We start from the raw sequence: 55597 nt of genomic DNA on the forward strand, positions 1-55597 counted from the left end.
GGACCTAATGGCCGGGAAACGGTCGAGCTTCCAAAGGCGGCCTTCGAAATGAACCTTCCCGATGCGCTCAGTGCGGCACTGCGTGAAGGCGTGGGGATTGGAGCGCTGCCGACGCCGACGGCGATGCCGGCGCTTTCTAGCGGCGCGTTGGTCCGCGTGATGCCCGAATATCGGCTGCAAAAGCTCAACGCCTACGCGCTCTATGCGTCGCGCCAGTACCTCGACGCCAAGATCAGGACGTTCGTGGATTTCTTGCGCGAGGCCGTCCCCAAGGCACTGGCGGAGGATGAAGCGGCTCTGTGTCCGTCCGCTCGACCGTAGCCCCTGGTGCTTGAGGAAGGCGCACAGTGCCGGAACCGTGACTTGAGTTCGGACGTATCAGCGTGTGGATTGAGTCGATTCGGACAACTCCGAATTAGCTCAATGCCGGCTGGACGTCTGCTGTTTCCTCAAAAAACGCTGCGGCATGCTCGACAAACGCTCTAACCTTGGCCGGCAAGAGTGTTCTCGAGTTGTATGCCAGCCGGATTTCAATCGCACCATCGACGATTTCGAAGTCGGTAAGGATCGGTACTAGCCTGCCGGAGGACAGTTCAGCCTGCGCGAGCGCTGCTGACATCGCACCGATGCCTAATCCCTCCAGTACCATTTCCCGATTGAACATTGGGCTATTCGATGCGACGTGATACGTAAGTGGGACGGTCAGATCCCCTTCGTCCAGGCGGAAGGTCAACTCTGGCTTGCGAACGGACGGTGACACGGCGACGAACGTGTGTTTGGTCAACTCGGATGGATGCCGGGGTAATGTGTGTCTTTTCAGATACTCCGGCGTGGCTACGATAGTGAGCGGTACGCGCTCGAGAAGTCGAGTGACGACGGTCTCGGTGCTCAACATGAAGGGCACGACGATGCCCAGGTCATAACCGTCCGCGACCAGATCTACCGGTCGCTCGGTGAGGGTCACATCTAGATCGACTTTGGAATACTTGCGCTTGAAGGTCGAGATCAGCGGTACGAGTCGAAACACCGTCGCCGAGGTATGGGCGACGAGTCGGAGCACACCGCCAGGCTCAACTGTCTGCATCGACGCTTCAGCTTCCAGCACCTCCAGATCGTTCAGAATGCGGGAGCTGCCCGCATAGAAGCGCTCAGCCGCCTCCGTCATCGAAATCTGCCGTGTCGTCCGATGAAACAGACGGCTGTCCAGCCGTGTCTCGAGTCCTGAAATAGCGCGTGACACGGCCGGTACGCTAATACCCAGCATGTCTGCTGCCCGCGTAAAGCTTTTAGCGTCGACGACAGAACGGAATACGCGCAAACTCTCAAGATAGTCCATATAGTCCCCTTGATGGCAGGGCATGCAACGCGCTTCGTGATGATCCATTCCACAAGGGTTGCCATCCAGCTTCGCCGGAGACAGCCGTCGTCTGGATCATACGTGCACGGTAAAGGTTGTAGAGCACGAAGGTGGCGAATGCGCGTTGCAGGTAGTCGTTTTGTGTGCCATGTATCTGGTTGAGCATAGGTGTCTGCGTTTCGAGCAGGCGCGGAGCGCCCGTCAAGCTGCCGAAAAGTCCATGAATGGAATACGTAGACGCGCTGCGGTTGCCCGATTGCGCCGGTGCTCCAGTTCGTCCTGAGCTGGCCAGCGCCCGCCCGGCCGCGTTGCGTCATGTTGCCATGCGGCTGTAAGAAGCGCGAAGGCGCCCCTGTCGCCGGGGCTGCGCTCGCACTGGATGTGCCTATCCGCGCGTCTGGTCTCCCATCGCCACCTTCGCCGCAGCCGGCTTTGCCGTCTTCACCTGTGCAGTCTTCACCTGTGCCGCCATCTCGTTCTGCTCGATGATCTTGGCGATCTCCGCATCGGCTTGTTTACCGTACTGCGCAAACACATCGGTGTGATAGGTCGTGTTTACCGCAGCGGCGAGCTGCGTGCCGGAGTCGTCGCGCGTGTCGTCGTCGACCACCATCGACAGCCCGATGCGAAGCGGATGCGCCTCCAGCTCCTTCGGGTCGAGCTGGATACGCACCGGCAGGCGCTGCACGATCTTGATCCAGTTGCCAGTCGCGTTCTGCGGCGGCAGCGTCGCGAACGCGCTGCCCGTGCCAGCCGAGAAGCCGATCACCTTTCCGTGGTACTTGACCTTCGAACCGTAGACATCCGCCGTCATCGTGACCGGCTGACCGATGCGCATCCGGCGCAGTTGCACTTCCTTGAAGTTCGCATCGACCCACACACCGTCAAGCGGCACGATCGACATCAGCGGCGTGCCCGGCGAGACGCGCTCGCCAACCTGCACCGAGCGCTGCGCGACGTAGCCCGTCACGGGCGCCGGCAGCGTATTGCGTGCGTAGTCGAGGTAGGCGTCGCGAAGCTTGGCCGCGGCGGCCTGCACGTTCGGATGCTGTTCGACCGACGTGCGGTCGGTCAGCGCGCGGTTCGATTGCGCCTGCTGGCGAGCCGCATCGAGCGCTGCCTGAGCGGCGGCCACAGCCTCGCGGGCGTGCGAAACGTCTTCCGCCGACACCGCGCCGGTATTGGCCACGTCGACACGGCGCTTCAAGTCGTCCTGCGCGCGGGCCAGGTCCGACTCGCGCTGCGCGACGTTGGCCGCGTAGTAGTCGTTGTTCACATAGAGCGTGCTCACCTGGCGCACGGCCTGGCCGAGCGCCGCCTCGGCGTTCAGCAGCGCGATCCGCGAATCGGCCGGGTCCAGCGTGACGATCGGGTCGCCCGCTTTTACGATCTGCGTGTCGTCCGAGTTGACCGCGTTAACCGTGCCGGTCACTTGCGGCGTGAGCTGTACGAGGTTGCCGTTAACGTACGCGTCGTCGGTCGACTCGTGATATTGCCCATATGTGAAGTAGTACCCGCCATACGCCGCGCCCGCGACCACGACGCCGAGGCCCAGAAGCGCGAGCCACAGCTTGCGCTTGCCTGAGGCGGCGGGCGGCGTCGCGTCCGGCGGGGTGCCGGCGGGGCGATCTTGTGCACGGTTGCTGTTCGATTGTGCCGGGTCCGCACTCGTGCGGTCAGTCGTGATGGTATCGCTCATGTCAATTCACCAGAGAGTTTGCAAACGTGCCGGTTCAACGCGCGGCGACGACGGGGTTGGAAGGCGCTGCTGAATCCGCACTGCGTGTTGCTTCGGACGACGTATCGACATACCCGCCACCAAGTGCCGATGCGAGCGCGATCTGCTGGTCGCGCCGGTCCATCAGCAGGTTGGCGACGGCCTGATCGGCCTGCAGCGCGTTCATGTCGGCGTTGAGCACGGTCAGCTGATTCGTGAGGCCGCCCTTGTACTGCGTGATGGCCAGATCGTCGGCCTCGCGCGCGGCTTGTTGCGCCGTTTGCGCATCGTCAAGCTGCACGTCGCTCGAGCGGATCTGCGCAAGTTGGGTCGCCACGCCGCTCAGGGCGCTGATCAGCGTCTGGTCGTAAGTCGCGACGGCATCGTCGAAATCGGCGTAACGGCCCTTCAATTGCGCACGCAGTTCACCTGCGTCGAAAATCGGCAGATGGATCGCCGCTCCTGCCGAACCCGTGCGGCTCGCGGCGGTGAGAAACCGGCCAAAGCCGAACGCGTCGAGGCCGATCGCGGCGCTCAGATTGATGTCCGGGTAGAACTCGGCCTTCGCTTCCTTCACTTCGTGCGTGATCGCATCGACACGCCAGCGGGCCGCGACGATGTCCGGGCGGCGGCTCACGAGATCGGCGGGCAGGTTGTCCGGCAGGCGCACCTCGTCGCCGACGCCAAGCGCAGGCCGCGCGATCTCGAGCCCGCGGTCAGGGCCTTTGCCCATGAGCGCGGCCAACTGGTAGCGGGTCGTCAGGATGCTGCCGTCGAGCGCGGCGAGCGCTGAGCGAGCGGTCGCCAGATTCGCCTGGGCCGTCTTGCGCTCGACCTGGGTATCGAGCCCGGTCGCAATGCGCCCGGCCGTAATGCGGTCGATCCGTTCGCGGCGCTCGACTTCCTGCTGTGCGATATCGCGCAGCACGTAGAGCCGCGCAAGCTGGTTATAGGTGCGGGCGAGGGCGGTCGTGAGGGTGAGCTTGACGAGTTCCGCGTCGGCCTCGCTTGCTTGCAGTTGAGAGACCGCCGCCTTCAGCGCTTCGCGATTCTTGCCCCACAGATCCAGATCGTATGAAGCGCTCAGCAGTCCGCTGTTCTGGGTTTGCCAGCTGCCCGCGTAGGGCGGCGGCACTGCCGCCGTGCCGCTGAACTGCTGGCGCGTCAGCGAGTAATCGGCGTTGACATGCGGCATCGTGCTGGCCTTCGCGGTTTCCGTATAGGCTTGCGCCCCGGCGATGCGGGCCCGCGCCTGCGCAATCGTCGGGCTGCCCTTGAGCGCCTCCTCAAGCAAGGCCTTCAGTTGCGCGTCGCCGAACTGGTCGGCCCAGTCGGCCGACGGCCAGTGGCCGCTTTCGGCCGGCAGGCTTTGCGTCGACTCGTACTGTTGCGGCTGGGCCATCTGCTGGTCGCTGTGGATGCCCGCATAGTTGACGCATGCCGAGAGGAGTGCCACGAGAATCGCCGACAGCCCCGCTTTCATCGCGCGGACACCGCTGGCCGACTTACTAATCTGCGTTTTCATTGTCTGACCTATCAGATTAATGATTAAAAAAAGAGGAGCGCCACGGCGCTCAGTCGCCAATGAACTTGTTCAGCAGACGGCGCAACTCTTCGAACTCTGCCTTCGTGAACTTCTTCAACCGCGCGTTCAACACTTCCGGCGCGATATTCGGAATCTCGGCCGCGATTTCTTCGCCCTTCTTCGTCAGCACCAGGTTGACCACCCGGCGATCGTCCAGGCTGCGCGAGCGTTCCAGCAGCCCCTTCGTTTCCAGCTTGTCCAGCATCCGCGTCATCAGTCCGGTGTCGACGGACAACATCTTCGAGAGCTCGAACGGCGTGGAGGCCAGGCCACGCTGCATCGCAAGGAAAATGCCCATCTGCGAACCGGTGATGCTTAGATCCTTGAGAGCCGTGTCCACTTCTGCCGTGATCAGGTTGCGGGCCTTGGTCAGCAAGAACCCGACGCTTTGCGGTAGCGAGAAACTTTCGGGTGTGTAGTGCTTCATGGTGGGCCTCAGGTTAAGTGACTAGAACAATAACTGCAAAGTCAGAAGAGTGCAAGAAGAATTTTTGCGATTTTTCCGGATCGGGCGGCGCGCTGCTCAGTGACCGCCCGCGCCCGCTGCGTTCTTCGCGCCGTCCTTGCTGGGTTTGGTGATCCAGATGAGCGGAATGATCACGATAAAGATCACCGCCGACAGCCAGAACACATCGTTCAGGCCGAGCATCGAAGCCTGCGCATTCAGTTGGGTTTCAAAAAAAGCCTCGGCTTTGAAGAGACTCGCATGCAGCGTCGTCTGAATACCGGCGAGCGCGTGCACATAGGCCGGGTTGTTCACGCTGGTCCGCTCGGCGAGCTGTGCATGATGCTGGATTGTGCGGTCGTTCCAGATGGTGCTCAGGAGCGACGTGCCCGCCGCACCGGCAAAGATCCGTGCGAAGTTCGACAGACCCGCGGCCGCAGGGATCTTCTCCGGCGGCAAGCCGGACAGGATGATCGCCGTGAGCGGCGTGAAGAACAGCGCCATCGGGATGCCCTGCAGCAGCGTCGGCAGAACGAGCGTGTAGGCGTCGACACCCGTCGTGTACCACGAGCGCATCAGGAACACGCCCGCAAAGCCCAGGAAGGCAAGCGTCGCCAGCACCCGCATGTCCGATTTCGGCATGATCTTGCCCATCACGGGCGCAAGAAGCACGGCGAAGATGCCGAGCGGCGCGGTCACGAGCCCCGCATCGACGGCCCGGTAGCCCAGATACTCCTGAATCCACGTCGGCAGGATCACGAGGTTGGCGAAGAAGACCGCGTACGCGACCGATATCGCGATGGTGCCGCCCAGGAAGTTGCGTCCCTTGAACAGGCGCAGATCGACAATCGGCTTGGCCTCGGTCAGCTCCCAGATCACGAAGAACAGGAACCCGACCAGCGCGACGATCGTGAGCGCCCAGATCACCGGCGAATTGAACCAGTCGAGATCCTTACCCTTGTCGAGCATGATCTGCAGCGCGCCCACCCAGACAATCAGCGACACGAGCCCCACCTTGTCGATTGGCAGCTTGCGCGACGGCGTTTCGCGCTTGCGGTAGAGCGCCCAGATCACCGCGGCGGCGAAGAGGCCGACGGGCACGTTGATGTAGAAGATCCACGACCAGTTGTAGTTGTCGGTGATCCAGCCGCCCAAAGCGGGCCCGGCGATCGGCCCGACCGTTGCGGTCATTGCCCACAGGGACAGCGCGCTTGAGCTTTTTTCCCGCGGAAACGAGGAGAGCAGGAGCGATTGCGACAATGGCACCAGCGGCCCCGCCACCACGCCCTGCACGATACGCGCCATGAGCAGCACAGGCAGGCTGGGCGCGAGGCCGCACGCCGCGGACGCCACCACGAACAGCAGGATCGCGGCCACGAAGAGTTTGACCTGCCCGATCCGCTGCGTGAGCCAGCCGGTCAGCGGAATCGATACCGCGTTGGCCGCGGCGAACAACGTGATGACCCACGTGCCTTCGTCGACCGACACGCCGAGGTCGCCGGAGAGCGTCGGGATCGCGACATTGGCGATGGACGAGTCCAGCACATTCATGAAGGTGGCGAGGGCCACAGCGAAGGTGCCCAGTGCGAACTGCCAGCCAGTCAATGGCGCCAGAGCGCTCGCGTTATTTGGCGGATTCATGTTGCGTCCTTTAAGAGGCTTGATGGCCGGCTGTTCTCACGCAGTCGCCATTTATCTGATATGTCAGATATTCGGTTAAAAAAAAGCTCATTCATCCAGCAACTTGCCGAGGAGTCTGCACAAGGTCGCAAATTCCAGGGGGGTAAAACCTGACAGGCGCCGGTTCAACACCGCCGGCATGATCTCTGCGATCCGCCCGGCAACATGCCGACCGGCTTCGGTCAACGTCAGGTCGACCACCCGCCGGTCCGGACTGTTGCGACCCCGGCGCACGAGACCTCGCCTTTCCAGGCGGTCGACCACTCGTGTGACGAATCCCGAATTGATGCCCAGCAGCCTGGACAACTCGGCCGACGAGCGCGCATCGCCCAGGGCAAGGAGCAACAACTCGCCGACGTGCGAACTACTGACGCCCGTGCCCGCAAGCGCGACGTCCATTTCCGCCGTGAGCAGGTTGCGCGCTTTGCTCAGCGCAAAGAGGATGTGCTGGACCGGCAAAAAGCTGTCTTCGCTATAGTGGCTCATGATTGACATCTCCGTTTCTGATTGAAACTATATCTGACACATCAGATATGTGCAAAGACTTTTTGAAGCGGCCGGATCGTGCCCGCGCTGGTGCTGAGTTGGCAACAGTCCGTGAGTGCGTATCGCCAAGGTCGATGTCGCGTGTTAGGCGTGGAGCGGACACTTACCTAGCCGCCTTGATTGACGCTTCTGTTAAGACACTATGACCTTCCGCGAGGCAGGAGGCTGGCGCACGAGCCAGTCATGAGCGCGGCCCGGCTGCGGTTTCGGCCGATCCTGATGACGTCGCTCGCGTTCATCGTCGGCGCCGTGCCTGTGGTGACATCGAGCGGCGCCGGCGCGGCGTCGCGCCACGAGATCGGCACCCGGCGTGATCGGCGGGATGCTGTTCGCGACGATCTTCGGGCTGCTACTCATACCGGTGTTCTATGTGGCGGTGCGTCGCCTCCTCGGCGACAGACTCGACGAGATTGCGCGCAAGCGCGTCCGTCCTGAGGGCGCCGAACCGCAGGCCGATGCCTGATCGTGGTTGGCGATAACGTGCCGAAGAACGCAGACCTACGGAATGGTGGCAGTTTCCCACTGCACCCTCAGTTCCTGCTTACCTCGAATCGGCGATAACTGCTTCTTCCAGTACCGAGCGCTATACGAGAGTATTTGCCATGAGATGGATTTCTGGGAGAGAAATCGTGGAACTTTTCCGTATGATTTGCATGGTGTTGGCCAGCTTTTTTGGGGTACGCAAACGTGCCGCTCATGAGGCGGATATGGCGAATGTCAACATGGTGCTGCTGCCGTTTGTCGCCGTCGCGCTCGCCTTGATGATTGGCTTGCTCATCTTTGGTGCCGTACATCTGATTGCCGACGTCACAAGTTCGGCGCAAGGATTCTGATTGCAAGCGCGCTCGTGCGCGCGGATGGGATAAGGCAACGCGCCGCAGAGGGCCTCGCGGCGTAGACTCGACCGTTGACGCTGCGGTGGCGACACTAGCCGTGAATAGAAGGGTCGTCGAGAATTTCGGCGAGTTCGCGAATCGCGTTTTCGAAGCGATTGTCCCAAGGATGGCCGAAATTGAGCCGGATACAGTCCTGGAACCCGTGCGTCGCTGAGAAAATCGGCCCCGGAGCGATGCTGATACCGCGCGCGCTCGCCAACGCATGAAGTTCCATTGCTTTGACAGACTGCGGAAGCTGTAGCCACAGCAGGTAGCCACCAGTCGGACGCACCCACCTAACTGGACTCGGCAGCCATCTATGGAGTGCCGTCTCCATTCGCTCGAGCTGTGACTGAAACGACGAACGCAGCGAGCGCAAGTGTTTGTCGTATCCTCCGTGCTCCAGATAGTCGGCAACGCCTGCTTGCGCGGGAATGCACGCAGAAAGTGTCGTCATCAGTTTCAGCCGTCGGACTTTGTCAGAGAATCTTCCGGCCGCCGTCCATCCGATTCGATAGCCGGGCGCGAGTGTTTTTGAAAAGGAACTGCAGTGCATGACAAGCCCCTGCGTATCGAACGCTTTGGCTGGCAGCGGACGGTCGCGGCTGAAATGAAGCTCCTGGTAGACGTCGTCTTCGATGAGCGGGACTTCGCGTCTACGCAGTAGTTCTACCAGAGCGCGCTTCTTGTCGGCTGACAAGGATGTGCCGGTCGGATTCTGGAAGTTGGGCATGAACCAGCACGCTCGAATGGGATGCTGGTCAAGCGCACTTTGTAACGCTTCCAGGTCAAGGCCGGACACCGGGTCGACAGGTATCTCCACAGCTCGAAGGTCGAGCCGCTCAATAGCCTGCAGGGCGGCGTAGAAACCCGGGGACTCCACAGCCACGAGGTCTCCAGGCCGGGTGACGGCCATCAAACAGAGATTCAACGCTTCGAGGGCACCGTTTGTAATGAGAATTTCGTTCGGCGACACGGACATGCCCGTTCCAACGTAACGAAGACTGATTTGCTGGCGGAGATGGTCGTTACCGGGCGGTAGGTCTTCCACCGTGTTCCATGGGGTGAGCGACCGTGTGCCGGCGACCAGCGACTTCAGAAGCCGCGCAGTTGGAAAGAGCTGTGGCGAGGGGAACGCTGAACCCAACGGCACAATGTCCGCATGCCGGGCTGATTCGAGCACGGAGAACACCAGGTCGCTGATGTCTACCTTCCTTGGTTCAGTTGCAAGTCCTTCTCCCCGAACCGTCTCGTTCACGGTGGCGCCCTTCGTGACGAAATACCCAGCACGCTCCTCGGCGCGCACGAGACCCCACTGCTCAAGGAGCGAGTAGGCGCGAAATACCGTCGACTGGCTCACGCCGTACTGCGCGATCAGGTGGCGAAGTGACGGAAGCCTGGCTCCGGCGGGAAGAAGGCCTTCCCGGATTTGCGTTGCCAGATTGTTCGCAATAGTCTCGTAGCGATTCATTGATTGCCCTTACCGTGTTCTTCGGTAACCGAACTTGCAGCGCACGCTTTCTCGCATGATTCCCGGCGTGTCTGCAGAGAAATTGTGCCGCAATACTATAGTCTCCGTCATTGAGCCAAGGACGACTGCGGTGGGGCTATAAGCGATTGTGCGGACGCCACCAGCTTAGCTCGCCTGCTACGCAAACATCGGTGGCATCTGCTGCTTTTCGCCGGACGGCGAGGGGCCTATCGTGGGTGCTCGTGCCTTTCGGATGGTTGCCTCCAACATCCGTCGCCCTCAACTACGTCGCGTAATACTGCGACGCGAGACGCTCCCTACCCATGTATCAGTACAACGATTTCGACACAGCATTTGTCAAGAGCCGTGCGGCGCAGTTTCGGGACCAGCTGGACCGCTGGCAAAGCGGTCGGCTGAGTGAAGACGACTTTCGTCCGCTGCGCCTGCAGAACGGCTGGTATGTACAGCGCCACGCGCCAATGTTGCGCGTCGCAGTGCCATATGGCGAATTGTCGAGCGCCCAGCTCCGCGTCTTGGCCCGCATCGCCCGAGAGTTCGACGCACCAGAGCCTGAGGTCTATCTAAAGGCTGCTGACGCCCAACGCAGGCTGGGTACGACCCATCTACCGACAAATTCAGCGCACTTCACGACACGAACCAACGTGCAGTTCAACTGGATTCCCTTGAGCAAGGCCGCTGATGTGATGGACCTTCTGGCGTCCGTCGACATGCATGGCATTCAAACTAGCGGTAACTGCATCCGCAACATCTCTTGCGACGAGCGCGCAGGTGTCGCCCCTGACGAAATCGCCGACCCGCGGCCTTTCGCCGAACTCATGCGGCAATGGACGACCTTGCACCCCGAGTTCGCATTCCTGCCGCGAAAATTCAAGATTGCGGTAACAGGCGCCGCAGAGGACCGCGCCGCGACCGACTGGCATGATGTCGGCCTCCGGCTCTTGCGCAATGAACTGGGCGAACTGGGTTTTCGTATAACAGTCGGCGGAGGCATGGGGCGTACGCCGATGGTCGGCTCCGTGCTTCGTGAGTTTTTGCCCTGGAATCACATCATGAACTACATCGAAGCGGTCGTGCGCGTGTACAACCGCTACGGAAGGCGGGACAACAAGTACAAGGCGCGCATCAAGATTCTGGTTAAGGCCGAGGGGCAGCGCTACATCGACGATGTTGAAGACGAGTTTCGAGAAATCGTCGAGCACGATGGGGGGCCGCATACGATTCCACCGGAGGAACTTGCCCGCGTGACCGCCTCGTTCGTGGCACCAGCGGTGACTCGTAGCGAGTCAAAGCACGCTGCGAGGCAGGATGCGCCCACTGATAATCCGATTTTCATGCGATGGATGCAGCGAAACGTGGCTCTTCACAAGGACCCGGCACTACGCATCGTCACGCTGTCATTCAAGCGTCTTGGGCAAGCACCCGGAGATGCGTCAGCCGGGCAGTTGGAGAGGCTTGCCGACCTGGCGGACCGCTTTTCAGCGGGCGAGGCACGCGTGACGCACACTCAAAATGTCGTCCTTCCATGGGTGGCTTCAGACAACCTCTTTGCCTTGTGGGAGGGCGCTCGTCAGCTGGGTCTGGCCAGTACGAACGTCGGATTGTTGACCGACATCATCGCGTGTCCCGGAGGGGATTTTTGTGCGCTGGCGAACGCGCGTTCAATCCCAATCGCCCAGGCACTTGCCGAGCGCTATCAGGATATTGACGAACTCGATGACATTGGTGAAATAGACGTCCATATCAGCGGCTGCATCAACTCGTGCGGCCATCACCACAGCGGGCACATCGGAGTGCTGGGCGTCGACAAGGACGGGAAGGAGTGTTATCAGATTACGCTGGGAGGGGCTGACGGGACCGCTGCGAGTGGCGCCGCGCAACCCGGAAAGGTGATTGGTCCTTCGTTCTCTGCTGCTGAGCTGCCAGATGTCGTCGCAGCCATTCTCGAAAAGTACCGCGAATTGCGCGAATACCGAGAACAAGGGCGATACGAACGTTTCATTGAAACTTTGCGTCGGACCGGCCTTGACCCGTTCAAAGCGGCGGCTAGCAGCGCGAGAGCAGAGCAGGAGGTGCGCGCATGAACAACGTCCCCGAATTGAATGTCATTGCATGGTCCGCAGCTCAGGGCGATGAACCGCCCAATGTCCTCAGGCTCGCCAATGATGCAGACCCGATGGCGTTGGCAGACGGCCTCGCCGGCATCGGGCGAATCGAGTTGCATTTTCCGCATTTCACCGATGGCCGTGCATATAGTCAGGCCTATCTTCTTCGCCGCAGACTGGGTTTTGAGGGGGATTTGCGCGCAATCGGTGACGTGCAGATTGACCAACTTCTGCAGATGGCGCGAACCGGGTTCTCAAGTGCCGTACTCAACGAAGGTCTCGACCCGGCAGACGCAGCCCGCCACTTGGTGCGGTACTCAGGGTTCTATCAACGGGACTTGATCGGAACATAGACGCGCAATCTGGTTAAGGCCATTCAAAAGCTCGACTAGGCGCAGCCCTAGCGTGGATAACTATCTGCCTCCCGTGGGACGAAGGTTTGCGCCGGGCCGGTCGCAAAAAATTGAATTGCTCCGACGGTGTCTATTCCAGCGGCGCAATTTGCCGTGGGTAACTGCCTGTCCTCGCGATAAAGATCGGCCTTGTGGTTCGCTGGCCCGTGGAAGAGCTCGAATTCGACGACGCCATGCGTCGTGCGGACAATGCGCTGTACCAGTCGCTGACGCAATACCGGAAGCGACGCAGTCTGGTTTGACCAACTGGACATCAACGGACAAAGGTATCCCTTCCATCGAACGTTCAGCCAAGTTTGTGAATCACGGTGCCGTGGTTGTCACTGGGGTATAAGACAAACCCTGCCATAGACGAACGCATGCTTCCTGCTCGGGCGTATCGTGATCTCCAAGAAGACCCTGACCCAAAACGACGATTTTTACACGGGCCTAACGACCGTCATCCGAGATGGGAAAAGACTGCCAGCCAGTCGATTCGTGCCGCCTGGCTCCGGATGAAACACGCACGTTGAGAAACCATTCTGCCGAAATTGCCATGATTTTACTGGCAAAGCCAGTTTCGCGTCCGACAGTGTGAATCATCCGGAGGTTCGAGCCGCAGCGTTGCAGTTTGGTTAACGGTTTGTTGACAAATGTGGACTCCTGTTGTGTAAGCATTGCCTCTACCATTGCACCGGCGCTGCATGCGCTGCTAGTCATAAAGGAGTCTCATGAACCTCGCTTCGATCCGCAAAGACGCCTTTGCGATGCCCGTTCACAATCCCGCTTATCCCCGGCCGCCGTACCGCTTCATCAATCGCGAATACTTCATTATTTCGTACGAGACCGATTTCGATGCGCTGCGCGCTATCGTCCCGGAGCCGCTGCATCCCGAAAACGACCTCGTGCATTACGAATTCATTCGTATGCCGGACTCGTCGGGCTTCGGTAATTACACCGAAAGCGGTCAGGTCATCTCGGTGCGCGACCAGCAAGGGCGCCTCGGCAATTACACGCATTCGATGTACCTCGATGACGAGGGCCCGATCGCCGGTGGTCGTGAAATCTGGGGTTTTCCGAAGAAGCTGGCCAAGCCGACCTTGAGCGTCGACGGTAACGACACGCTGCTCGGCACGCTCGACTACGGCACGCAACGTGTCGCAACCGGCACGATGGGCTTCAAGCACGTGCCGCTCGACATCGAGGCCGAACGCAAGAAGCTCGCGGACACACCCAACTACCTGTTGAAAGTGATCCCGCACGTTGACGGCTCGCCGCGCGTGTGCGAACTCGTGCGCTTCTATTTGCGTGACGTGAGCGTTCATGGCGCGTGGTCGGGTCCCGCTGCGCTCGAACTGCATCCGCACGCGTTGGCACCGGTCGCCGATCTGCCGGTGAAGCGGGTGGTCGGTGCGCGGCACGTAATTGCCAATCTCACGCTGGATATCGGCGAGGTTGCGCTCGATTATCTGGCCACGATCGAGAGCATGAAGCTCGCGGTCAATCAATAACGATCCGTGAACCGATAAGGAAGACAACATGTCGTTGAACCAAAAAGTCGCGCTGGTGACCGGCGCAGCAAGCGGTATTGGTGAGCAGTGTGCTCGCAAACTCGCCAGTCTCGGCGCCGCGGTGGTAATCGCCGACCTGAATCTCGAGAACGCGCAGAAGGTGGCCAGCAGCATTATTGCGGCAGGTGGCAAGGCGCTTGCCATTGCAATGGATGTCACCAACGAAGAAGCGGTCAACAGCGGCATTGAACGCGCGGTGCAGGAGTTGGGCAGCCTCGACGTGCTCGTGTCGAATGCAGGTATCCAGATCGTCGCTCCCATTGAGGAGTATGCGTTTTCCGACTGGAAGAAGATGCTGGCGATCCATCTGGACGGCGCCTTTCTCACCACGAAGGCGGCGATCAAACACATGTACGCCGGCGGCAAGGGCGGCTCGATCGTCTACATGGGGTCGGTGCATTCGCATGAGGCGTCGAAACTGAAGTCCGCCTATGTGACGGCCAAGCATGGTCTGCTGGGACTGGCCCGGGTGGTCGCGAAAGAAGGCGGCCCCCGCGGCGTGCGGGCGAACGTGGTGTGTCCGGGCTTTGTGCGCACACCGCTCGTCGACAAGCAGATTCCCGAGCAGGCCAAGGCGCTCGGCATCTCCGAAGACGAAGTCGTCAAGAACGTGATGCTCAAGGAAACCGTGGATGGCGAATTCACCACGGTCGATGACGTTGCCAACACGGTTGCGTTCCTGGCGGGCTTTGAATCGTCTGCGCTGACTGGGCAGTCGGTGATCGTCAGCCACGGCTGGTCAATGCAATAAGGGGCACGTATGCGCAGCAGCACGAAAAAAACTAACCGGCAGCCGGATACATTCGTGCTGCCGCGCTACGACGAAATTGCTTTGGTGCTTCAGGGCGGTGGCGCACTAGGGTCTTACCAGGCCGGCGTCTACGAAGGCCTGGCCGAGGCCGGTGTACAACCGAACTGGATCGCCGGTGTTTCGATCGGCGCATTGAACACCGCGGTCATTGCCGGTAATGCACCGGAGAACCGCGTGGAAGCATTACGCGGATTCTGGAATTCGATCTGCCGTCCGCTCGACTGGCTCGGTGGCTTGGGCGCCTGGACATTGCCTGGACTCGGGTTGGACGACGTGTCGCGCAAATGGAGCAGTATGTGGGCGGCCGGGCGTGCGTTGACTGAGGGCCAGGCAGGCTTTTTCTCTCCGCGGGTTCCATTGCCAATGGCGGGTTTCGGCAAGCAAAACCCCAACGTGGTCAGCTATTACGACACGGCCGCGCTGAGGGAGACGCTGTTGAAGTTCGCCGATTTCGACCGTATCAACGACGGCGACATCCGCGTTTCGGTGGGCGCTGTGAACGTGCGAACCGGCAACCTGATGTACTTTGACAACACGAAGATGCGTCTGGAGCCAGAGCATTTCATGGCGTCAGGGGCGTTGCCGCCAGGTTTTCCGGCGGTCGAGATTGACGGCGAGTACTACTGGGACGGCGGCCTGGTTTCCAACACGCCGCTGACCGAGGTGCTGCGCGATGCGGACCACAAGGATACACTGGTTTTTCAGGTGGATTTGTGGAGCGCAAGAGGCAATCCGCCTGGGGACTTCCTCGACGTGTCTGAGCGTGCCAAAGACATTCAGTACTCGAGCCGTACGCGGGCGATTACGAGCATGCTGGCGGATCGTCAGAAGCATGCACGTTTCATCAAGGAGTTGCTCGCGCATGTTCCGCCCGATCTGCGCAAAACGGATCCGCTATTCCGTCTCGCTGAAGAAGCGGCCGACGGCAGCGCGATCAATGTGGTGCACCTCATCTACAAGAACAAGCCGTACGAGGGGCATTACAAAGACTATGAGTTCAGCATCGACACGATGCGCGAGCACTGGGAAAGCGGTCTCGACGACATTCGCGATTCGTTTGGCCATCGGGAGTGGTTCGATGTGCCGAGCCGCGAAAAGGGTTTCGTGACGCACGACGTGCATCGCCGGCCTGGCTCGGTGCCGCAGTCCGATCGTGAATTGCCCGAATTGCCCATCGGCGTGGAACGGAAAGTCGCAGCGTGAACCGGTGCGTAGCGGGCGCGGACGGTCAGAATGGTGTGGCGTATCTCGCCAAGCCCTGAAGTCGTAAGCTGGTTGTGTACGGTAGATCGTCCAGGCGGCTTCATCCTCTCCAGGGATGTAGCGGCTCCAGTCGGCTACACCCGCTTGATTTCCCCAGCCGCGTCATGTGAAACGGGAACAGTCGAAGAAACAGAACTGCCCCGCCTGTCATGCACGCATCACTGCGACCCACGAGGCTGCGCCACACTGCGAAATCAGTGCGAACGCGTGCTCCGGCACCGAGGTTGTGGAGTAATTCTGGATGTTGTCCGCGTTAACTCCGATGCTGTCGATCTCCCTTGTCGCGATGGGCGATCCTCTCTAGCATGCTTCCTGTCGGAGCCGTTTGGACGAACGTCGTTGGCAATCGCGATATTCCTCCGCCCGATGCGCACGGCAACTGTTGGTGTTCACAATTTGCGCCAACCACTCTGCGAAAAAGAGACGTGAGGAGGCGCGCGATCGCACTGTCGAGATGTCGATCGCGCGCGGACGGCACGTACGACAGGATCGCAAAGAAGTATTTCGACTTCGACGTCTATGGCCAGTGAAATATGGCCCGGCGCACGACATCGAGCGGTAGGCCGCGCTATCGTCGTTGACCGGAGAGTCGTTGATCCTCGACATCCGCAGGCAGGTCGTGAGCGGTCCATAACGAAAACAGGCGAGAGACGATGCGATCTGCCGACACAGACCTGCCGGGCTCTTTGGAAGCCAGCCTATGGCGCCTCGGTCTGAGTACACCTTGGTGGCTCACGATTCCTCTCGCGTTGCTGGCGACCGAGCTATTGCCATTGCCGTTCGACTACGCCGCCGACTTTTTCTTTCCGCATCAGTTCTCCGGTGGCCCGAACATCAGGTCGCACGGCATCGTCTATGCACTGATCGTGGCTTGCCTGATCGCGCCGCTCGTCGAGACGGCGTTCAATCAATGGGGGTGCATCACGTTGCTGCGAAAAAAACTGGGTGCGGGCCATGGGGTGGCGGTGGTCGTGTCGGCGGCCCTGTTTGCGGCGATGCATTTCTATAGCTGGAAATATGTCATCACCACGTTTCCCGTTGGCCTCGTACTGGGTTACGTGTTCGTTGTCGAACAGATGCGGCGAGAGCGCGCCTTCGCGATTGTCGCTGCAATCCATGCGTTACGAAATGCCATTTCCGTCGCACTGATTTTTGGCTTGCAGTGAAAACTATGTTGCGATGTCGGCAGGGCGGCGCGCACGGCATCGGCACTATTCACGCGATTTCTCCAGACGAGTTAACGGATCATAAATATCTCGGTATTTATGATCCAAATAATGGCAAAATACCACTCGTCAAGTTTCTGGAGACTCCTACATGGCGGATACGTTCGAACTGGTCGCGCTTGCGCTGCCGGCGGATGTCGCGCCCGAGACGCTGCCGGCAGCGGTAAAGCGACTTGTGGCCGATTGCTGGCCGGGCATGAGCCGGGGCCAACTCGTTGCGCGGGCCCGGCGCCACGCGCTACAGCCCTCCCTTCGTGCACACGGCCCGAGCGCTCCCGGTGAAACCGGGCTCTTCAGCCTGACGCTGACCGCCGCGGGCGGGGTGGTGCGGCTCATTGCGCATCTGCGCCGCGTCGCGAGGCGCCGTGCCTCCGCTCGCGCAACGGTCTCCGCGAAAACGTCGAAGCTCTCGCGGCCGCCTTTGCGCGATCCGCGCCAGGCGTCGCTGTTCTGAAGGCTTGGAGGAGTAGACCATGGGCAGGCCGCGCATTGAATGGACCGACACACAGTTGCGACAGATCCTGGCGGCGCTGCCTCGGCTCAACCGTGACACGCAACAGGACAACGCGCGCTTCCTGGACGGCGTGATCGCAGTGGTGCGCGTGGCGACCGGTCGCCTCTATGGTGCGACAACGTATAGCAAGCTGCTGCAGCACGTCGCGCCGCAAGCTGGGATCGAACGCAGACCCAGTTCGTCGACCGTGCAGGCCGCGGTGTTGCGCGCGCAGTCGTTGGCGGCGGCCCAGCCGGGTGCCGGCCCCAGTGCGGCCGAGGGGGCGAAGTGGGCCGGGGCGACTCGCGGCAGCCGCGACCGCAACGGCGCGACGGTGACCCGTGCGGGTAGGTCTGCGGCGAACAGGGCACGCGAGAGGGCGGATGCCGGCGTCACTGTCGATACGCTGCAGTCCGCGCTGGTTCCCGCGATTCGCGATGTGCTTACGCCATTGCTCGGGCAACTCCAAATCGCGTCGGCGCAGGGGTGTGCGCCCACTCGGCGCGACGACGCGCTGCAACTGCGATTGACCGAAGCGGCGTTGGCGGATGCGCATGCGCGCATCCAGCGTCTCGAGGAAGAGGCTGCTCACCTGCGGTGCGAGTTGGGCCGGGCCGAGGCCGCTCGCGATCTGGCGGGCAAACACGTGAATGCGATGCTCGAAGGACTGCACGACACGATCATCGGGTCAGGCAATAGCGCCGCCATGCTGACGCAGGCGGTGAGACGGCTCGACGGGACCGGGCGATTTCTCAAGACGCAGAATGAAGCGATCCACCGGCAGGCCACGCGTGAGGCTGCGGCGCTGCGCGAGCAGAACCGGAAGCTGTCGGAGCGCATCGACCGCCTGGTGCTCGACAACAACCACTATCGGCAGGTGCTGGCGGCGCAGCCGGGGCTTCGGCGCGCGGGAGCGTGATGTACTCGCGACGGCTGACTGGCGCAGTGGTGGAAATTTTTTGCCGATTGCGATGGCTGGCGATCGCGCAACGCTCATCTAGTTGAGCACGTCGGCCAGCTTCCACACCGGACACGGACGGCGGCACAGTCCGTCGAACCCATAGCCTTTATAGCGCCAGCCGGAGATTCCAATTCGTATCTCGCCCATAATTCATTTGTCAGATGAAATGAGTGGTCTGGCGCTTCGCATCTGGATATGTTCAGAGGACGCAGAGGCGGTCTGTCGCTGAATGGACCTGCGTTATGTTTGCGCGTGACGTTCGCGTGGATATTCAGCAACAGACGTTCCAACTGATCTTCACATCGCTCCTCGAAGGGCGCGGCGGTCGCTGCACTGCGGGATTCGCTGCCGCTTTTCCGGAGAACCGGCACCAAGAATCGAAGCCGCGTTGTGAAGGCTATGTTTTGGCTGTTGCAGACATGCTCGCGTCACCGTCCGTGAAAACGAGCGACGTCTTCATCGAGCAGGGCAGGTTGTTCAAGGCGGCCACCACTTTTTGCAGGGCGTCGAGCGACACGCCGTCAACCTGCACGGTCAACATTTCGATTGACTCCGAGGGTTTGACCTGGACTCGCAACGTCGTGATACGCGCACCGCAACTGCGTAGGCCCTTCCACACCGCTACCACGTGCAGCGCTCCGGGACCAGCCGTTACAGTGAGATGGTACGTTGTCATGAGAGCGAGTTCGCAACTCCGCTTAGGATGTCAGGAGAGGGTCATTCATGCAGAGCGTAGCGCAATGCTGTGACGTTTTAAAGCATCTGCGCAAGTCCGGCGATAGTCTTTTTCGGACACCCTGAAGCGTCCGTAGATCTATGGCAGTGCTAGGATTGAAAGACACTCAGAGGAAGGAGGCGATATGGCAACATTTGCTATCGACGCCGTGCGTATCGATCCGCAGGACGGAAAAATTTCCCACGTGCGCCTTGGCTCCGTCGATCCCGCCACGCGCACCTGGCAGACCCCTGCCACGATCGTGGAAGTCGGCGAGGTCGTCGACATCATGCGGCGCGGCGACGACGTGTGGTCCTTGTTCACGCTAGGCGGCACGCGTTTCCTTGGGCCCAAGATTCGCCCGGTTCCGCATACCGATGGGCGCGACGGAATTGATACAGACGTTCCGGATGGACACATCGAAAAATGTATCGACGACCTGCCGCGGCTCTGAAACGCGAGCCAACGCGCGCCACGCCCTCGGGCGTGGCGAGGCCGTTGAATCAATGCGTGTGACAGTCGCCGCTATCCGATGCTCTGCACGCCCCTGTGGGTGTCTTTCACGCGCGTGCCAGCGGACTTATCGTGCAGCGCGGCAAATGACCGCCAACCCTTCGCTCCAGAAGAGCCCTAGCAAAGAATGGTGCTCGTCACCCAAGGCATGTTGTTAAACCGCGTGACGATCAAATCCAGCGCTTCTCGTGGAGTCGGGCGCAGCGCTATCGTGACCTGCTCAAAACCGTCTTCCGGAAGCGTCGTAATTTTCACTTTCTCGATGTTGCGGGAAAAAGGCAGGAGCACCTGCCAGATAGCCGCAATGCGCATCCCTTGAATACGCGCCCGCACAATGAGCCGATGATCGTTCGCTGAATGCATCGATGGCAAGTCAACCCCCGTTTCGAACGGTCCGCTATTCATACCACTCCTCCTGTTTTTTTGACTGACGCACGCGCCAAGCCGATATTATTTTTCGGTCTCTCGTCTTTCGAATGGAATATGGACTATTCCGTGCAGTCTTTCCTTCACGGCCTGCGCGTGTTTTCGATCAGCGCCAGAGAGATCCTGCCGGTCAAGCAGCATTTCAATGCGTCGGCGCCAATAGTCCGGATCGTTGATGACGGACGTGGAGGCAATGCCCTCGCCAGTTCTGGCCATTCGTTCGAGCGTGGCGGTTATCGCTTCGATGTGCAACAGATCGCTCTTACAAGAAGCGTCAATTCCCATCACACACCCTATCTATTAGACCTTTTAAATGCCCGGGTCGCTGTTATTCCGGTTCGCGCCTGATACCACCAGTCTTCGTGGTTGAGGTTCCGAAGGAGCTGGCCGCGACGCCGTTCCCGGCGGTAGTGGCTTACGACAAGAGGCATTGCAACCAGCATTGCAACGCCGCTGATTGTCAGTCCCATCCATGTTTCGCTCATAGTGACCTCGTCTGATAAAAATGTGACGTTATCGGGCGACTCGGGTTGTCAGTAACTCGCGCAACATCTTGTTCAATGAAGTCGCGCGGCGCATATCCGGTGAACGGGACGGCAATCGCACCCATGCCCTCGTGCAGTTGGGTTGGCGAGAAAATGGGCTGCCCAATGCGACCCTTGTCGATCCCGAATCACGCGATGCTGACGGCCTCTCCGGAAATGGCTGAATGAACCTGGCAGCGTTCGCCTGGACTATGCGGCCGAAGTGGCGACAGGCTGATTACCGCGCGCTATTGCGACAGCTTGCATGGCAGCCTTGTGGATCGATTCATAGCCGACCCCACTCATGGATACCGCCGACTTCAACACGGTGACAGCGGCCTCGGAGCCCACGGGAGCATTCCTGGCGAAGCCTTCGACGGACTCGCGCAGTTTGAGTTGCTGCTGCTGGAATTGGGCATCGAGGTTTTTCAGGAACTCGGCCTGCGTATGAGTCGCAATTTCGAGTGCCTGGCGGCTATGCGCGAGCATTTTCTCCGCGGCCGGCCGTGCGCTGTTGGCTTGATGAACCCATAGCTCAACAGGCGTCTTGCCCGATAGCGCCACCTTTACGGCCTGTTCGCTATCGGCGAGCGCCGTCTGGATTAACTGCTGGTTCAATTGCACCAGTTGTTCGAAGCCCTTGAAGGCTTCGCGGGCCAAGGAAAACGCGGTGGAAACGTTGCCACTGTCCGTCCAGCCAAATTGCTCAGTCATCGATGCGTACACCGTTAACTCCTTTAGTTATACAAATCAACGTTCAGACGGTCGTATGAAAAAACCGCCCCCGAACTCGATCGCGGAGGCGAGAGCCGCTGTTCTACGCCAGGCTCCCGCTTCTGCAATGCAGCATTAGATGGTTTATTCTAACTTTGTTAAATATGCCTTTGGGGAAGCGGTTTGTAGGTGATTACCCTTGGTGCTTTGTCCGCTTAATTGTGAGTCGTTTTTTTGTCTGAATTAAGCGAAACTGCCTGCGTTCTGGGACTGAGCGGTAGGAACGCCAAGCCCAGGGCTGAATGTCGGGCGCGCGGGCTTTCCGGACATCAGGCGGTTGCCGCCACCGGAGGCGGTTTGTCGGCGGATATTTGCTAAGTCGGGTTTTGGGTTTTCGACGGAAGGGTACAACCCTGATCCGGCGCGGGCCGGTACGCGGTGCAACAAAACTGATCGAGAAGAGGCCTGTTCTAACGACGGCGATTGCTGCGCGTCTTGCCACACGAGGGGGCGGCGCGGAACGCGCCTGGCAGGATGGGTGGCACTGGCTGCGACGAGCACGACGGCGTCGCCATCTCGCCGGTAGCGCTCGGCGGCTTCGAAAATCGGCATCACGTTGCCGTTCGGCACGTGCAGCGTGTGCGCGACCGGCATGCCGGGAAGCAGGCGGTCGGTTCGAGGATAGCCGTCATAAATCCTGACGGAGAACGGGTCGCTCACGCGTGCCGCAGATCGACCCGTTCATACGAAGTATTTGCATCGACGCCGCGAGTCGTGAAACGCCGTCGATGGATAAGGAGCGGCTTTGCACGGCCTTGGCGCCGGCAATCGTAGCGGCGTAGCGAAACGCCGCCACTCCACTACCAGATCAGAACTTGTGGATGATACCCACGCCCACAGCAACCTGGCTGCGCGACGACGACGGCGAGCCGTTCTGAGCATCGCCGATGCTTGCCGTTGCGTCGATGATCGATCGGCCGTTGCCGGCGAGCGTCTGGCCGCTAGCCCGCTGATACGCTTCGAGCGCATACAGGCCGGTCCGCTTGGACAGCGAGTAGTACTGTGACAGGTTGAACTGGTTGTAGGTCGCCGCGCTCGTGATGCCGTTCGATTCCGTCGCACGGGTGTAGCTATAGCCAGCGGCCACGTCCAGCACCGTGATCGGCTTCCAGTGCAGCACGGCACCGCCCGTGTTCCAGATCGCGGTGTTGTGGAAGAACGAGTTCACGCCCGGTGAGTACTGCACGTTCGAGTAGGCGAACGACACGTCCCACTGCGAGTTGAACGCGTAGCCGCCCGTCACCGCAATGCGCTGCTGCTTGGCGGCCGTCTGGAAGCCGTTGTTGATAGCCGACACCGCCGGCTGCGAACCGTTGTTCGACGTCGTGGAGTTCCAGACCACGCCGCCATTAGACGCGTTGTCGATACGCTGGATGCCTGCTGCGATACCGAACGGGCCGGCCAGGTACTGCACGGCCGCGCTCCAGGTCTGACCGGCGCTGAAGCTGCCCGGGTTGCCGCCCAGCGAGTACGAACCGCTGACCGTCAGACCGCTCATGCTCGGCGACGTATAGACCAGCGAGTTGTTGGCGCGGTACAGCGTATCGAGCGAGTCGATATCACCCGGGTGCGCGCCGTATGCACCGGTCAGCCACGTGGTCGGGCTGTACGGCGACAGCAGCGTGTAGTACGACGTGTACTGGCGGCCAGCCGTCAGCGTACCGAACGTGCCGTTCGTCACACCCACCCATGCCTGACGGTTGAACGCCAGACCCGACACGCTTTGCGCGCCGGTTGCGCTGTTGAAGCCCTGCTCCAACTGGAAAATCGCCTTCGTGCCGCCGCCCAGATCTTCCGCGCCCTTCAGGCCGAAACGGCTGCCAGCCCAGATGCCGTTGATCATCTTGACTTGCGAGCTGCCGCCCGGGGACGGTCGTGCCGATGCCGCGCCGGATGTCGGGCTCAACGTCGTCGAGCTGTTCTGATAACCGATACCCGTATCGACGATACCGTACAACGTCACGCTGCTCTGTGCATGCGCGCCAAGGGCGACCAACCCCAGGGCCGAACCAACCAGTGCCTTTTTCATTTCTACTCCTGTGTGAATCTCTGTGAATGTCTTTTATTGATCTCTGTCACTAGTGATCGCCCGGTAATCCAGCGTGCGCGGTGCGTGGCCGACGAGTATGCCGTGCCAACGCGCAACGGGGAGCACAGAGTCGCGCTCAGTATTTGAGAACAGCCGAAGTGTCAATCAAACGTAATAACGCGTCTTTCGGGGTTTATACGGATTTGTACGATCTAGTTAGTTTTCTCTGATTTCGTTCCGAAGGTGTCGACCACGCCGCACGGATCGCTCGCGTGCGCGATGCCGCAGAGCAAGCCGATCTGGCGCTTCGCTGGCGAAAGCCCGATTGCCCCGCGGATGGCTGCTGTCGCGCCTTTCAAGCCAGTCTGTGCGGCAGGCGCAACGGGCCGGGAATACGCATCTGCCGGAGCGGGAAGCGGACGCTAACGACGGCCGACTTGCTCACGCGAGAGGTCCGTCGGCAGTCGAACGAGTGCCGCGAGCGAAGGGCCTCTGTCTCATTTCCGACACACTCGGGCAGGTTCGCGTGGCAAAGCAGGTTGCCACGGCCGGTCCGCAAATGTCAGCGGCGGTGCGTTTTTCATGATCAGGCAGCCTTCAAGTGCTGCTTGCGTTCGAGTTCGCGCACGAGCGGCAATACGCGTTTGCCGAAATATTCCACCTCTTCGATGAAGTGGAGAAAGCCGGCCAGCACGAGATCCACGCCGACCGATTTCAATTCGACGATGCGCTCCGCGATCTGCTGCGGCGTGCCGATGAGGTTGGTGCGAAAACCGTCGTTGTATTGCACGAGGTCTTCGAAGCTCGATTTGGCCCAATTGCCTTCGCCCTCCGGCGAAGCCTTGCCGGCCTGTTTGACGGCGTCGCCGAACGCATGCACGGCCTCGACGTGCGCGTGTCTGATGATGTCGTCGAGCACGGCCCGCGCCTCTTCTTCCGTATCGCGTGCGATCACGAACGCATTTACGCCGATGCGCACCTTGTGATTGTTCTGCGCCGCCCTGGCCTGAATGTCGTCGATCTGCGCCTTCAGATTCCCGGGCGTATTGCCGTTGGTGAAGTACCAGTCGGAGACGCTCGCGGCGTTCTCGCGCGCGGCACGCGAACTGCCGCCCTGGAAGATTTCCGGATGCGGCTTCTGAAGCGGCTTCGGGCTCAACGTATAGTCGTTGAAGCGGTAGAAGTCGCCCCTGAAGGTGAAGTTGTCCTGCGTCCAGATGCCCTTGAGTGCCTGGATGAATTCGTTCGAGCGGCGATAGCGTTCGTCGTGCTCCAGCCACGGTTCGCCGATCGCGGTGAACTCGCCTTTGAACCAGCCGCTCACCACGTTGATCGCGATCCGGCCGTTCGAAATATGGTCGATCGTGGCAAGCTGCTTCGCGACGACGGCGGGGTGCCACGGACCGGGCAGGATCGCGGCCAGCACCTTGAGCTTCGTCGTTGCATGCAGCAGCGCCTGGCTGAACGACACCGATTCGTGCTGATACTCGGCGCCGTACCCCGCCGTGAAGCGAATCTGGCTCAGCGCGTAGTCGAAACCCGCCTGCTCCGCGGTTTGCGCGAGCTTCTGGTTGTATTCGAGGCTCCAGTCCGTGCGCTGCTCGATCGTGCTGACGACGAGCCCGCCGCTGACGTTGGGCACCCAGTAGGCGAACTTGACGGCGTCGTCGTGAGAGAGGTTCTGGCTCATGCTGGTCCTGACGATGGAGTAAAGGGGGCTATGCCGCCAGCGTGGCGGCTTGCGTGGAAGGTGACGGAACGCGTCCGCTGTGCAGCCAGGGCAGCGCGCGGGTTACGGCAAGCGCAATGCGCTCTTCCAGAGCGGGATTGGAGATCGCGTAGTTGTTGAAGTCCGCCTCGGATGCATACACGCCGATCGGCAGCGTGCGCGCCTGGAAGAAGCTGAAGAGCGGCCGCAACTGATGGTCGATCACGAGCGCATGGCGATCGCTACCGCCTGTCGCAGCGAGCAGCACCGGAAGGTCGAATAGCGCCTCGTGATGGACCAGATCGAACAGATGCTTGAAGAGCCCCGTATACGAAGCGCGATACACAGGACTCGCGACCACCAGCAGGTCGGCCGATTCGATGGCCCCGAGCTGTGCCTCGACATCTGCCGGAGCCTGAGCGCGATGCACGGCGCTTGCGAGGCGTGGCGCGATCTCGCTCAACTCGATCACATGCGTGTCGATCGGGAGCGCTTCGCCGAGTTTGGCGAGCAGGCGTTCGACCACGACCAGCGTGCGCGAAGGCCGCTTCAATCCGCCGGAGACCGCGACGACTTTTAACAGTTTGCCCATTCTAACGGTCCTTCGGTCGAGGAAGAGTTAATCTGCAGTGCGACGTATTTGGCGAATAGCGTGGCATCGGTTCTGTCGGCGGCAGGCTGTGTCACATCGGCGCATCACGACACGACAAAATGCATCGGCAAGCGCGGTAGTTGGTCAGAAGATGCTGCCCGGAAAATCAGTGCGTGCGACACCAGCTGTTACCGTGAAAAGGGCGATGCTGGCAGCGGCTATTCGTAGCGAAGAACGCAATGGGTTTCATCGAAGATCCCGATTCTGGGTGGAATTACTTTAGGCGATCCACTATAAGCAATCCCCGAGCGGTTGCTTCTAATCATTCGTGCATTGCAAATGACGCGGTTCGCGAACGCAGGCAGCGGCGGCGCGCGCGGATCGACGCAGTGCGAAAGACAACGCGCGCCGAAGGAGGCGAAAACTTCCGGTTGATCTCGCCGTAAGCGTGGACTACAAATCTATCCTGAGGGTCGTTGTGCCACACAAGGAGAGTTCCACCATGGGTATGCGCCCGGATCCCACGTTTCACGCGTCGCCGAAACTCGCGATGGATGCGCCAGCGGAAGATTACGCGTACACGCTGCTGCTCAGCCCCGACTTCTCGCAACCCGACGCGCTCGCTGTCGTCGACGTGAAGCCCGGCTCGCCGACCTACAGCAAAGTAGTTCATACGGTTGCGGTGCCGCACAAGGGCGACGAATTCCATCATTTCGGATGGAATGCGTGCTCATCGGCGTTATCGCCGCTAACCGGCCACGCGTTCCTCGAACGGCGCTACCTGATCATTCCGGGGATGCGCTCATCGCGCATCTACATTGTCGATACGCAGCCTCATCCGACCCAGGCGCGCATTCACAAGATCATTGAACCCGAGGAAATCTTCCGCAAGACGGGTTACTCGCGTCCGCATACGGTCCATTGCGGGCCCGATGGCATTTACGTCAGCACGCTGGGCGGCGGTGGGAAAGACGGCACCGACGGGCCGCCCGGAATCTTCATCATGGACTGCGAGACATTCGATGTGCTCGGCCGCTGGGAGATCGACCGCGGTCCACAGGAGAAACACTACGATTTCTGGTGGAACCTGCCGCGCGACTACATGGTGTCGAGCGAATGGGCATTGCCGCCGCAATTCGAAAACGGGATTGTCGCCGCGGATCTTCTGTCCAACAAGTACGGGCACCGCATCCACTTCTGGGACCTGCGGGCAAGGCGCAACGTGCAGACGATCGACCTCGGCGCGAATCACCAGATGGCGCTCGAAGTGCGTCCCGCGCACGATCCTCGTCGCGAGTACGGGTTCATCGGCGTGGTGGTCGACACGACCAATCTGGAAGGATCGATCTGGACCTGGTGGCGCGAGGGTGGACAGTTCCACATCGAGAAGACGGCGACCATTGCGCCCGAGCCCGCAGCGGCGGAACACCTCCCAGCGTTGCTTCAGGGCTTCGGCGCGGTGCCGCCGCTCGTCACGGATATCGATCTCTCGCTCGACGACAAATTCCTGTACGTAGCCTGCTGGGGAACCGGGGAGATGCGGCAATACGACGTGACGGAGCCCCGCAAGCCGAAGCTGACGGGTTCGGTCCACGTCGGCGGGATCGTGCGGCGCGCGCCTCATCCGAACGGTGAAGCCTTCGCGGGCGGCCCGCAGATGGTCGAGATCAGCCGCGACGGCAAGCGCGTTTACTGGACCAACTCGCTGTATTCGACCTGGGACGACCAGTTCTATCCAGCGGGAGTGCCCGCGGCGCAGGTCATGGCGCGGGCCGAACCCGGTGGCGGCCTCACGCTGGCCGACGATTTCTGGGTGACCTTCCCGCAAGGCTACCGGGCTCATCAGATCCGGCTCGAAGGTGGCGATTGCTCGACCGATTCGTTCTGTTATCCGTCGGTGGGAATTTGATCGGGGAAGGCTGGTCGCGATTCGGCCTTTGGTTAGCGATCCTTGCGAGCGGTCTTTATCACGGGATCAACCCGGCAATGGGTTGGCCGCTCGCCGTCTCGAACGGTTTGATTCAGCGGCGCGCGCGGGCGTTGCTCGCCGCGCTGCTGTATCTCGCGGCGGGGCACGTGCTGGCGATGTTCGTCGTGATGCTGCCGTTCGCGATGCTGGCGATCCTGCTCGAATGGCAGCGCGGGATACAGATCGGGGCGAGCGTGCTTGTCATCGGTTTTGGTGCGTGTCTGCTGGTTTGGCGACGTCATCCGCGTGTGCTCGCGCGGATTCCGCCGTCGCGTCTCGCGCTGTGGTCGTTCGCGATTGCCATTGCACACGGCGCGGGTCTGATGCTGGTGCCGATCTATCTCGGGCTATGCCGCGCTTACGGAATGGATCACGCGCATCTGGCCGCGCAGGTCCTGATCGGTGACAACCTGCGCATGGCGTTGTTGGTTTCCGCTGTGCATGGCGCTGCGATGATTGCTGCAGGCGGCCTTCTCGCGTGGCTGGTCTATCGCTATCTGGGGCTCAAGTTCGTATCGCGGAGCTGGTTCAATCTGGATACGGTCTGGGCGAGCAGCCTCATCATGGTGGGGGCGATCTCGTTGGCGAATGCCGGGCTCGGCTGATCGCTGCCCGTTCGCCCCCGATCCGGTTCAGTGCAATTCCAGCCACATCGGCTGATGATCGGACGATTGGCTGTGCGGGTCTACATCGCACGACATGATGCGCGGTTTGAGATCTTCCGTGACGAAAAAGAAATCGCATGCGAAGGGTCCGTCGGGCCACTGCTCATGATCGTACAGACCGACGGTCGCAGCGCGCGGCTCGCCAGGATGCGCGCAGGCCCATGCGTCGACAAATGCGGGGGCGCTGGCGATCGGTTCGAGCATCCGGCAATAAGCCGCGTCTTCGAATGCGCTGTTGAAGTCGCCGCAGAGAACGGCGCTCATCGGGCGACCCGTGTCGGCGAACGGGCTGTCCGGCTTTTCAGCGCTCGCCGGAAAGCGCGCGTGATCGCACGCTTCCAGATGCAACTCCCGCAGTCGCTCCACTTGCGCAAGCCGCTGCCTTTTCGAATAGAACTCCAGATGCGTGCTGATTACGCGTAGCGGGCCGATGTCGGTGTCGAGCACCGCTTCGAGCGCGACGCGCAGCATCGATGGTTTGGCGGGATCGGCGGGCCATGGAAGCGAATGGCGCAGTACCTGCCGGACCGGCAAGCGGGTCACGATGGCGTTGCCGAACTGCCGGCGGTGCCGGCTGTCGCGCAGGGAGGGAAGGTCGGAGCCGATCGCGTCGATCACGGTCATCTCGGGCAGCAAACGGCCCAGCTCGGCGAATTGATCGGACGATGGCGAGCCTTTCAGTCCACCGGTTGCCGGCTCTTCATTGAAGCCGCGGGTCACTTCCTGCACGCACAGTACGTCGAAGTCGCACAAGTCGTGCGCTTCACGCGCGATCCGGGCGAGGTCGACGCGGCCATCTACGCCGCATCCCCACTGAATATTCCAGTCGACGATTTTCATAAACTATATAAAACATTGATTTAAATGAATATCTTATTTTATACGGCCGGTGATATGCATATTGATGTGCGATATCGCGTGTGGTGGTCCATTTACTCGGGGCCCTATGTGCCACGCCAGCCCGGCGTCGCGGGCTACCCACGTGATACCAAGGTAATAGTGTAGTGGGCTGTTGCACAAGATTTGGCTCGGACCAAGCTTGCCCCCAAGGCATGATCGCCAGCAGTTGGGAATTTTCGTCGTCGTTCGAGCGACGTGACGTAATAGCGGAGAGGACGCGTATTTGCTCAGAACGCGGACGGATCCTGGATGAGTGCCTTGAGTCGATGCCGTCCGGCGAAGCGCTCGGCGAGATGCTTGCAATAAAGCGAAGTCTGCAGTAAATGTCATTAGAGCGCGAAGTGCTTCGGAATCCCGATGATGTCGATGGCGTTCGTCACTGGGCCGTACAGCTTTTATACGGCATGGCTGTTGCTAGCCGTCGCCGAGATCGGGCTGACGCCGGGCGTGCTTCTCTTCCTGAGGTACTGGATGCCGCAGAACCATCGCGCTCGGTACAGCGCGATGTTTTCGTATGCGATGCCGCCCGTGTAGGTCGTCGCATCACTGATTTCCGGCGCCATCATGCAACTGGGACTGGCTATTCGTGCTGGAAGGAATGCCGGCGGTCGCGCTCGGCATCCTTGGGGTGTTCTCTCTGACTGTTCGCCCGCACCAGGCGAAATGGCTGAACGATCACGAAAAGAACTGGCTGCATCCCGACCGCGGGGCTGGGCGGGCAGCGCCGGGCGCTCGCTCAACTGCTTGCGCTGCTCTTGCGCGCTGCTGCGTTGCGTGACTGGCGGATCAGGTAGCTGAGGCTCAGTTGCAAATTATTATCCGGGCACGCGTGCACCGTCAGATCGAGTTAATCCTGGTCGAAAACAGCATGGATTGCTGCCCATAACCGCAACCGTTAGTGGAGCGGTTTAGCTCAAGTAATTTTTAGCGAAGCACAGCAGGCCCGTTCGTCGTATAGGTCGACAGATGCGTCCAGCTTCACCGGCTCGGAATTCTATCCGTTCGCGCACGCGGCAGAGACCTAATCGAATGCATTCGAGTGCAATCGGTTGCGCGATTTGCATGTATTTCTTGCCGCCTTAGGTATCCAAGAAGTCAGGGTTAACTAGGATATCCGTTGTCTTTGACATTGGCATATTTGCAATTTATTATGCAAACGATTGCATCAATGGAGAAGGCCCGTGAAAGATTTAAACCATCTGAAGAACATTGTCGACGACGCCGCTTCGATCACCAGAGTTGTCAAGGCGGCAATGCACCGGACTGACAATCCTCGGCTCAAGGAGATCCTCGACGCGCTAGTGGAGCATGGCCACGCATTCCTGAAGGAGGCACAACTGACTGACGAGGAATTCGAGAAGGGCCTTGATTTCGTGAGGGCGGTCGGGTTGGGTTGCAACGACAAGCACAATGAGGTCGTTCTGCTCGCCGATGTGCTGGGTTTGTCGACCCTGGTTACGTTGCTGAACAATTCGGACGCCAGCGGTCGCACGCCGGGCGCCCTGTTGGGGCCCTTCTACCGGGGTGACTCGCCGCCATACGCGAATGGTGAAAGCATCGCCTGCGAGAACTCACCCGGCTCCCCGCTCTTCGTGAACGGCCGCGTGCTCAACACCAAAGGCGAGCCTGTTGCCAACGCCAAAGTCGACGTCTGGCAGGCCTCGCCGGTCGGCTTGTACGAAAACCAGGACTCGAACCAGCCCGACAAGAACCTGCGTGGTCACTTTTACACCGACAGCGAGGGGCGGTTCACCTGCAAGAGCGTACGCCCCGCTGGCTACCCTGTGCCCACCGACGGGCCGGTAGGCGTGCTGCTTGAAAAGCAGAATCGCCACCCGTTCCGGCCCGCGCATCTGCACTTCGTGATCATTGCCGAAGGCTACGCAACCCTGGTCTCGCAAGTGTTCGCCGATGACTCGGAGCACCTGAATTCCGACGTCGTGTTTGGTGTCAACCGCCGTCTCGTCGGCACGTTTGAGCGCCACGATTCCGGCGCAGGTCCGAGGCCAGATGTAGACAGGCTTTACTACACGCTCGACTATGACTTCGTTCTTGCCGAAGGCGCGTCGACCTATCCCACTCCCCCCATCAAGTAACGAAGAGGTCTCACGTGTCCGACACACTTTCAGGGAAGGTTGCGGTCATCCTGGGCGGAACCGGAGGGATCGGCGCTGCTGCAGCCCACCGTCTTGCGCAAGCTGGCGCTCACGTCGTAGTCGCCGGCCAGAATGACCGGTCCCAAGCGCAGCGCGTAGTCGACGATCTGCCGGGCGACGGCCACACCGCGGCGCTAGCGTCCATTACCGTGAGCGAGAGTCTGAACGCACTGGCCGGGCTGGTTCGTGACCGGTATGGCCGCGTGGATATTCTCGTAAACACCGCGGGCTTTACCCGGCCCGTCAAGCATTCCGACCTGAATGCGCTCACCGACGAATTGATCGATGAGATTCTGAAGGTCAACTGGCGCGGGCAATTCGCGGCCATCCGCGCTTTTCGCGAGTTGCTCGATGCGTCCGGGGACGGTCTGGTCGTCAATGTTTCCTCGATTTCCGGCACGACGGGCGTTGGCAGCAACATCGCTTACTGCGCGGCCAAAGCCGGGCTTGACGTGATGACTGCGTCCCTTGGCCGTGCACTCGCCCCTCGCATTCGTGTCCTGAACGTGTCCCCGGGGGTGGTCGACACGTCGTTCGTTCCCGGTCGTGGCGATGACTTCAACGAGAAGGTTGCGGCCACCACGCCGCTGGGCCGCATCGGGACGCCGGACGATATCGCGGCGGCCATCGAAGCCTGCGCCACTCATCTGAAATTCAGCACGGGGGTGACCATCGTCGTCGACGGTGGCCGTCGCCTGCACTAGTTACAGCGAGGATCAACATGCATTCCCGCAAGACCATCATCACCTGCGCTGTAACAGGCAATATCACCAAGCCGGAGCAACATCCGGGGCTGCCGATCACACCCGCGCAGATCGCGACCGCCTCGCTCGAAGCGGCACGCGCCGGTGCGGCCGCCGTTCATATCCACGTGCGCGATCCGGAGACGGGGCGTCCCTCGATGGATGTGACGCTTTACCGGGAAGTCATCGAGCGCATCCGCGCGGTGAATGCCGATCTCATCATCAATCTGACCACGGGCCCGGGTGGCCGTTTTATCCCGAGCGAAGACGACCCACGAATCGCGGCGCCGGGCACCACGTTGCTGCCGCCGGAAAGGCGCGTCGAGCACATTCTCGAACTCAGGCCGGACGTTTGCAGTCTCGACCTGAACACGATGAACTCGGGCGGCGACGTTGTCATCAATACACCTAAGAATGTCACGCGCATGGCCAACGTCATCCGCGACGCGGGCGTCAAGCCTGAGCTCGAGATTTTCGACTCCGGTGACTTGCACCTCGCGTTGGACCTGATGAAGGAGGGCGTTCTCGACGGGCCGGGGCTCTGGACCCTGGTGATGGGCGTCAAATACGGCTTCTCGGCCAGTCCGGAAACGCTTCTCTACGCGCGTAACCTGCTGCCGCGTCAGGCCGTCTGGTCGGCCTTCGGTGTCGGCCGTTTCGAATTCCCGATCGTCGCCCAGGCATGGTTGGCGGGCGGTCATGTCCGCGTCGGACTTGAAGACAACATTTACATCGCCAAGGGCGTGCTCGCCAACAGCAATGCGGAGCTGGTCACGCGTGCTCGCGACATCGTTCACTCGCTCGGCGGCGAATTGGCGACCTGCCAGGAGGCGCGCGAGCTTCTGGGCCTGAACCGATGAGCGCGCTTCACGACGCGTCGGTATTCGGCGCGCCGGAGCTGGATCCGAGCGTCTACATCGGGCATGGCACGACGCTTGTCGGCGACGTAACCATCGGCCGGCAGTCGTCCGTTTGGTACAACTGCGTGCTGCGCGGCGATGTCCAGAAAATTACGATCGGCATGCGCACGAACATCCAGGACGGCACGGTTATCCACGGCACGACCAACGGGCTGCCCGTGATCATCGGGGATGACGTGACCGTTGGTCATGGCGCGATTTTGCACGCCTGCAGCATAGAAAACGCGGGGTTTGTCGGATTCGGCGCGCGTGTACTCGATGGGGCTGTCGTCAGGTCAGGCGGCATGCTGGCTGCAGGGGCGGTCCTCACGCCGCGCAAGGTGGTGGGTGCGGGTGAGTTGTGGGCGGGAAACCCGGCGCGTCTGTTGCGCACACTGAATGACGAAGAATTCGAGGGAATGGCAGCGTCAGCTGCCCGCTACGTGGCACTTGCCGAGCGTTACAGAACAGCTAGCGCTGCCATCTTGACCTTTTAGGAAAACCAGAAATGAAAACAGTCCGGGTACTGGAAAAGAGCGGCGATATCGACTCGCTCGATCTGCACGTTAGCGCGCAAGATGAGCCGGATGTCGAGTTTGCCGATTGTCTCGTGCGCGTGGTGAGTGCCGCGGTGAATCCTAGCGACGTGAAGGCGGTGCTGGGCTTCATGCCGCATGCGGTGTGGCCGCGCACGCCCGGCCGGGATTACGCCGGCGTGGTTGTCGATGGGCCGCAGGAAATGCTCGGCAAGGAAGTGTGGGGCAGCGGTGGCGAGCTGGGTATCCGGCGCGACGGCACCCACGCCGGCTATCTCGCAGTGCCCGTGGGCAGTGTGCGCGTCAAGCCGGCCAATCTGACCATGGAGGAGGCGGGCGCGGTCGGCGTTCCCTTCGTGACTGCCTTCGAAGGACTGCAACGCGCCGGGGGCGTCGAAGACGGCGACGTCGTCCTCGTGCTGGGTGCAAACGGGAAGGTGGGGCAGGCAGCGATTCAGCTTGCGACCCAGGTTGGGGCGAAGGTGTTCGGTGTCGAGCGCACGAATGAACCGTACATTGGCCATGCGAACGCCGACGTCACCATGATCGATGCTTCGTCGCAAAACCTCGACGAGGTGGTTCGTCAATTGACAGACGGCCACGGCGCGGACATCGTTTACAACACGGTTGGCAGTCCATACTTCGAAAAGGCCAACAAGGCCATGGCGGTGCGAGGCACGCAGATTTTCATCTCTACCATCGAACGTCCGGTGCCATTCGATATCTTTACGTTCTATCGGGGGCAACACACCTATGTCGGTATCGATACGCTCGCACTCGACAGCACGCAAGGCGCGCTCATTCTGGACGCATTGCTGCCGGCATTCGAACGTGGCACGTTAAAGCCGTTTCCCATCGTCGAAGATTTTGTCTTCGATCTCACCGACGCGGCGCTCGCGTATCAGGCCGTTTTTCGTGGCGCGGCTAACCGGGTTCTGCTCAAGCCATGAACGTAACCCGCTTTGACAAGGCGCCCGAATACTTTCCACCCAACCACTTTTCGATGCGGTGCGTCCGGCTTCAAGGCCATGAAGCCGGACCGGCGGAGTCGCTGTGGCTAGGTGTGTCTTCGATCGAGCCGGGCGGCTACACCACATCGGATGCGTCGCACGTTGAAAAACATTATGTGGTGCTGGAAGGTGAAGTAATCGTCATGACCGATGAAGGCGAGGTTATTCTCGCGGCCTTCGACTCCTGCCGCATTGCGCCGGGAGAGCGGCGGGCATTGCACAACCGTTCCCGCAGCCCGGTGAAGGTTCTGCTTGCGATGCCGTTTTTGCGGCCTGAGCACTGCTGATGCGGCGACGATAGTGATAAGCGCCCGCATGCTTCCCATGGTGACCCGCAAAGGTCGCGCATGATGCATTCCAAAGGTGTTGCGGCGGATATGCGGCTTGGCGCTGGTGAACAGCGCCAAGCCGAGACCGCCGGCGTCGGCTGCTTTCTCTATGTGCGGCAAGGCGGCGTGTGGGTAACGGCGGGGCGACGCGCGTACTGTGTGACCCAAGGCAATGGCATCTGGCTTCCCCCGGCCGTCGCATATAGCGTCTGCGCGGTGTACGGAGCTGATATTTGCGCGCTTCGAGTCGATACCGTCCTCGGCGCCGATTTCGTACCGGCGGCGCGCGTTCTGACTTGTTCCGACGTGTTGATCGCGATCTTCTCGGCGACGCAACGATCGGTTATCGAACGCTCATATGCCGCGGTCGTGGCCCTGTTGGCCGATGAGTTGCGTGCAGTGCGTGAAATTGGCGGGAGTTTTGCTGTCCGCATGCCGGGATCGGGAAGCCGTGTCGCGGCGCTATGCGAGGCGCTGCTCATGCATCCAACCAGGGATGTGGCGATTGAGGAGGCGGCAAGCCGGGCGGGAGTCAGCTGCCGTACCTTGAGCCGGATTTTTACGAGAGAACTGGGCGCCAGTGTCGGCCAATGGCGCCGGGAGGTGCAGGTGGGGGCGGCGATGTGCGCCCTTGTGCATGGGCTTTCCGTGGCGGAGACGGCCCGTGTTCTCGGATTCACATCGAGTGCGTTCTCGACGTTCTTTAAATCACGAATCGGCAATGCACCGCGCGAATGGCTCGCGCGTCAGCGCATCACCCCGCCCGAACGAAGTGCTTCCGCCTGACACATCGGCGCTTTTTCTCCGCAATCATTTGGCGGATGTCGGCGCGGTTTTCGATGCTCTCGCCCGCAGCGGTGCGTTGCGTGGCGCGGCGGTCGAGCCGCGCACCATAAGTACGGGGGGAAGCGTAATGCGGTGCGGAGCCACGCCCGGTGACCCTATCATCCCGAGCAGCAGTCTTGCGGCCTGGCGGCCCATCTCGCGGTGCTGGATGCGCAGCGTAGTTAATGGCGGATGAAGCATGTCGAGAAGCGGCATGTCGTTGTGACCGATGAGCGAAATATCTTTCGGGCACACCAGACGTTGTTCCGCGAAAACGTCATAGCATCCCAGCGCGATCAGGTCATTCGCGGCAATGATCGCGGTCACGCTTTTGTGCTCCTTCAGCAGCTGCTCGCAGGCCACACGGCCCGCTTCACGCGTGAATTCCGCAGCCTCGAGAATGACCGTCCCGGCCAGGCGATGCTGTTGCGTAGCCATCTGGAAGCCCTGGATTCGCGAGAGCCCGGTTGCCAGGCGCTCAGGGCCGGCGAGATGCGCTATTCGCTTGTGCCCCAAGGCCACCAGGTGATCGACCGCAAGCTTCATGGAGAGGAAGTCATCGTTGATCACTTCCGGCACCTGTCCGCCTTCCTCCGCGCGATTCACCAGCACGACGGGTATGCCATCGAGAATGCAACGGCGCACTAACGGGTCGTGACGGGCGGCGGTTGCGAGGACCAGGCCGTCGACCTGGCGCTCGAGCATCTGCTCGAGCATGCGCTCCTGGTCCTTCAACGTGCCAACGGTGTTGGCGATCAGGACGCCGTAGCCAACGGCCGCGAGTTCTTCTTCGATGCCGCAGACAATCGGCGGGAACACCGGGTTTTCGATGTCGGGCAAACACACGCCGACCACCCTTGACTGGCCTCCGCGAAGCGCGGACGCGAGCTTGTTCTGGCGGTAACCCACCGCTTTCGCGGACGCCAACACTCTGCGGACGACTTCGTCTCCAATCAGGTGACGGGTTGCAGGATTGAGCGCTCGCGAGACGGTCGACGCGTTGACAGACGCATGCAGCGCGACTTCGCGAATGGTGACGCGGCTCGTTGCGCGGGATTCTGATGATTTGGCCATGGATGTCATTGTATAGGTGCAAAGGGTTGCTCTCAATGTTGCAAGTACAAACCCTATGTACTGAGCGTCATAAATGAATTGACAAAGGTATCTGTCGGAATAGTATATGCATACGTTTGCATAAATATTGTTGCGCGGTGAGGTCAATGGCTACGCGTGCGCGACGCAGCAAAAGCTTAATAACTGATCCTCACTTAAGCAATCGTTTGCATCGACTATGCGCAAGATCGGAAGTGCTTCCCGCGATGCATTCCTGCAACTGGGCTGGCGTACCGTGCCCGGGCACTCGCCTGAAGCCTGCCAAGAAAACATTTAACCGGAGACGACCTTGAAACTGACGACAGAACTGACAAGCCGACTGGCGAAAAAACGCATGCTCATCACCTGTGCGTTCGCACTGGGCATTGCCGCAGGGCCAAACGCATTTGCAACAGGCGAGAGCGTTGCTGCCTTCTACAAGAATCAGGTCGATCCACATTTCGCGCTCGTCCACGCCGGCGTTGACGCGGCAGCCAGGGAACTTGGCGTTTCGGTAACTCACTACGCGCCGACGCGGCCCAATGATCTTGGCGAGCAACTCAGCGAGCTCGAGGACGTGAGTGTCAGAAAACCCAACGTCGTGCTGTTCATGGGTGTCAACCCTCATGGTGTGGTTCCGGAGATCGAGAAGGTCAACGCGATCGGTATCCCGATCATCAACTACAACGACCGGGTCGCAGGCGGCAAATTTGCCTCGGTCGTCGTTGCCGATGACTTCAATCTTGGACTGGACATCGGCCGCTATCTGCTAAAGAGCATGGGCGGGAAAGGCAATGTTGTCATCCTTGAAGGCGTGAAGGGTTCCACCACGAGTGACGAACGGGTACGCGGTTTTCACAAGGCGTTGGAGGAGTTTCCGAACGTCAGGCTGCTCGCCTCCCAGCCTGCGAACTATCAGCGTTTGCAGGCGCTCCAGGTCATGGAGAACCTGATTCAGTCGAATCCGAAGATCGACGGTGTTCTCGCGGCGGCGGACGTGATGGCGATGGGGGCCATCGAAGCATTGGAGGCAGCCGGCCAGAAGCAGGTCAAGGTGGTGGGTATCGGAGGCGTGCCGGAGTCGGTCAAAGCCATCAAGGACGGCCGGCTGCTGGCGACCGCCGAATTCAACGGCTACAAGATGGGCTGCATTGCCACGATGGCGGGCGTGAGGACGGTACGTAAGGAGTCCGTTCCGCAGACCATTCTGATCAAGGGCACCGTCATCGACAAGACGAACTACGCGCCGTTCGAAGTGCTGGGCGACAAACGGCAGTGTCCGAAATGGGACGATGTCGTTAGTAACTAACGAGGTAAGGGTTTGCGCTGTCGCGGTGCGCGATATCGCTCGAACGATACGCTTGCATTGCCAGTGGCTGCTCGAACCGCAAAGTGAAGGCAAACATGGAAACAACGATTCCGACCGCAGCCGTCCCTCTTCTGGAATTGCGCAAGATCTGCAAGAGCTTCCCAGGTGTGCGCGCCCTGGCTGACGTCGACCTTCAGCTGTATGCAGGTGAAGTGCATATGCTTCTCGGCGAGAACGGCGCTGGGAAGTCATCCTTGATGAAGGTACTGTTTGGCGCGTACCGAGCCGACTCCGGCGAATTCTTCAGCAACGGCCAACCGATAACCATCGAGTCGCCGGCCGACGCCAAACGACTTGGCATTGCGGTGATCTTCCAGGAGTTCTCTCTCGTACCGCATCTGACTATCGCGCAGAACATCTATCTGGGGCGCGAACCGCGCAATCGCTTTGGCCTGATCGATCATCGCAAGATGCATCTCGACGCCAGGGGGGCGCTCGAAGAACTTGGACTTGCCTACGATACCCACGCGTACGCGGCCGACCTCGGCGTCGCGCAGCAGCAGATGGTGGAGATCGCGAAGGCGCTCTCGCACGATGCCCGGGTGGTGGTCATGGACGAGCCGACTGCAGCGATTTCCGATCGTGAGGCGGAGGCGCTGTTCCGTGTCGTCAGGAAGCTGCGCGAGTCCGGTGCCGCGATTGTCTATATCTCCCATCGCATGAAGGAGGTGTTCGACCTGGGCGATCGCGTCACGGTACTGCGCGACGGCCGCCTCGTGCAGTCGATGCCGGCCACCGCGGCGACATCGGATGAACTGATCGCGTTGATGGTGGGCCGATCAGTCGGGACGGCGTACAAGCGCCAATATTTCGGCGAGCCGGGCAAGGTCGCGCTCGACGTGCGCCAGTTGACCACCAAGACCGGCGTTCGAGGTGTCGATCTGCAGGTTCGATGCGGCGAGATCGTCGGACTCTCGGGACTGGTCGGCGCAGGGCGCACGGAGGTCGTGCGCGCGGTCTTCGGCGCGGACCCGATTCAAACCGGCCAGGTCACCGTCTTTGGGGAAGCTGTGACCGGCGGTCCTGACAAAGTCGCGGCAATGGGCGTGGGTCTGATTCCTGAGAACCGGAAGCAGGAGGGGCTGGCGCTGAAGCGCTCCGTGCATGAAAACCTGCTCACTTCCAGCCTGTGGAAACTCTTTCCGAAAGGGTGGTATCAAGCGGAGAAAGCAAGGAGTGCGACTAAAGTGCTCATCGATTCCTTGCGGATCGCGCCCGGTGACCCCAATAAATGCGCCCGTGTCCTGAGCGGCGGCAATCAGCAGAAGATCGTGATTGGCAAATGGCTCAGTGCCGGCTGCCGGCTGTTCATATTCGATGAACCGACGCGTGGCATTGACATAGGCGCAAAGACGGAAATTTTCAACTTGATCGAGAAACTGATTAAAGACGGTGCCGCGGTTCTACTCATCAGCTCTGAACTGACGGAGATCGTTCACGTTTGCGACCGCGCATACGTCATGCGCGAAGGCGTGGTCTCGGGTGAATTACCAAGAGAGAGCTTGAGCGAACGGAACATTCTTCGCCTGGCGATGCACGGGAGTTAAATCATGGAAGCAATCGTTGAAAGAAGCGGTGTGATACGCAAGCGCCGGCCTGTGCCGTCGATTGTCGCGGCGAGTGCCGTGCTTGGCGCGGCGGCGATGCTCGGTGTGCCTGGGTTTGCATCGAGTGGCAACCTCACCAACATCGGATTGCAGCTCTCGATCCTGCTGATGATTGCCATGCCGATGACGCTAGTCATTCTGAGCGAGGGGCTCGACCTCTCCGTGGGTGCGCTCCTCAGTCTCTGTGCGGTCGTGTTCGCTCAGACGCTGGGGTTGGGGTGGGGCATCGCGCTGGCGTTATGTGCTTCAGTAACGGTGGGAATACTGACTGGTCTCTTCAACGGCGTACTCATCGCGAAGTTGGGGCTTCCTCCCTTTGTTGTCACGCTTGGTACGCTCGGCATTGCCCACGGTATCGCGCTAGTGCTGACGGACGGCAACGCGGTTGTCGTCGAGAACCCCAGCGTAGCGCAGCTCTATGCGTGGAACCTTCTCGGCATTCCGTTTCCGGTGATCTTTGCGCTCATCGCGTATGCATTAACCCATCTCCTGCTATATCACACCCGGTTTGGCACCTATGTGTTCGCCATCGGCGGTAATCGGGATGCGCTGCTTCTCGCCGGTATCAAGGCCAAAGTCTTTCACATCGCGATCTATGTCTTCGGTGGATTGATGGTCGGACTGGCGGCGCTGGTGCTGGTCGGCCGAATGAATTCCGCCGAGCCTAACTCGGCGATCGGCATGGAGTTCGACGCGATTGCGGCCGTGGTCCTCGGCGGCACGTCTTTCGAGCGTGGCGAAGGATGGTTGTTCGGCACAGTCATGGGCGTATTGACGATCGGCGTTTTGCGCAATGCCCTGAATCTCCTTGGCGTTGAGTCTTCTCTTCAGGTGGTTTCCGTCGGGATGCTGGTACTCCTTGTCGTTGTTATCGACAGTGTGCGCAAGTCCAGAGTCAACGGAGCGAAAGCATGAATATTCTGAACAACTCCCGTTTCGTATGGTCCCGCGTCAGCCAGCTGGATGTGCGAAATCATGTCCGCGAGGAAACGGCCACGCTGATCTATCGCGCCGTACTCATCGTTCTGATTGCGATGGCATTGGTCTTCGCGACGTCTGCGTTCTCCACGGCCCCCAATCTGCTCAACGTTCTGCGTCAGGCCAGCCTGATGTTCCTGCTCGCCTCCGGTCTCACGCTGGTGATCCTGTCTGGCGGCTTTGATCTCTCAATCGCGGCCAATCTTACGCTGTCGGCCTGTCTGGCGGCGGGTGTAATGAAGACTGGCGGGTCGCCGATTCTCGCGGCTGCAACCGCGCTTTCTTGCAGTACGCTCATTGGGCTGCTTAATGGCCTGGCCGTGACGTTGCTGCGGCTTCCACCGTTTCTCGCCACCTACGGGATGCTTTGGGTCGTTCAGGGGCTCGCGTTCCATTACATGGGCGGTAACGAAATCTACGGCTTTCCGGCGGGCTTCAGAGCACTGGGCACAGGATTCCTTGGCGGCATACCGTTGCCCGTCTACATGATGGTAGTCGTGTTGCTTGGTGCGACGATCGTCACGGGAGGTCTCAATTTCGGCCGGGAAATCTACGCGATTGGCGCCAATAGCGAGGTTGCGAGGCTCTCGGGGATACCGGTGCGCCGGCGCAAAATTACTGTCTATACGATAAGCGGCTTGATGTCCGGGATTGCCGCGCTCATCTATCTCGCGCGGGTCAATGCAGCAGATTCAGCCATGGGCGAGCCGCTTCTGCTTCCCGTTATCGCGGCCATATTGATTGGTGGCACATCCCTGTTCGGTGGCGCAGGGAGCTTGCTGGGCACGTTGTCCGGATGTCTCATTCTCGCGCTCGTGATCGACGGGATGAACCTCTTGAACCTCAACGCAAACTGGCAGCCGTTGATCATTGGTACCGTTCTGCTCATTGCCGTGCTTGCGGACGTGCTCGGACGGAGCAGAAAAGAGCGGATCGGCTGACGCTGCTGGGCGATGAATGACCTCAAGATTGCTTGTCGATCCAGGTGTTGTTCGTCGTGCACGCACTTCGCCGCTGTTGTCGCTATTTCCAGTTACCGTTAGTCATGAAAACGGACGCTTTGATAAGTCGCGAGACTGCGAGGTCAAGGATTTTAACCCGATGTTCCGTAATATCTGGATAACGATCCGCTCGAGACAAACGCGGTGGGTAACCGGATCGGTCGAGAACGCGCCGGGAGAGTAGGGTGATTAACGGATCTGCAGTGCGTGACCGCTACTGCAAACTGTTCTTCTCTTTGCGAAGGCACGCTTACTAAACCTCATCTGATTAATCGAAATACCGAGGAAAAGCATAAGTCAAAATTTTTTTTGCCAGGAAGAGATCGCACAGTCTTATGCAATCGATTGCATGAATGTTGCATTAGATGTGGGGAAAGATTTGGCGTGGCGGCGGCTCGGAAGCTAGCAAAGACAACGACCGAGGCGATGTGGCTGTCTTGCAAATGCGTCGTGACGGGTCGTTTAGCCTGTCTTTCCTGCCCGAATGATTCGTACAACGAATATACAAATGCGAGCTGTGAAATCGGGAGCGGCTGGCAGTGAATCCATTACATAGAGCGAGTGAGGAAGACATGAAAAGAAGGCTGATTGCCGCAGTCATTGGTGCGGGGCTGTGCAGCGCCGGTTTGAGCTGTGCGAGTTTTGCGCAGAGTAGCATCACGATGGCGGGCAAACTGGACAACGGTATCACGTTCGTCGACAACGATGGCGGTCACCACAATTACAAAGCCGATAGCGGCGTGCTGTTTCCAAATCTATGGATACTGACTGGCACCGAGGATCTGGGCGGCGGCGTCAAGACCGTGTTCAAGTTGTCGACCCTGTTTAACCTGAACAACGGCCAGCTCAATCAGCCGAACACCTTATTTGGCCAGCAGGCATGGGTAGGTCTGCAGACCAGCTACGGCACGCTGACGATGGGCAATCAGTTCGATTTCAGCGCGGATTTCTTCGGTCAGTTCAACGTGGGCGCTTCCGGCAGCGGCTACGCGATCCACCAGGGCGATTTTGACCACACCAACAATGACCGCATAAAGAATTCCATCAAGTACACGAGTCCCGTATGGGGCGGCTTCACTTTTGGGGCGATGTACGGCTTTAGCAATACGGCCGGGAGCTTTCATGACGGAAGCGGTTGGAGTGCCGGCTTGCAATACGCCAATGGACCTTTGATTGTGGGGGCGGCGTACACGTACCAGGCCAAGCCCACGCTGGACCCCTATGCGCAAATTGGTGTCCACACGTTCTTCAACGTGCCTGTCGCCACTGTATCGGACAACGTCGCGACCGATCTGATGCCCGAGTTTCAGATCGACTCTCTGGGAACGTTCGGGATCGGCGCATCGTACGCGATTGGAGACTTCACGCTCTACGGCGACTTCAGCGACACCACCCTGAAGTACCAGGCCCAGACCTCGGTCATGCATGTCTATGAAACCGGGGCGACGTATCAGGTCACACCGGCCACGCAACTGGTTCTGGGTTATCAGCACACCGGCTTCGAAGGTCACACGTGGAACCAGTTGACTGCAGCGGCACTTTATTCGCTGTCGAAACGTACTCAGGTCTACATCTCCTCGGACTACCTGAAAGCATCGTCCGGTGTGGACGCCGTCATCGGCGGGAGTTTCGCACCCTCGTTGGCGGGGCAGCAGGCTGACGTGCGAGTCGGCATGTATCACGCTTTCTAACAACGCTTATTTCGCGGATTCGTCTGCGTTGCGATAACCGAATTGGGGAAGTGCTCCCCGTCCCAGCCGAAGCTGGAAATTTTAACGACTGATTGGAGGAGTCAACACATGAAACGTACTTACCTTGGACTGGCGTTAGCGGGTACTTTGGCGGTCGGTGCCTATACGTGGGCGAGCGACGCGGCCGAGACCGCACCCAAATGGCTTGCGAATATTCCGGTGACGAGCGCCAAGCCGTTCGGCTTCGATATTAGCGCATCGGCGGATGGCAAGTACTACCTTGCGGACGGGGCGAACGCGACGCTGGACGTGTTCGACGCGAAAACGGCCACGCTGCTCGACCAGATTTCGGCGGATTTCGCCGGCATAGGACCCAGCCATGACAAATCGGGACCATCGGGGGTCACCCCGGTGCCGGGCACGTCGCTGGTGTACGTGGGGGACGTCAACGCGGTCAAGGTGATCGACGTCGCAACCAAAAAGCTGGTTAAGACCATTACCGTCAGCACGTCCGGCATTCGCGCCGATGAGAGCTGTCTGGACCCCGAGCATCATGTCGTGATGTTCTCGAGTGGCGCAGAGCAGCCGCCTTTTGCCACCTTCATCAATACCGAGACCCAGGAAGTGATCGGGAAAGTCACGTTGAAGGATTCGACCGGTCTTGAAGCGTGTGCGTACGACCCGAAAGGCAAGAACTTCGTGTTGAACAACGATGGTACGAAAGCCAACCCGAAAGGGGAGGTCGATGTGATTCCGGTCGCGTCGATTCTCGACGGCAAGCCTGCCGTTGCGAACGTATTCGCACTGAAGGGTTGTGAGGGTCCGACTGGCCTCGCGATGGGCCCGGGCAACGACGCAGTGATCGGATGCGATCCGGACGAGGGAGGCAAGCAGACTACGGTGATCATCGACCGGACGAACGGCCAAACGGTCGCCGAGTTGCCGTTCGGCGGCGCGGACGAAGTCGTGTACGACCCGGTGTCCAACCGCTACTTTCTGGCCGCCGGCCACCGTTCGGCCGACAACGTCTCGCAGGTTGGCAGCAAGACGGCCAAGTTCGACCCGGCGCTCGGCATTATCGACGCCGCTACGCGCAGCATCGTCGCGATTGTTCCAACCACGATGGGCGCGCATTCGGTGGCGGTGGACGGTGAGTCTCATCGTGTGTTCGTGCCGCATGGACCGGGCCACTCGGAGCAGTTCGCGGGTGCCGGCGTAGCAGTATTCGCGACCGAGTAAGCGAACCGGTAGCGGTTTGGCGCGTGTGACTCGCGGGCGGACCGCTGCCTTTGCCCCAGGACTTCGTCGAGCGGTCCTGGGGCACCTTGCGTCACGATCCCTCTGCGCTCAGTAGTCCAACTTTCAGAGAGACCCAATCATGGTCCAGTTTCGTGCAGTTTCAGCTGCACTTGTCGTATCGCTTGGTTTGATGCTTATCGAGGTGCCGGTGGCGCTGGCTCAACAACCGGCTATTGGAGAGCAGGTGTCTCCATCCATGAGCGCCTCAACGTCAAAGCAGATCGCCAAAGCTCAGCGTAAGGCTGCGCGCAAGGCCGGGCGGGAGCAGAAGAACGCCGAGTTGAAGGCGCTCGAAAAGAACGGCTATCGAGAGTCGGGCAATCAGGATAACTATCCGCAGAATCTCATGGACGCGGAGCGCAAGGCCGCTGCATCGAAAGAGGCTCCGCCGTCGTCCGGATTGGGCCAATAGCACACTCGATTTCTGGGGGCCGCGTCCTCGGCGATAAGCCCGAAAGAATTATCGGACGTATTGGTAAACGCGCAATCTTTCTGGTTATAGCGACGCGCGCCCCCCACCATAAGCTTCATCTATCGAGCGCTGCTCGAGGTGTCATGAAGAGGAGACTAGCTTGAGATTCTGTCGTTCAGCTCCGTCAACAAAGGCCGTATTGGCCACATTACTTGGTTCGGCATGTCTCGCCTTTCTGAGCAATGTTTGCGCTGCCGACACAACTGATGCGCAACTGGCAGCGTCCCCGCTTGCAGGCTATTCGCTGAGCATGAAGCAGGCAATGAAGCTCGTTGAGATCGCAACGGCCACCGCGCAGAGCCGTCATCTCGCGATGAGTTTCGCCGTGCTCGACCCGGGAGGTCACCTCATCATGGCCGTGCGCATGGACGGTGCGCCCTTTGTCAGCATCGATTTTGCGCGCGGCAAAGCCTTCGCTTCCGTTGCCCTCGGCGGTCAGTCCGGTGCAACGCTGGAGCAGCGCTTCAAGGACGATCCTTCGGAGTACAGCAATGTTTCGGGTGCGGGGTATTTCGCCCCTTTTCTGCCGGCACGGGGGGTGTTTCCTGTCTTTGTCGATGGGCATCTGTCAGGTGCCGTTGGCGCGAGTGGCGCACCCTCTGAGATCGATGATCAGGTCATCAAGGGTGCAATTGAAGCAATCGGTGCAACGACTGTGCGATGACACGTCGTGTCCCATCGAAACCATATCAGGAAGATTTTCATGAAACGCGAAACAGAACAATGTGATGCGGTGAGCGTAGCAAGCGCCGCGGAGGACAGGCATGCCTCGACATCTGACGCGACCGACGCTTGCCGTCGCTCGATCCTGAAGTTGGGATTCGGCGCGTTTGCCGCGGGCGCTTTAGGTTTGTCCGGAGGAGCTCGCGCGCAGAACGGCACGTCGCAAGGAGCGGCTGTTGCGGCATCCTCGCGCGAAGGCCAGACCATCAAACTGGTCCCGTCACTGGACACTGTGAAGGTCGGGCAGATCGAGCCCAGCGCGCCGACGGCGGTCACGATCAGATCGGGCGATACCGTCTGGTATGACGGCACGTGGACCAATTGGGGCAATGAGGCAAAGTATGGGCTGACCTTCAAGGAGCGCGAGCCGATCCGCAAGAAGTACCCCAACGGGCCCTTCTCGCTGATTGGGCCCGTTTCGATCATCGGTGCCGAAGCGGGCGATCTGGTCGAATGCCGTATGTTGAAGATGCGGCCGATCGACTGGGGCTGGAACTCCGCGCCTCCTGGCGTCGGCGCATTGCCGCACGATTTCAAGCCTTACCTGCGATATCTGAAATTCGACAAGGACAGGACCGCCGCCTTTTATGTGCCAGGCGTGAATATTCCGCTGAAGCCATTTCAGGCGTATATCGCCGCGCAGCCGGCCGGCGAGAAACCCATCAGCGCGAATCTGGCCGGCAATTATGGCGGCAATCTCGACTGTGCCGTGCTGGGTGTCGATACGTCGATCTTCCTGCCTGTACAGGTGAGCGGCGCGCGGGTGTGGACGGGTGGCTCCATGGGAGCGTCGGGTGAAGGCAACGTCGATCAGACTTCGATTGAGACGGCCTTTGAAGAGATGCGCATCCAGTACATCCTCCACAAGGGTGCTGCACTGAACGTGCCAATGGCAGAGACACCTGACCACTGGATCGGCTTCGGGTTTTCCGACTCCCTCGAGAATTCACTGGTGGCCTGCCTGCGCCAGATGATCAGCTGGCTGTCCGCGGCTAGCGGTATTGCACCGGAAGATTGCTACGGAATCTATAGCGTGGCAGGCAGCTTCCGCGTGACGCAATACGCCAATCAAACCGGAACGGTCTACTCGACCATCCCGCCGAAGGGCATTCACTGCATGCTTCCCAAGCGCATTTTTTCTCCTGCGCTGCAAGAGCGCATCGCAATGTCTATACGGGCCTGAGTCCTTGGTGGTGCGTCAGTTCAACAGGCGTTTGCTCAGCCTGGATAGAGCATTCTAGCCGGGTCGCGTGCCCGTGCATGCATTGATAGGAGGTGATTTGATGAATGCGAAAGACCCGAAACCGTCTAAAGAAGGCGGCTTGGCGAAAGCGCGCCGCGCAGGTCCTCTACTGGCCCTGTTGGTGTGTTTCCTGGTGATTGTTCTAGACGGATTCAACACTACGTCGATCTCCTTTGTGGTGCCAAAGCTCGCTCATGAATGGCACCTGGCGCCCGCGCTCTTCACCACCGTTTTCGTGGCGACGAACATTGGCGCGGCGATCGGTTTCATGATTTCCGGTCCGCTCGCTCACCGTTTCGGACACCGTTCCGTGGGTGTCGCCAGCGTGGTGCTGTTCGCCGGGAGCACGCTGCTGACCACGTATGCGAACGATATCGCCAGCTTGTCCGTCATGCGCCTCGCGGCGGCCATCGGTTTGGGCGCGGCGCTACCCATCGCCATTACGGCGGCTGCCAGCATCATTGGCGCCAGGCATAAGGTGGCGGCGTCCCTGCTAGTGACGACCGGCATGTCCGTTGGCGCGGTCACGGGCGGCGTGGCCGGTGGTCCTCTGATGGGTCACTTTGGCTGGCAGTCCATCTTCGTGACTGGCGGTGTCCTTCCTTTCCTGCTGGTTCCCGCGTTCTTTCGCATCCTCCCTGCGCGCAGCCCGGTGATAGCGAATATCGCCGCCGTGCGTGCGTCTAACCCGCTCAAGGCGCTGTTCGAAAACGGTCTGGGCGCCTACACATGCCTGCTGTGGTTGTTTTCATTCCTGATCTTCATGGACGTCTACGCACTGCTGTTCTGGGTGCCGACGCTTCTGGTGGATTTCGGCTTCTCAGCGGACCATGCGTCGGTCGGCATGGCGGCCTTCAGTATCGGTGGTCTGAGCGGCAACATTCTGATGACCTGTGCTGTCGCGATGATGACGCTTGCTGGCAGGCTCAGGGTGAAATCGGCGCTGGTCCTGGGGTTGTTGCTTGTGATGCTTAGCATTACCAGCCTTAGTCAGGTAGCAGTGACCCCAGGCATCGTGCTGCTGCTCATCGGTGTGATTGGCGCCGGTCTGGTCAACGGCATCATGGGCCAGACCGCTCTCGCAGTCTCTTTCTATCCGCCGGAAATACGCGCGACTGGGGTCGGCTGGGGGCATGCGATCGGGCGGGTCGGTTCCTTCGTGGGGCCGGCGATTGGAGGGGGCTTGCTGTCGCTCGGTTGGCCGGTGCGCGATATCGTGCTTATCTCCGTGGTGCCCGCCGGCGCCGCGATCCTCACGCTCGGCGCCCTATCGTTGGTCGATCGCAGGGCGGTTCAAAAGTTTCCCGACAGCGCTGTGGCGGAGAACTGAGACTCGCGACGTCATGCTGCACTCGCCGGCAAGGCTGTGATTGGATTCGCACGCGCCAGTGCGCTGCCGGCGTCATCGGTTCACGCGGGACATCGCTCCTGCATTCAAGCTGCAAATTCAGCTTTCTAATCCAACGCAAAGAGACTTTCGATTATGAAGATTATTGCTTACTCAGACGGTGGCGGCATCGCACTTGGCATCGTCACCAGCCCGACCCATTTCGTTGCTGTCTCCGACCTCGCCCAGGACCTTCCTTCCAGCCTCATTTCAATCCTGGAGCAGGAGGACGGGCTAACGCGGTTGCAGCTAGCGGCGGAAGGGCGGCAGGGCGACCGGGCGCTCGCAGACGTCACGCTCAAGCCCTTCCTGGAACGCCCGAACGCGATGTGGGCACTGGCGTTGAACTTCAAGAGCCATATCGCAGAGACGGGACTTCAAACGTCGAAGGAATTTCCCCACCTTTTCATGCGCACGGCTGCGTCCTATGTCGGAGCCGGCGAGCCGATCCTGGCACCGCCGGGATCCGTTGCACGCGCGTTCGACTATGAGGGCGAACTGGGCGTCGTCATCGGCACGCCTGGACGTCATATTCCAGTGGAGCGGGCGCTGGAACATGTGGCGGGCTACACCTGCCTCAACGAAGGATCGGTTCGCGAGTTCCAGATGCACAATCGTCAATTCGGCCTTGGCAAGAATTTCGAAGCATCCGGATCTTATGGGCCGTGGCTGATGACCCCTGATGAGTTTGGCGATCCTGCCACGCACACTATCAAGACTCGCGTCAATGGTATCGTTCGTCAGAGCGCACCGCTCGACGATATGCTTTTGACCGTTGCGCAAGTCATCAGCTATCTGAGTCAGGGTTATCGTTTGCGGCCTGGCGATCTGATTGCAATGGGCACGCCTGGTGCGTTGAAGCCCCATCCGGATGATGTGGAAGGCAACGATCTCTCGCGTCAATACGGTCCCTTTCCGACACCGGGGCTGGTGCATATGCGGCCAGGAGATTGGGTCGAGGTCGAGATCGATGGACTGGGCGTACTTGGCAATCCAGTCGCTGCCGACGCGTCCATCAGTGAGAGTGGTTACGCAGAACAGAAGTCCGCGGCCTGATTCCGGTTAAATCAAACCTGTTTTTTCACAGGGTGTGGGGATCGTTCGGCGCCCCACACCAGCGCTCAACTGCGCTGATTGTCCAACGTCACCGAATGTCTGCGAAACTCACTGGGCGGCACGCCCATATGTTGTGCGAAGAAACGGGTGAAGTGGCTGTGTTCTTCGAACCCCAACTCTTCGGCGACATCTGAAAGCGGCTTATCGCTAGCGCCGAGCAGCTGGATCGCATGCGACATGCGGACCCAATCGATATAGTGCTGCGGTGAAATACCCATGCATAGTCGGAACTGCTGGAAGAATCTCGACCTGGATAAGCCGACTTGAGCAGCGACCTGGGCAGCAGTGGGATTCATCACCGACGCGTGCTTGATGAAATCCACCGCTTTGCGGATGCGGAAATCAATCGGTCTGCCTGACGGGATGATGCCGACCGTCAACGCAGGATCGGCAAAATCTCGACCGAGCGCGGTTACCAGATCCGCAAGAATGGGCATGCAATCGTCGTCCTGGGCGACCAGGTGGTTGGTGATCGCCGCAGCGATACGATCCACGTGATGCCGCACGTCCGGCGTGACGACGACCTCAGGCTTCGGGAAGATGCTCGCGGTGCCGTTTTCAGCGAGTTTCAATTGCTGGCGCAGCCAGGGGGCTTCGATGACGAGGGAAAGGATCAGGGAAGGTTCGCTGACGTTGCAGCTTTTCGAGTGTTCGACCCAAGGGTTCAGGCAGATTGCCCGTTCCGCTGTAAGCGCGCAATCGTCTGCGCCGATGCGGAAATTGCAGTTGCTTCCACCCAGCTTGAAAAGGAACTGGTATTGGGCGTGAGCGTGAGCGACAAGCGGGCGGCTTATGAAGTTCACCGTTGCTCGCCCGAAACTTCCTTGCAGAATCCAGACGGGCTTGTCTCCATCAATTGGTACTGTCGTCATCCCCAACATTTCTCCTGGTGGAACGAGGCGGCGCATGACGCCTGCCGGGTTCCATGAATGCAAAAAAAGACGCTTCACTAAGCGGTGACATCTCGCGGCAAACTAGTCGATTGACCACCCGCGCAGACGTCACTTAATCAAAAGTAAGGAGTGCAGTCAATGGGTAGAAACCTGTCTGACGTGCATGAAGATTTCGGAAAGTCAGGACGATTTGACAAGCAATCGGAGCTTTCGGTCAGGTGTTCCAGCGGAGGTCGGCTTATATTGAATCCACCGTGTTATTCAAAAGTAGGGATACGCATGCCGTTTTTTGAACGAGAAGGGATACGCTTCGCATACGATGAGTTCGGCCCCTCCGGGGCACCGGTCGTTGTCTTCAGCCATGGCTTCCTGATGGACGGCGACATGTTCCAGCCGAACATTGCGGAACTCCAGAATGCGTTCCGTTGCGTCGTTTGGGACCAACGAGGTTTCGGTGCAACCGGAGCCACGACTAAGGCCTTTAGCTACTGGGACTCCGCGCAGGATCTCATTGCCTTGCTCGATCATCTGGAGGTTGCCTCGGCATCGTTGGTCGGCATGTCCCAAGGCGGATTTATATCAATGCGGGCTGCGTTGCTGGAGCCGGACCGCTTTCGAGCGATCGCACTGATATCGACGAGAAGCGATGTCGACTCCGAAGCGGTCCGGCAATCTTTCGAAGAGCTGAAGTCGGAGTGGGCACGAAACGGCGCGAGAAATGTCGCGCAGAATCTGTCGGTGTTTCTGTTTGGTCCCGAGTACGCGGCATCGGCCTGGATCCGGAAATGGATGAACGCTAGCGCTGATCACTTCGAACATCCGGTCAATGCCCTGGTCTATCGGGACGACATCACGCCCCGCCTTGCCGAGATCACACATACGTCGATCGTGTTCCATGGACGCGCCGACGCCGCCATTAGCCCTGACTGCGCAGAGGCGCTCGCTGCCCGGTTGCCGAACTGCAAAGATCTTGTACTGGTCGACCGAGCGGGACACACGCCCAATTTGACGCATGCCGATATTGTGAATCCGCCGTTACGGGATTTTCTGCTTCGTTATGCACGCTAAGACGAGACGCGCACTCTTCGAGCTTACTTGTTGCCCGGCATGGTCTGATTGTTGTCCTGTGGCGCCCGAGGCGATCTGTTTTGATCCGCGCCGCCTTGGTCCTCGCTGGCCGGTTGATAGCGGGTGTGCTCATGGTCGTGATTCACATGCATATGCTCACTGGCAGATGCCAGTGTAAAGGCGGACATGCTTAAAACCGCGACCGTGAAAAACGCAGTGACATTCATGATGACCTCTCCGCTTGATCTGAAGCGCGTCGGTTTAACGCCTTATATATTCTATGCATCGCAGAGGACGGTGGAAACCCTCGAATGGCTTGATCTAAATGTTCGAACCTGAATCATTCGTTTTATGGACAACAAGTTGACCATGTTCTCGACCAAGGCGGTGACTTCACGCGCGATTGGATTGGCCAAAGCGCTCCGGGCGAAACAAGCTGAGGCGTAGCCATGCCAAGTCCGGTTCAAGCTGCCGGCCGGGTGCTTATCGGAAGCGGCGGTTTTGCCTTTCTTTGGAATTTAGCGCGGTCCTCACAATCGGGAGTCACTAGATGCTATGGCTGTTTTTGGAGTTAACCGCCATTTCCCTTACGAAAAAGCCCCGACATTCACCCAGCCGCCTGTTGTGCCTATTCCAAAGCACCAAGGCCAATCCGCATGCCGGCAAATCGGTGGTCTACGTCACCTACTTTCTGAATCGCCGCCATTCGAGCAAGGTGCGCACGTTCATTCAGTTTCTTGTAGCACGCATGCAAGCGCTGCCGGATAAAGCAGCACGGGCGCCGCGCAGATCGGCTCAACTGAAGTCTGCAGTTCGCGCGCACCTTCAGCAAATAAAAAATCGGATCATTCGGTAAGCCACGAGACGTGCAGCGCATGCGGGCACGTCGCAATGGACGGATACTGTACCCGGTTTCCGGCCGTAGAGATTATCTCTCTCCACGTCATTCGGCGGATCCGCCACTGTGCCCGCTTCGGGGCAATGAAACTACAAGCCGGCGGGATTCTTGTGCCGCTCAGCAAGCGCGTATCAAACCTGTCCGACTTTGATAAGGAGTTGAAAATCATGAACTGGATCGTGTATTGCACCGACAAGACTGGCGCGCTCGGGCTTCGCGAAGCCAATACCCCGCAGCATCGGGCATATCTGGAGACTCGGCCGATCGCGCTTGTTGTATCGGGTCCATTAATGGACGACGCTGGCGAGAACAAGATCGGCAGCTTCTTTATGGTGGAAGCACAGACACGCGAGGAAGTCGAGGCCTTCAATCGTAACGATCCGTTCTTCGCACTTGGGCTTTGGGACGAAATCAGGATTCACCGTTTCCATCGCCGCGTAGGCTGAACGACTTGCGACCGGCGCTGCCGATGAGCCGCGAGATGCGGCGCTCATTGTTTGAAGACATCTGCCCGATCCTGTAACGGGAGCCTCGCGGCGTCGGCCTGCGTGACATATTCGACTATGCCTTCGACTGTCCCCGGCTCGATCATGCGTACGACGGGCACATGCTGCTGGCGCTGTCGTATCTGTCGGAAGTGCATTCGTTTGCTGCGCTGCTTCCTAAACAGGTTTCAGATTCCCTCGCAACTCCGAAAGGGCCAATTGCGGTCATTCGCATAGCACTCAACCCGCCCCCATAGCGGACCTTCGAGTCCCGAGCCCCTCCTGCGAGCGGCTAGAGTTCGACCCGTTCGAGAAATCCCGCGATGACATCATTCACCAGGTCCGGATCCGTAATTGGACCCATATGGCCAAGATTCTCGAACTCCACGACTTCGACTCGCGGCAGCGCAGCCGTAAGAAGCCGTGCTACACCATGAGCCGAGGGCGTCGAGCGCTTGCCAACCATGTAGAGGACCGGAATATCGAGCGACCGGAATGCCGTCAATGGTGTGGGCTCGGTGAACAATGCGTGCGCCCATCTACGCACATTTGTCACCGACGCGACGATTGGAGACTTGCGTAGTTCTGGAGTCTGCTTCCAGCTACCCGTTCCCATCCAGTAGTCAATGAACCGCTCGGCGGCGGCATCCTGGTGTCCCGCGTCGAGGGCGACGCTTGCATCAGCTACTGCCTTGCGGATTCCCTCAGCCTCGTTCGGCGCAGGTGTCTCTGCGTCGATGAGCGAGAACAGTGTTGGTTCGTAGAGGGCCATTGCATGTACACGACGGGGATTAGCGAGCGCCGTGACAAACGCCACTGCGGCGCCGTACGAATGACCAATCAGCGCCAGCGGTGAACCGGCTCTGGAGAGAACCGGCTCGATGAGTTCCATTTCATCGCGAAGGCTAATGACCCGGTCCGAAGGCCATTGCGGACTTTTGCCGGCACCATAAGAGTCGGGAGCGAAAACGTGGAATTGTGGCGCCAGCCGATCAATCAGGGCCCGCCACTGCCCGGAGGTGCTTGCGTTCGAGTGTAAGCATACGACGCCCGGGCCAACTCCTGCCTCACGGAAATATGGCTCAGGCTGACCAGCCGCGTTGTCTGGCGTGGTGGGAACCGGCGGCCGTTTCGTTGACGGCGTGCATGCAGCGGTGAGGGTCATGTTTCGTCATCCTTAAATCAAGTGGACGGTCAGATGCAGTCGCATCGACCGCATCCACTATTCGCTGAGCACGCGAGCGATGCATCACCGGTCGCCGGCATATTTGCTCTCGCATCCCGAGTCGTTGGCGGACTGGATTGAACGTCTGCCGCGCAACATGTCGGCCGTCGGTCGTGGTACGGCAAGGAGCTGTCGCTGGTCCTGCGACGGCCTTGTTGTTTCGCTAGCCGTTGGTCTCGATCGAACGCATGCGGCGTTCCAAGTCGCATATATCGACCGACGACTCGAGGTATGCGTCACGGCGACTATATTCAGCGCGTTCAAGCAAGTTGCGGAACGTCTTGGCAAGGAATGCAAGCATGGTCTACTCCAGTAGCTCGGTTCCGGTCTCGGTGGCGGCTGCCGCAGACTTCGGATAACTACACAACTTGACCGCCGTACTTCCGCATCGACCATGCGACCTTGCGGCTTTTTTCAAAGCCCTAGCTGATGGCCGTGTTGGCCTCCTCTGACGATGCGAGGGAAAAGTGTCGTCTGTTCACTCACGCTTTTTAGCAATAGTTCGGACACCACAGACAGAACGTGTCGACTGTTTGCGTGGCCGATCGGCGCCGTTAATCCCGATCGGTGCCATTCAAACGGCCGGCACGTACGGTAAGACGGTTCGCCACGACAGCGCTGCATCACTTCCGGTCGATCACCACCTCAAGGTACTCGCTCGGCAGCACCAGCGTACCGTCGCCCGAACGATTGCGGCTTTCCATGAGAGTCAGCAAGTCCTGGGTGAAGCCGGCTTGCGTCTCGGCATCGAGCGCGCCGAATGTCTTGTTCAACGGGCCGTAGTAGGCGCGGAACACTTCGATCCAGTGTGCCGGCGAGAGGTAGCGAAAGGCGAACTCGCGGCGGGTCGTGTGGATTTCCTGCGCGGTTTCGCCGAAGAGTTCTTCGAGTCTTGCCTTCGTGCCCCACAGTGCCGGCGATTTGACGCCCGGCGCGGGTGGCACGTACTTGCCGATCGTCTTGAACAGTTGTCCGATGAAGCTCTCCGGCGTCCAGTTCGCCAGACCGATCCTGCCACCAGGCTTGCACACGCGCGCGAGTTCGGCGGCGGCTTTGTCCTGGTCCGGCGTGAACATCACACCGAAGGTGGACATCACGACATCGAACGACGCGTCGGGAAACGGCAAGTTTTCGGCGTCAGCCTTCTGGAACTGGATCGTGTGGCCTTCGGCCTGCGCGCGCATCCGCCCGGATTCGAGCAGTGAGGACACGTAGTCGGTG

The 55597-nt window shown here is 59.9% G+C and carries 59 protein-coding genes (1 of these 59 cut by a window edge); 38 read left to right on the forward strand and 21 right to left on the reverse strand.

What is annotated here, in order from left to right; translation table 11 throughout:
• Nucleotides 1-321, forward strand: a 321-nt coding sequence (locus FVF58_RS35000; RefSeq protein ID WP_246217301.1) for a LysR substrate-binding domain-containing protein, incomplete at its 5' end; no start/stop codon positions are given.
• 94 nt (nucleotides 322-415) lie between these two features.
• Here FVF58_RS35000 and FVF58_RS35005 read toward each other — a convergent pair.
• The 6 genes from FVF58_RS35005 to FVF58_RS35030 form a co-directional block, all read right to left on the reverse strand.
• Nucleotides 416-1336 (reverse strand): LysR family transcriptional regulator, encoded by a 921-nt coding sequence (locus FVF58_RS35005; RefSeq protein ID WP_149674301.1) that lies wholly within the window; start codon nucleotides 1334-1336, stop codon nucleotides 416-418.
• Nucleotides 1337-1742: 406 nt separating this feature from the next.
• Nucleotides 1743-3056, reverse strand: coding sequence for an HlyD/EmrA/EmrK family protein (locus tag FVF58_RS35010; RefSeq protein WP_149674302.1), 1314 nt, complete (start codon nucleotides 3054-3056; stop codon nucleotides 1743-1745).
• A 34-nt stretch (nucleotides 3057-3090) separates the two neighbouring features.
• Nucleotides 3091-4599 carry an efflux transporter outer membrane subunit gene (locus tag FVF58_RS35015; RefSeq protein ID WP_149674303.1) on the reverse strand — a complete coding sequence of 503 codons (1509 nt, stop codon included), beginning with the start codon at nucleotides 4597-4599 and terminating at the stop codon, nucleotides 3091-3093.
• A 49-nt stretch (nucleotides 4600-4648) separates the two neighbouring features.
• On the reverse strand, nucleotides 4649-5086 hold the full coding sequence (locus tag FVF58_RS35020) for a MarR family winged helix-turn-helix transcriptional regulator (protein ID WP_149674304.1): 438 nt from the start codon (nucleotides 5084-5086) through the stop codon (nucleotides 4649-4651).
• 96 nt (nucleotides 5087-5182) lie between these two features.
• Nucleotides 5183-6745 (reverse strand): DHA2 family efflux MFS transporter permease subunit, encoded by a 1563-nt coding sequence (locus FVF58_RS35025; protein ID WP_149674305.1) that lies wholly within the window; start codon nucleotides 6743-6745, stop codon nucleotides 5183-5185.
• A gap of 87 nt (nucleotides 6746-6832) precedes the next feature.
• On the reverse strand, nucleotides 6833-7270 hold the full coding sequence (locus tag FVF58_RS35030) for a MarR family winged helix-turn-helix transcriptional regulator (RefSeq protein ID WP_149674306.1): 438 nt from the start codon (nucleotides 7268-7270) through the stop codon (nucleotides 6833-6835).
• Between the two features lie 370 nt (nucleotides 7271-7640).
• On the opposite strand from FVF58_RS35030, the gene FVF58_RS54905 reads away from it, so the two are divergent.
• A complete protein-coding gene (locus FVF58_RS54905; RefSeq protein WP_425468999.1) occupies nucleotides 7641-7793 on the forward strand; it encodes a hypothetical protein in 153 nt (50 codons plus the stop codon).
• Between the two features lie 166 nt (nucleotides 7794-7959).
• Nucleotides 7960-8163 carry a DUF2970 domain-containing protein gene (locus FVF58_RS35040; protein ID WP_149674307.1) on the forward strand — a complete coding sequence of 68 codons (204 nt, stop codon included), beginning with the start codon at nucleotides 7960-7962 and terminating at the stop codon, nucleotides 8161-8163.
• A 94-nt stretch (nucleotides 8164-8257) separates the two neighbouring features.
• Here the strand turns inward: FVF58_RS35040 and FVF58_RS35045 are convergent, their stop codons facing one another.
• Complete coding sequence (locus FVF58_RS35045) at nucleotides 8258-9676, reverse strand: aminotransferase-like domain-containing protein (RefSeq protein ID WP_149674308.1); 1419 nt, start codon at nucleotides 9674-9676, stop codon at nucleotides 8258-8260.
• A gap of 323 nt (nucleotides 9677-9999) precedes the next feature.
• On the opposite strand from FVF58_RS35045, the gene FVF58_RS35050 reads away from it, so the two are divergent.
• The 8 genes from FVF58_RS35050 to FVF58_RS35085 all read left to right on the forward strand — a co-directional run bounded on the left by FVF58_RS35050 (nucleotide 10000) and on the right by FVF58_RS35085 (nucleotide 18474).
• A complete protein-coding gene (locus FVF58_RS35050) occupies nucleotides 10000-11778 on the forward strand; it encodes a nitrite/sulfite reductase (RefSeq protein WP_149674309.1) in 1779 nt (592 codons plus the stop codon).
• A complete protein-coding gene (locus tag FVF58_RS35055) occupies nucleotides 11775-12152 on the forward strand; it encodes a DUF934 domain-containing protein (RefSeq protein ID WP_149674310.1) in 378 nt (125 codons plus the stop codon). The genes FVF58_RS35050 and FVF58_RS35055 overlap by 4 nt, the downstream gene beginning before the upstream one ends.
• A 770-nt stretch (nucleotides 12153-12922) precedes the next feature.
• On the forward strand, nucleotides 12923-13702 hold the full coding sequence (locus tag FVF58_RS35060) for an acetoacetate decarboxylase (RefSeq protein ID WP_149674311.1): 780 nt from the start codon (nucleotides 12923-12925) through the stop codon (nucleotides 13700-13702).
• Nucleotides 13703-13730: 28 nt separating this feature from the next.
• Nucleotides 13731-14513 carry a 3-hydroxybutyrate dehydrogenase gene (locus FVF58_RS35065; protein WP_149674312.1) on the forward strand — a complete coding sequence of 261 codons (783 nt, stop codon included), beginning with the start codon at nucleotides 13731-13733 and terminating at the stop codon, nucleotides 14511-14513.
• 9 nt (nucleotides 14514-14522) lie between these two features.
• Nucleotides 14523-15776, forward strand: a complete 1254-nt coding sequence (locus tag FVF58_RS35070) for a DUF3734 domain-containing protein (protein WP_149674313.1) — start codon at nucleotides 14523-14525, stop codon at nucleotides 15774-15776.
• 713 nt (nucleotides 15777-16489) lie between these two features.
• A complete protein-coding gene (locus FVF58_RS35075; protein WP_149674314.1) occupies nucleotides 16490-17002 on the forward strand; it encodes a CPBP family intramembrane glutamic endopeptidase in 513 nt (170 codons plus the stop codon).
• Between the two features lie 151 nt (nucleotides 17003-17153).
• Nucleotides 17154-17516 carry a hypothetical protein gene (locus tag FVF58_RS35080; RefSeq protein ID WP_149674315.1) on the forward strand — a complete coding sequence of 121 codons (363 nt, stop codon included), beginning with the start codon at nucleotides 17154-17156 and terminating at the stop codon, nucleotides 17514-17516.
• 19 nt (nucleotides 17517-17535) lie between these two features.
• Nucleotides 17536-18474, forward strand: coding sequence for a hypothetical protein (locus FVF58_RS35085; protein WP_149674316.1), 939 nt, complete (start codon nucleotides 17536-17538; stop codon nucleotides 18472-18474).
• A 439-nt stretch (nucleotides 18475-18913) separates the two neighbouring features.
• Here the strand turns inward: FVF58_RS35085 and FVF58_RS51710 are convergent, their stop codons facing one another.
• On the reverse strand, nucleotides 18914-19057 hold the full coding sequence (locus FVF58_RS51710) for a hypothetical protein (protein WP_188131014.1): 144 nt from the start codon (nucleotides 19055-19057) through the stop codon (nucleotides 18914-18916).
• 319 nt (nucleotides 19058-19376) lie between these two features.
• On the opposite strand from FVF58_RS51710, the gene FVF58_RS35090 reads away from it, so the two are divergent.
• On the forward strand, nucleotides 19377-19685 hold the full coding sequence (locus FVF58_RS35090; protein ID WP_149674317.1) for a hypothetical protein: 309 nt from the start codon (nucleotides 19377-19379) through the stop codon (nucleotides 19683-19685).
• Between the two features lie 176 nt (nucleotides 19686-19861).
• On the opposite strand, the gene FVF58_RS35095 is transcribed toward FVF58_RS35090, so the two are convergent.
• Nucleotides 19862-20149 (reverse strand): hypothetical protein, encoded by a 288-nt coding sequence (locus FVF58_RS35095; RefSeq protein ID WP_149674318.1) that lies wholly within the window; start codon nucleotides 20147-20149, stop codon nucleotides 19862-19864.
• Nucleotides 20150-20227: 78 nt separating this feature from the next.
• Between FVF58_RS35095 and FVF58_RS51715 the strand changes: the two genes are divergently transcribed.
• Nucleotides 20228-20518, forward strand: a complete 291-nt coding sequence (locus FVF58_RS51715) for a hypothetical protein (protein WP_188131015.1) — start codon at nucleotides 20228-20230, stop codon at nucleotides 20516-20518.
• Nucleotides 20519-20723: 205 nt separating this feature from the next.
• Nucleotides 20724-20879 (forward strand): hypothetical protein, encoded by a 156-nt coding sequence (locus FVF58_RS51720; protein ID WP_188131016.1) that lies wholly within the window; start codon nucleotides 20724-20726, stop codon nucleotides 20877-20879.
• Between the two features lie 25 nt (nucleotides 20880-20904).
• Here FVF58_RS51720 and phaP read toward each other — a convergent pair whose 3' ends face one another.
• The 5 genes from phaP to msuE all read right to left on the reverse strand — a co-directional run bounded on the left by phaP (nucleotide 20905) and on the right by msuE (nucleotide 25797).
• The gene (gene phaP / locus FVF58_RS35110; protein WP_246217302.1) at nucleotides 20905-21420 is read right to left on the reverse strand and encodes a TIGR01841 family phasin; all 516 of its coding nucleotides are present in this window, start codon (nucleotides 21418-21420) and stop codon (nucleotides 20905-20907) included.
• Nucleotides 21421-21651: 231 nt separating this feature from the next.
• Nucleotides 21652-22128: a hypothetical protein gene (locus FVF58_RS35115; RefSeq protein ID WP_149674321.1), complete on the reverse strand. Its 477-nt coding sequence runs from the start codon at nucleotides 22126-22128 to the stop codon at nucleotides 21652-21654.
• A gap of 148 nt (nucleotides 22129-22276) precedes the next feature.
• Nucleotides 22277-23497, reverse strand: a complete 1221-nt coding sequence (locus FVF58_RS35120) for a porin (RefSeq protein WP_149674322.1) — start codon at nucleotides 23495-23497, stop codon at nucleotides 22277-22279.
• 586 nt (nucleotides 23498-24083) lie between these two features.
• Entirely contained in the window at nucleotides 24084-25187 is a 1104-nt protein-coding gene (gene sfnG / locus FVF58_RS35125) for a dimethylsulfone monooxygenase SfnG (protein WP_149674323.1), read from the reverse strand.
• A 28-nt stretch (nucleotides 25188-25215) separates the two neighbouring features.
• Nucleotides 25216-25797: an FMN reductase gene (msuE, locus tag FVF58_RS35130; RefSeq protein WP_149674324.1), complete on the reverse strand. Its 582-nt coding sequence runs from the start codon at nucleotides 25795-25797 to the stop codon at nucleotides 25216-25218.
• Nucleotides 25798-26299: 502 nt separating this feature from the next.
• Between msuE and FVF58_RS35135 the strand changes: the two genes are divergently transcribed.
• Complete coding sequence (locus FVF58_RS35135) at nucleotides 26300-27706, forward strand: selenium-binding protein SBP56-related protein (protein ID WP_149674325.1); 1407 nt, start codon at nucleotides 26300-26302, stop codon at nucleotides 27704-27706.
• Nucleotides 27703-28371, forward strand: a complete 669-nt coding sequence (locus FVF58_RS35140) for a hypothetical protein (RefSeq protein WP_149674326.1) — start codon at nucleotides 27703-27705, stop codon at nucleotides 28369-28371. Before FVF58_RS35135 ends, FVF58_RS35140 begins: the two co-directional genes overlap by 4 nt.
• Before the next feature lie 27 nt (nucleotides 28372-28398).
• Here the strand turns inward: FVF58_RS35140 and FVF58_RS35145 are convergent, their stop codons facing one another.
• Nucleotides 28399-29271, reverse strand: coding sequence for an endonuclease/exonuclease/phosphatase family protein (locus FVF58_RS35145; protein WP_149674327.1), 873 nt, complete (start codon nucleotides 29269-29271; stop codon nucleotides 28399-28401).
• A 426-nt stretch (nucleotides 29272-29697) separates the two neighbouring features.
• Here FVF58_RS35145 and FVF58_RS51725 point away from each other — a divergent pair, with 426 nt between their 5' ends.
• From FVF58_RS51725 to FVF58_RS35180, 8 genes are all read left to right on the forward strand, one after another.
• The gene (locus FVF58_RS51725; RefSeq protein ID WP_188131017.1) at nucleotides 29698-29865 is read left to right on the forward strand and encodes a hypothetical protein; all 168 of its coding nucleotides are present in this window, start codon (nucleotides 29698-29700) and stop codon (nucleotides 29863-29865) included.
• Between the two features lie 719 nt (nucleotides 29866-30584).
• On the forward strand, nucleotides 30585-31427 hold the full coding sequence (locus FVF58_RS35150) for a dioxygenase family protein (RefSeq protein WP_149674394.1): 843 nt from the start codon (nucleotides 30585-30587) through the stop codon (nucleotides 31425-31427).
• Between the two features lie 14 nt (nucleotides 31428-31441).
• A complete protein-coding gene (locus FVF58_RS35155; protein WP_149674328.1) occupies nucleotides 31442-32191 on the forward strand; it encodes an SDR family NAD(P)-dependent oxidoreductase in 750 nt (249 codons plus the stop codon).
• A 17-nt stretch (nucleotides 32192-32208) separates the two neighbouring features.
• Nucleotides 32209-33090 carry a beta-keto acid cleavage family enzyme gene (locus FVF58_RS35160; protein WP_149674329.1) on the forward strand — a complete coding sequence of 294 codons (882 nt, stop codon included), beginning with the start codon at nucleotides 32209-32211 and terminating at the stop codon, nucleotides 33088-33090.
• Nucleotides 33087-33626: a gamma carbonic anhydrase family protein gene (locus tag FVF58_RS35165; RefSeq protein ID WP_149674330.1), complete on the forward strand. Its 540-nt coding sequence runs from the start codon at nucleotides 33087-33089 to the stop codon at nucleotides 33624-33626. Before FVF58_RS35160 ends, FVF58_RS35165 begins: the two co-directional genes overlap by 4 nt.
• Before the next feature lie 11 nt (nucleotides 33627-33637).
• On the forward strand, nucleotides 33638-34615 hold the full coding sequence (locus FVF58_RS35170; RefSeq protein WP_149674331.1) for a quinone oxidoreductase family protein: 978 nt from the start codon (nucleotides 33638-33640) through the stop codon (nucleotides 34613-34615).
• Nucleotides 34612-34962: a cupin domain-containing protein gene (locus FVF58_RS35175; protein WP_149674332.1), complete on the forward strand. Its 351-nt coding sequence runs from the start codon at nucleotides 34612-34614 to the stop codon at nucleotides 34960-34962. Before FVF58_RS35170 ends, FVF58_RS35175 begins: the two co-directional genes overlap by 4 nt.
• A 60-nt stretch (nucleotides 34963-35022) precedes the next feature.
• Nucleotides 35023-35790: an AraC family transcriptional regulator gene (locus FVF58_RS35180; protein WP_149674333.1), complete on the forward strand. Its 768-nt coding sequence runs from the start codon at nucleotides 35023-35025 to the stop codon at nucleotides 35788-35790.
• Between the two features lie 24 nt (nucleotides 35791-35814).
• Here FVF58_RS35180 and FVF58_RS35185 read toward each other — a convergent pair whose 3' ends face one another.
• Nucleotides 35815-37050 (reverse strand): LacI family DNA-binding transcriptional regulator, encoded by a 1236-nt coding sequence (locus tag FVF58_RS35185; protein WP_342802425.1) that lies wholly within the window; start codon nucleotides 37048-37050, stop codon nucleotides 35815-35817.
• 181 nt (nucleotides 37051-37231) lie between these two features.
• Between FVF58_RS35185 and FVF58_RS35190 the strand changes: the two genes are divergently transcribed.
• From FVF58_RS35190 to FVF58_RS35240, 11 genes are all read left to right on the forward strand, one after another.
• Nucleotides 37232-38230: a sugar ABC transporter substrate-binding protein gene (locus FVF58_RS35190; RefSeq protein ID WP_246217304.1), complete on the forward strand. Its 999-nt coding sequence runs from the start codon at nucleotides 37232-37234 to the stop codon at nucleotides 38228-38230.
• A gap of 95 nt (nucleotides 38231-38325) precedes the next feature.
• A complete protein-coding gene (locus tag FVF58_RS35195; protein WP_149674334.1) occupies nucleotides 38326-39837 on the forward strand; it encodes a sugar ABC transporter ATP-binding protein in 1512 nt (503 codons plus the stop codon).
• Between the two features lie 3 nt (nucleotides 39838-39840).
• On the forward strand, nucleotides 39841-40812 hold the full coding sequence (locus FVF58_RS35200; RefSeq protein ID WP_149674335.1) for an ABC transporter permease: 972 nt from the start codon (nucleotides 39841-39843) through the stop codon (nucleotides 40810-40812).
• On the forward strand, nucleotides 40809-41816 hold the full coding sequence (locus FVF58_RS35205) for an ABC transporter permease (RefSeq protein WP_149674336.1): 1008 nt from the start codon (nucleotides 40809-40811) through the stop codon (nucleotides 41814-41816). The genes FVF58_RS35200 and FVF58_RS35205 overlap by 4 nt, the downstream gene beginning before the upstream one ends.
• A 632-nt stretch (nucleotides 41817-42448) precedes the next feature.
• Nucleotides 42449-43567: a porin gene (locus FVF58_RS35210; RefSeq protein WP_149674337.1), complete on the forward strand. Its 1119-nt coding sequence runs from the start codon at nucleotides 42449-42451 to the stop codon at nucleotides 43565-43567.
• Nucleotides 43568-43675: 108 nt separating this feature from the next.
• Nucleotides 43676-44806 carry a YncE family protein gene (locus tag FVF58_RS35215; RefSeq protein WP_149674338.1) on the forward strand — a complete coding sequence of 377 codons (1131 nt, stop codon included), beginning with the start codon at nucleotides 43676-43678 and terminating at the stop codon, nucleotides 44804-44806.
• A 139-nt stretch (nucleotides 44807-44945) separates the two neighbouring features.
• Nucleotides 44946-45278 (forward strand): hypothetical protein, encoded by a 333-nt coding sequence (locus tag FVF58_RS35220; RefSeq protein WP_149674339.1) that lies wholly within the window; start codon nucleotides 44946-44948, stop codon nucleotides 45276-45278.
• Between the two features lie 199 nt (nucleotides 45279-45477).
• Entirely contained in the window at nucleotides 45478-46002 is a 525-nt protein-coding gene (locus FVF58_RS35225; RefSeq protein ID WP_246217305.1) for a GlcG/HbpS family heme-binding protein, read from the forward strand.
• A gap of 150 nt (nucleotides 46003-46152) precedes the next feature.
• Entirely contained in the window at nucleotides 46153-47244 is a 1092-nt protein-coding gene (locus FVF58_RS35230; protein WP_246217306.1) for an acetamidase/formamidase family protein, read from the forward strand.
• A gap of 100 nt (nucleotides 47245-47344) precedes the next feature.
• Nucleotides 47345-48634: an MFS transporter gene (locus FVF58_RS35235; protein WP_149674341.1), complete on the forward strand. Its 1290-nt coding sequence runs from the start codon at nucleotides 47345-47347 to the stop codon at nucleotides 48632-48634.
• Between the two features lie 153 nt (nucleotides 48635-48787).
• Nucleotides 48788-49747 carry a fumarylacetoacetate hydrolase family protein gene (locus FVF58_RS35240; protein WP_149674342.1) on the forward strand — a complete coding sequence of 320 codons (960 nt, stop codon included), beginning with the start codon at nucleotides 48788-48790 and terminating at the stop codon, nucleotides 49745-49747.
• 65 nt (nucleotides 49748-49812) lie between these two features.
• On the opposite strand, the gene FVF58_RS35245 is transcribed toward FVF58_RS35240, so the two are convergent.
• Nucleotides 49813-50679 (reverse strand): helix-turn-helix domain-containing protein, encoded by an 867-nt coding sequence (locus tag FVF58_RS35245; protein WP_188131018.1) that lies wholly within the window; start codon nucleotides 50677-50679, stop codon nucleotides 49813-49815.
• Nucleotides 50680-50979: 300 nt separating this feature from the next.
• Here FVF58_RS35245 and FVF58_RS35250 point away from each other — a divergent pair, with 300 nt between their 5' ends.
• On the forward strand, nucleotides 50980-51768 hold the full coding sequence (locus FVF58_RS35250) for an alpha/beta fold hydrolase (RefSeq protein ID WP_188131019.1): 789 nt from the start codon (nucleotides 50980-50982) through the stop codon (nucleotides 51766-51768).
• Nucleotides 51769-51791: 23 nt separating this feature from the next.
• Here the strand turns inward: FVF58_RS35250 and FVF58_RS35255 are convergent, their stop codons facing one another.
• On the reverse strand, nucleotides 51792-51995 hold the full coding sequence (locus FVF58_RS35255; RefSeq protein WP_149674345.1) for a hypothetical protein: 204 nt from the start codon (nucleotides 51993-51995) through the stop codon (nucleotides 51792-51794).
• A gap of 323 nt (nucleotides 51996-52318) precedes the next feature.
• Between FVF58_RS35255 and FVF58_RS35260 the strand changes: the two genes are divergently transcribed.
• On the forward strand, nucleotides 52319-52624 hold the full coding sequence (locus FVF58_RS35260) for a hypothetical protein (RefSeq protein WP_149674346.1): 306 nt from the start codon (nucleotides 52319-52321) through the stop codon (nucleotides 52622-52624).
• A 125-nt stretch (nucleotides 52625-52749) separates the two neighbouring features.
• Nucleotides 52750-53112 carry a YciI family protein gene (locus FVF58_RS35265; RefSeq protein WP_246217307.1) on the forward strand — a complete coding sequence of 121 codons (363 nt, stop codon included), beginning with the start codon at nucleotides 52750-52752 and terminating at the stop codon, nucleotides 53110-53112.
• A gap of 331 nt (nucleotides 53113-53443) precedes the next feature.
• Here the strand turns inward: FVF58_RS35265 and FVF58_RS35270 are convergent, their stop codons facing one another.
• The 3 genes from FVF58_RS35270 to FVF58_RS35280 all read right to left on the reverse strand — a co-directional run.
• Nucleotides 53444-54316, reverse strand: a complete 873-nt coding sequence (locus FVF58_RS35270; RefSeq protein WP_149674347.1) for an alpha/beta fold hydrolase — start codon at nucleotides 54314-54316, stop codon at nucleotides 53444-53446.
• 223 nt (nucleotides 54317-54539) lie between these two features.
• Nucleotides 54540-54677: a DUF3563 family protein gene (locus FVF58_RS35275; RefSeq protein ID WP_149674348.1), complete on the reverse strand. Its 138-nt coding sequence runs from the start codon at nucleotides 54675-54677 to the stop codon at nucleotides 54540-54542.
• Between the two features lie 322 nt (nucleotides 54678-54999).
• On the reverse strand, nucleotides 55000-55597 hold the 3' portion of the coding sequence (locus FVF58_RS35280; RefSeq protein ID WP_149674349.1) for a class I SAM-dependent methyltransferase. 236 nt of this gene lie beyond the right edge of the window; the window shows 598 of its 834 coding nt (coding positions 237-834); its start codon lies off the right edge, out of view; it ends in the stop codon at nucleotides 55000-55002.

The organism is Paraburkholderia panacisoli, assembly GCF_008369935.1.
Classification (GTDB): domain Bacteria; phylum Pseudomonadota; class Gammaproteobacteria; order Burkholderiales; family Burkholderiaceae; genus Paraburkholderia; species Paraburkholderia panacisoli.

Excerpts from the sequence above, each read along its gene's own strand:
- FVF58_RS35005 (WP_149674301.1), bottom strand. The coding sequence starts at position 1,336 with ATGGACTATCTTGAGAGTTTGCGCGTATTCCGTTCTGTCGTCGACGCT.
- FVF58_RS35010 (WP_149674302.1), bottom strand. The coding sequence starts at position 3,056 with ATGAGCGATACCATCACGACTGACCGCACGAGTGCGGACCCGGCACAA.
- FVF58_RS35015 (WP_149674303.1), bottom strand. The coding sequence starts at position 4,599 with ATGAAAACGCAGATTAGTAAGTCGGCCAGCGGTGTCCGCGCGATGAAA.
- FVF58_RS35020 (WP_149674304.1), bottom strand. The coding sequence starts at position 5,086 with ATGAAGCACTACACACCCGAAAGTTTCTCGCTACCGCAAAGCGTCGGG.
- FVF58_RS35025 (WP_149674305.1), bottom strand. The coding sequence starts at position 6,745 with ATGAATCCGCCAAATAACGCGAGCGCTCTGGCGCCATTGACTGGCTGG.
- FVF58_RS35030 (WP_149674306.1), bottom strand. The coding sequence starts at position 7,270 with ATGAGCCACTATAGCGAAGACAGCTTTTTGCCGGTCCAGCACATCCTC.
- FVF58_RS35045 (WP_149674308.1), bottom strand. The coding sequence starts at position 9,676 with ATGAATCGCTACGAGACTATTGCGAACAATCTGGCAACGCAAATCCGG.
- FVF58_RS35050 (WP_149674309.1), top strand. The coding sequence starts at position 10,000 with ATGTATCAGTACAACGATTTCGACACAGCATTTGTCAAGAGCCGTGCG.
- FVF58_RS35055 (WP_149674310.1), top strand. The coding sequence starts at position 11,775 with ATGAACAACGTCCCCGAATTGAATGTCATTGCATGGTCCGCAGCTCAG.
- FVF58_RS35060 (WP_149674311.1), top strand. The coding sequence starts at position 12,923 with ATGAACCTCGCTTCGATCCGCAAAGACGCCTTTGCGATGCCCGTTCAC.
- FVF58_RS35065 (WP_149674312.1), top strand. The coding sequence starts at position 13,731 with ATGTCGTTGAACCAAAAAGTCGCGCTGGTGACCGGCGCAGCAAGCGGT.
- FVF58_RS35070 (WP_149674313.1), top strand. The coding sequence starts at position 14,523 with ATGCGCAGCAGCACGAAAAAAACTAACCGGCAGCCGGATACATTCGTG.
- FVF58_RS35075 (WP_149674314.1), top strand. The coding sequence starts at position 16,490 with ATGCGATCTGCCGACACAGACCTGCCGGGCTCTTTGGAAGCCAGCCTA.
- FVF58_RS35080 (WP_149674315.1), top strand. The coding sequence starts at position 17,154 with ATGGCGGATACGTTCGAACTGGTCGCGCTTGCGCTGCCGGCGGATGTC.
- FVF58_RS35085 (WP_149674316.1), top strand. The coding sequence starts at position 17,536 with ATGGGCAGGCCGCGCATTGAATGGACCGACACACAGTTGCGACAGATC.
- FVF58_RS51710 (WP_188131014.1), bottom strand. The coding sequence starts at position 19,057 with ATGTTGACCGTGCAGGTTGACGGCGTGTCGCTCGACGCCCTGCAAAAA.
- FVF58_RS35090 (WP_149674317.1), top strand. The coding sequence starts at position 19,377 with ATGGCAACATTTGCTATCGACGCCGTGCGTATCGATCCGCAGGACGGA.
- FVF58_RS35095 (WP_149674318.1), bottom strand. The coding sequence starts at position 20,149 with ATGAATAGCGGACCGTTCGAAACGGGGGTTGACTTGCCATCGATGCAT.
- FVF58_RS51715 (WP_188131015.1), top strand. The coding sequence starts at position 20,228 with ATGGACTATTCCGTGCAGTCTTTCCTTCACGGCCTGCGCGTGTTTTCG.
- FVF58_RS35120 (WP_149674322.1), bottom strand. The coding sequence starts at position 23,497 with ATGAAAAAGGCACTGGTTGGTTCGGCCCTGGGGTTGGTCGCCCTTGGC.
- sfnG (WP_149674323.1), bottom strand. The coding sequence starts at position 25,187 with ATGAGCCAGAACCTCTCTCACGACGACGCCGTCAAGTTCGCCTACTGG.
- msuE (WP_149674324.1), bottom strand. The coding sequence starts at position 25,797 with ATGGGCAAACTGTTAAAAGTCGTCGCGGTCTCCGGCGGATTGAAGCGG.
- FVF58_RS35135 (WP_149674325.1), top strand. The coding sequence starts at position 26,300 with ATGGGTATGCGCCCGGATCCCACGTTTCACGCGTCGCCGAAACTCGCG.
- FVF58_RS35145 (WP_149674327.1), bottom strand. The coding sequence starts at position 29,271 with ATGAAAATCGTCGACTGGAATATTCAGTGGGGATGCGGCGTAGATGGC.
- FVF58_RS51725 (WP_188131017.1), top strand. The coding sequence starts at position 29,698 with ATGGCGTTCGTCACTGGGCCGTACAGCTTTTATACGGCATGGCTGTTG.
- FVF58_RS35150 (WP_149674394.1), top strand. The coding sequence starts at position 30,585 with ATGCACCGGACTGACAATCCTCGGCTCAAGGAGATCCTCGACGCGCTA.
- FVF58_RS35160 (WP_149674329.1), top strand. The coding sequence starts at position 32,209 with ATGCATTCCCGCAAGACCATCATCACCTGCGCTGTAACAGGCAATATC.
- FVF58_RS35165 (WP_149674330.1), top strand. The coding sequence starts at position 33,087 with ATGAGCGCGCTTCACGACGCGTCGGTATTCGGCGCGCCGGAGCTGGAT.
- FVF58_RS35170 (WP_149674331.1), top strand. The coding sequence starts at position 33,638 with ATGAAAACAGTCCGGGTACTGGAAAAGAGCGGCGATATCGACTCGCTC.
- FVF58_RS35175 (WP_149674332.1), top strand. The coding sequence starts at position 34,612 with ATGAACGTAACCCGCTTTGACAAGGCGCCCGAATACTTTCCACCCAAC.
- FVF58_RS35180 (WP_149674333.1), top strand. The coding sequence starts at position 35,023 with ATGATGCATTCCAAAGGTGTTGCGGCGGATATGCGGCTTGGCGCTGGT.
- FVF58_RS35195 (WP_149674334.1), top strand. The coding sequence starts at position 38,326 with ATGGAAACAACGATTCCGACCGCAGCCGTCCCTCTTCTGGAATTGCGC.
- FVF58_RS35200 (WP_149674335.1), top strand. The coding sequence starts at position 39,841 with ATGGAAGCAATCGTTGAAAGAAGCGGTGTGATACGCAAGCGCCGGCCT.
- FVF58_RS35205 (WP_149674336.1), top strand. The coding sequence starts at position 40,809 with ATGAATATTCTGAACAACTCCCGTTTCGTATGGTCCCGCGTCAGCCAG.
- FVF58_RS35210 (WP_149674337.1), top strand. The coding sequence starts at position 42,449 with ATGAAAAGAAGGCTGATTGCCGCAGTCATTGGTGCGGGGCTGTGCAGC.
- FVF58_RS35215 (WP_149674338.1), top strand. The coding sequence starts at position 43,676 with ATGAAACGTACTTACCTTGGACTGGCGTTAGCGGGTACTTTGGCGGTC.
- FVF58_RS35220 (WP_149674339.1), top strand. The coding sequence starts at position 44,946 with ATGGTCCAGTTTCGTGCAGTTTCAGCTGCACTTGTCGTATCGCTTGGT.
- FVF58_RS35235 (WP_149674341.1), top strand. The coding sequence starts at position 47,345 with ATGAATGCGAAAGACCCGAAACCGTCTAAAGAAGGCGGCTTGGCGAAA.
- FVF58_RS35240 (WP_149674342.1), top strand. The coding sequence starts at position 48,788 with ATGAAGATTATTGCTTACTCAGACGGTGGCGGCATCGCACTTGGCATC.
- FVF58_RS35245 (WP_188131018.1), bottom strand. The coding sequence starts at position 50,679 with ATGACGACAGTACCAATTGATGGAGACAAGCCCGTCTGGATTCTGCAA.
- FVF58_RS35250 (WP_188131019.1), top strand. The coding sequence starts at position 50,980 with ATGCCGTTTTTTGAACGAGAAGGGATACGCTTCGCATACGATGAGTTC.
- FVF58_RS35255 (WP_149674345.1), bottom strand. The coding sequence starts at position 51,995 with ATGAATGTCACTGCGTTTTTCACGGTCGCGGTTTTAAGCATGTCCGCC.
- FVF58_RS35260 (WP_149674346.1), top strand. The coding sequence starts at position 52,319 with ATGCTATGGCTGTTTTTGGAGTTAACCGCCATTTCCCTTACGAAAAAG.
- FVF58_RS35265 (WP_246217307.1), top strand. The coding sequence starts at position 52,750 with ATGAAACTACAAGCCGGCGGGATTCTTGTGCCGCTCAGCAAGCGCGTA.
- FVF58_RS35270 (WP_149674347.1), bottom strand. The coding sequence starts at position 54,316 with ATGACCCTCACCGCTGCATGCACGCCGTCAACGAAACGGCCGCCGGTT.
- FVF58_RS35275 (WP_149674348.1), bottom strand. The coding sequence starts at position 54,677 with ATGCTTGCATTCCTTGCCAAGACGTTCCGCAACTTGCTTGAACGCGCT.